The sequence below is a fragment of the Lentimicrobium sp. L6 genome (assembly GCF_013166655.1).
GTDB lineage: Bacteria > Bacteroidota > Bacteroidia > Bacteroidales > UBA12170 > UBA12170.
On the sequence record NZ_JABKCA010000002.1, the window covers coordinates 57,672 to 115,342 of the forward strand.

The window sequence follows — 57,671 nt, forward strand, 5'->3', positions numbered from 1 at the left end:
AGACCGCAAATTGATCTTGTTCCTCACGACTGATATTCCATTGTTCAGCAATGTTTTCAGCGGTAATGCCCATGTGATAATTATTAGTGGCATCTGTTAATCCATCTTTAATCATGCTGTCAACAATTTCACCGTGACCCATTTTTTGGCCAAATCGAGCTTTAGGTAAAAGGTAAGGAGCGTTTGACATGCTTTCCGTTCCTCCGGCCAGTATAATATCAGCATCATCGAGCATAATCATCTGTGCAGCTAAATTTACTGCCTTTAATCCTGAGCCACATAATTTATTAATAGTCATGGAAGGACTGGTATAAGGAATGCCTGCGTTTATGCTGATTTGTCGAGCAATATTCTGGCCCAAACCTGCTGATAGTATATTGCCAATGATGGCCTCGTCAACTTGTTCAGCTTTTATTCCAGCTCTCTTAATAGCTTCTTTGGCAGCTATGGTTCCTAATTCTGTGGCGGATAGTTTTGATAAACTTCCTCCGAAATTTCCTATGGCTGTGCGAACAGCTGATACGATAACAACTTCTTTCATCTTTGCTTTATTTTGAATAGCAAATTAAAGGATACTGGACAGGAAAGAGGAATGTGATTCGTAAAATGTGGGTATTGACAAATTTGTTGTAAATGGTAATGAAATTATTTAAGTTGCATTGAATCAGAAATATAAGTGTGTTTAATATGGGCTTGACAATCTTTAATTCGTCGGGATATTAGTATTGAAAAACATTTATTTTGTTTTGAAAAATCTATGATTAAGTTAAAATCTATTTCTAGATAACTGAATGAGGATGTTCGTTTTGTGAGGTCTGGAGGTTGGAGCGAGGAGGACAGTTATCTTGCTAAGGAGAGCATTATATAAAGTTTTTCAAACTTCATTATTCAATATTATGGATGCTTTGATTTTTGTGAAAATAAGAAAAGTGAACATGGAATCAAATTTGAATCCTATTTAATCCTCCCTAACAATAATAAAGATATCCTCATGAGGCTTTTTCATCATAAAGCGTTCTCTGGCGAACTTTTCGATGTTTTCTTTATTATTAAATAAGGTATGATAGGTGAGGCTATCTTGGTGAAGCTCGTTTTTGTAAAACTCTTTTTCTTCTTTTAAATCGGAAAGCTCGCTCATTAGTTTATACTGGGCTCTGAAATTATACTGATCAAATATCAACAGATAACCCAAAAAGATAAGAGTAGCAATGATGAATCTGTTTTTTAGTATTTTAATCACTTTCATGGATTCCGATTTTGCACAAATATAAAAAGCCTAGCTAAGAATAATCTGGCTAGGCATAAATTTCTTTCAACTATTTATTGTTAGAATCCTCTAATCCACTTCGTGTAGGCTTTGGTTGATTTTAGTGGCTAAAATATCAATAGCCACATGATTTTTTCCTCCTTGGGGTACAATCACATCGGCATATTTCTTGGTAGGTTCAATAAATGTTTGATGCATGGGCTTAACCCAAGTTTGATAATGCTCTAAAGTTTCGATATAGGATCTTCCTCGTTCTTCCATATCTCTTCTGATATTCCTCATCAGTCTATCATCAGCATCGGCATCCACGAAAACCTTCACATCCATTTTGTCTCGAAGTTTTCGGTTGGTCATCACCAAAATACCTTCAATAATCATCACACGAGATGGTTTTACCTCAATGGTTTCTTTGCCCCGAGAACATGTTACATAATTATAGGTTGGCATTTGTATGGTCTCATTGGCTAGTAATTGATCTACTTGTTTGTTTAATAATGCAAATTCAATGGAACCAGGATGATCAAAGTTGATTTTAGTTCTTTCTTCTGGTGTAAGGTGACTATTGTCCCTATAGTATGCGTCCTGAGGAATGACGGTTACCGAACCTTCAGGAAGCGAATTGACCATCTTTTTTACAACAGTTGTTTTGCCGGACCCAGAACCGCCAGCTATCCCAATTATTAACATGAATGTGGTTTTAAATTAACTCAACAAATTAAGCCATTTTAATTGAGAACCACAATATATTGATGGCTTTAGTTTTACTTGAGATTTGTTTGCCAGTGTTAAATAATCTTAAGACAATAAATGTTTCTTGTATTTCCTGTAAGAATTTTTAATTATTTTGCACTAATCGTAAAAATCAATAGGCTAATGTGAATTTTTAATTAAATTTGCCTTTTGAAAAAAATTTACAAAGTACCTGTGACTTTTTAAAAAAATTAGAAACTTATAATAATAAACACATGAAAAAGTTTTTTTTACTACTTGTTTTTCTTGTAGCTTCATTAGGAATACAATTACAAGCACAAGTTTTAATTCCTGTAAAGTGGAATATTTCATCTGAGCAAACATCAAAAGATGAGGTTGTGATTACCTTCGATGCTAGTATTGATGAGCATTGGCATTTGTATAGTCAGCATATTGATATGGCTCCTCCAGCTACAACATTTGGCTTTGAGGAAAATGCAGATTACGAATTGGTGGGAGAAATAGAAGAAACTGAAAGTATTGAGGAGTTTGACAAGAACTTCGATATGATATTGAAGTATTTTGCTCATGAAGCTACTTTTACAGCCAAATTTAAGTTGCTGACAGAAGAAAAGGTAGTGATTAAAGGCTATGTGAACTATATGGTTTGTGATGATACTCGTTGTCTCCCTCCCACGGATGAGGAGTTCGAGTTTGTATTTAACGCGCCAGAAGTTGAAGAGGCTGTGATTGAAGCTGCTTCTACAAATAATCTTACAGGTGAAGGAGAAAATAGCTTAATGGGCTTTTTTATTGTGAGTTTCTTATTTGGTTTAGCGGCTATTTTAACACCATGTGTATTTCCTATGATTCCTATGACCGTGTCTTTCTTTATGAAAGGTGGAGAAAATAAAGCCAAAGGTAGAATGGAAGCTTCAGTTTATGGTATTTCTATTGTTGCTATCTATGTATTTATTGGTTCTGTATTAGCTGTTGTTGCTGGCCCTGGAATTGCAAATTTCTTGTCTACTCACTGGCTTCCTAATATTCTATTCTTTGTTATCTTCGTTATTTTTGCGGCTTCCTTCTTCGGAATGTTCGAAATAGTTATGCCACACTGGTTGGTAAATAAATCTACCGCCAACGAAGATAAAGGTGGTTTCTTAGGCCCTGTATTTATGGCCCTAACTCTAGTGTTGGTTTCTTTTAGCTGTACTGGTCCTATTGTTGGTACTATTTTGGTTGAAGCTGCTGGTGGCGCTTTTCTCAAGCCCATTATAGGTATGTTGGGATTTTCTTTGGCATTTGCATTACCATTTACTTTATTTGCTTTCTTCCCTCAGTGGTTAAACAAGTTGCCAAAATCTGGTGGATGGTTAAATTCAGTAAAAGTAGTTTTAGGTTTCTTAGAATTGGCTTTAGGTTTAAAATTCCTAAGTATGGCCGACCAAACTTACCATTGGGGATTATTAGACAGAGAAGTGTATTTAGCACTTTGGATAGTGATTTTCTTCTTAATGGGACTCTACTTATTAGGTAAATTAAGATTTGCCCACGATAGTGAATTGAAAGTACTTGGAGTGCCTCGTTTATTTTTGGCCATTGCAACCTTCTCTTTCGTGGTTTATATGATTCCAGGTATGTGGGGGGCACCTTTAAAAGCACTTTCAGGATATATGCCTCCAATGACTTCTCAGGATTTTGATGTCAATAAAATTGCTAGAGAAAATGCCGGAAGTGGCGGGGGAGTGGCTAAGAAAGAATTATGTGAAACACCAAAGTTTTCTGAGTTCTTACATCTTCCTCATGGTTTAGATGGTTATTTTGATTACGATCAAGCCTTAGCTTGTGCTAAAGAGCAAAACAAACCTGTGTTTATCGATTTTACTGGTCATGCCTGTGTGAATTGTCGCGAAATGGAAGCCAATGTTTGGTCTGACCCTACAGTGTTAGATATGTTAAGAAACGATTATATAGTTACTGCATTATATGTGGATGATAAGTCTAAACTTCCAGAAAGCGAATGGGTGACTTCTGTATATGATGGTAAAGTAAAAAAGACCATAGGTGCTAAGTTTGCTGATATGCAAATAGCTAAACATAATGTAAATGCACAACCCTATTATGTATTACTTAATCCTAATGGTGAAATGTTGACCCAGCCAAAAGCTTATGATTTAAATGTGGCAAATTACGTTGAGTTTTTAAAGACAGGTTTGAAAAACCATAAAGAAGGTAAATCCTTGAAATAAAATATTCATCTTTGATGAGAGAAAAGGAGTTCCTATTTGGAGCTCCTTTTTTTTATGGACTCTATTATGAATTATTGTTAATCACTTCTGTGTAATTGAAAAATGACTGGTTTATCCCCTAACTAAAAGCGAAAATGCAAATATATTTCTACAAAAAACTATAAAGAATAAAGAGTTATATGCGTCAATTAATTACTATTAATCAATACTGTCCAAAATACGTTTCATATTATAAAAAGATTCTTTACTTCATTGCATTTCGTTCAGAAAGACAATGTATTAGAATATGACTCCATGGAAGAATGGGCTTTATTTTTTCAATGGCAAAATCAAACCCATTCTTCCAGTTTCCTTACCAAAACACTTGTCACTCCGATGCGTAGCGAGGAGTCTATTGTAATTATTAGGACGCTATTGACTTTTAATAAAGGATTTCTAAGTCCTTTGTTTTACTTTTGCAGAATGAGAACATCTATAGAAATAAGTTATTATCCTTTAAAGGAAGAGTTTATTCCGCCTATTCAATCATTTATTGACAGACTAAATACCTACAGTGAAATCAATGTGGAAACCAATGGTATGAGTACCCAAATATTTGGTGAGTATGATGATGTAATGGCTATTGTGACCAAAGAAATGAAAGCAGCCATGGAATTACCCTATTCCATTTTTGTGATGAAAGTCATCAACGCTGATTTGCAAATACATCCAGGTGCAAATGTCTAGTTTGTTCGAATTCTTATTGGAGCCTTATCAAACGGCTAGTATATTTCATATTCTTCTCGAAGTTCTAGCAGCTATATTTGGAATTGCTAGTGTTTTCTATGCGCGTAAGGAAAGTATTTTGGTATTCCCTACAGGAATCATCAGTACGGTTATTTATGTTTACTTGCTTTCCCAATGGACGCTTTATGGCGATTTAATCATTAATATTTATTATACCATCATGAGTATTTATGGTTGGTATATGTGGAGTAGAGTGGATGGCGATGAAAATCATATTCCCATATCCCGAACCAATACTATGGATAAGTTTAAAGCTTTCGGAATCTTCGCTTTCACAAGTGTTTTTGTGATTGTGGTTTATCGCTATTATAATGTGATGCCAAATCACTTGGGCTTTTTTGAAAGTATAGATTTTGCTATTGATAAATTAGGCTCTGGAAATGTTGAGGAATTTAGATTGGCCACTCCCTATTTAGATACATTTACCACTGGTATTTTCTTTGCAGGAATGTGGCTCATGGCCAATAAGAAAATTGAAAACTGGACGCTTTGGATTGTTGGGGATGTGGTTTCTATTCCTTTGTATTTGGTAAAAGGATATGGGTTTACGGCCATTCAATATACGGTATTCTTAGTTTTGGCTATTATGGCTTATTTCACATGGAAAAAGAGTATTCAACAAGCTGTAGCAAAAAGATAATATGGTAAAGAAAATCCTTATTACTGGGCCTGAAAGTACAGGGAAATCAACGCTGGTTCAGGCATTAGCTGAATACTTTAAAGCCCAATATGTTTCTGAATATGCTCGTGAATATCTCGAAAAGCTAGACCGACCATATAACGAAAATGATTTGCTTGAAATTGCTAAGGGGCAGATACAATTAGAGGATGCCAATTTAGAAAGAGATTCTCTTTTATTTATTGATACCGATCTTACGGTCATGCATATTTGGAGTGAAGAGAAATTTGGCAGGACGAGTGATTGGGTATTGCAAGAAGTGAGATCCAGAACTTACGATTTATACTTGGTTCCAGATATCGATCTAGAATGGACCTACGATCCACAAAGAGAAAACCCGAATGATAGAGAGCGATTAATGAAACTATATCAGAAATCATTTGATGAAAGAGGAATTAAATATCATATGATTAATGGACAGGGCGAACAGCGTTTTCAGAATGCCATTGAGATTGTGGAACGCTTTTTGAATGGAATGAATCAATGATAGAATGAATAAAGGAGTTAATGATAGAATGTTAGAATTGGTCAAACTATTCAATCATTACACCATTAAAACATTCACTCATTAAAAACAAAATATAATAATCCAAAGTTTAGAGAAATTGTAAAAATCAAATAGCAAAAAAAGTAAAGATTTCAGTATTCTATATTATATTAGATAATGAAACAACAAAAGGTAATGTAATGAAGCTCAATTTGAATTTCATTATTCATTCCTAAAACATTAAGAATTAAAAGTTTATATAAATAGTAAGATTCAAGGCGCAAGTAAATTTAAAACCGCAGTTTACTGAAGTAAATGAGGATTTTGAATTTATAAAGCAACGCTGTAGCTTGCATTTATATAAGCTTAAATATAGAGAATTTATGGCAAAGATATTAGTAATAGACGACGAGAGAAGCATCAGAAACACCATCAAGGAAATTCTAGAGTATGAAAAGCACCAAGTGCTTTTGGCTGTAGATGGGAGCGAAGGTTTGAGTTTGATGGAACAGACCGCTTTCGATGTGGTACTCTGCGATATTAAAATGCCCGAAATGGATGGCATGGAAGTATTGGAAAAAGCCATGAAGATTACTGATAGTCCAATTATTATGATTTCTGGTCATGGAAATATCGATATTGCGGTGGAGGCTATTAAAATGGGAGCATTCGATTATATTGCTAAGCCTTTGGATTTAAACCGCCTTTTGGTGACCATTAGAAATGCCATGGACAAGAAAACCTTAGTCGCTGAAACCAAAACGCTAAGAAGAAAAGTAGCTAAAAAATATACCATGATTGGGGAGTCTAAACCCATGCTGCATTTAAAAGAAATGATAGATAAAGTGGCACCAACCAATGCTCGTGTTCTAATTACCGGAGAAAATGGAACGGGAAAAGAATTGGTAGCACGAGCCTTATTTGAAGGTAGTGATAGAACCAAAAAGCCATTTATTGAAGTCAATTGTGCAGCCATACCATCTGAGTTGATCGAGAGTCAGTTATTTGGACACGAAAAAGGGAGTTTTACGTCTGCAATTAAGCAGCGTAAAGGTGATTTTGAATTGGCCCATGGCGGAACATTATTCCTCGATGAGATTGGTGATATGAGTTTGTCAGCACAAGCTAAAGTTTTGCGGGCACTGCAAGAAAATAAGATTACTAGAGTAGGAGGGGAGAAAGAGATTTCTGTGGATGTTAGAATTATTGCGGCCACCAATAAAAACCTGAAAGAGGAAATAGCAAAAGGAAATTTCCGTGAGGATTTATACCATAGATTGAGTGTAATCTTATTAGAAGTTGCTTCTTTAAAAGATAGGAAAGAAGATATTCCTCATCTGGTAGCGCACTTTTTACAGCAGAGTAGTGAGTCCCAAGGAAAGAAAGCTCCAGAAATTTCTGAGGAGGCTATTAAGGCGCTCAAAGAGCTCGATTGGTCTGGTAATATCAGAGAGTTGCGTAATGTGGTAGAAAGGCTCGTGATATTGTCTGACGAGAAGATTGAGGCTGCTGATGTGAAGCAGTATGTTTTTTAAGACTAATATACTTCTTATTAAACTTCTTAAACTGGTTTTCTCAAATATACTTAGACAAAAGTGTATTGGTACGAACTAGTTTTTTTATGTTAGATAGGTTCTCTAAAATACCCTCCTCAAAAAAGCTGAGACAAAAAAAATCCCCACCAAAATTGGTAGGGATTTGTAATCTATAATCAGTTTAACAACTAAATAACCTGAATTATACAACTCCTTGAGCTAACATAGCATCGGCAACTTTAACGAAACCAGCAATGTTTGCACCATTTACATAATTGATGAATTCACCTTCAGTTCCCCACTTAACGCAGTTCTCGTGAATGTCAATCATAATAGAGTCTAATTTTGCATCAACTTCTTCTCTTGTCCAAGCTAAACGCTGAGAGTTTTGTGTCATTTCTAAACCAGAAACAGCAACACCACCTGCATTAGCAGCTTTACCAGGACCGTAAAGAATCTTAGAGTCAATATAAACGGTGATAGCATCTGGTGTAGAAGGCATATTTGCTCCTTCAGAGATACAGTAACAACCATTATCAACTAAAGTTTGAGCTTCTTCACCATTAATTTCATTTTGAGTAGCACAAGGAAGAGCTACATCACACTTGATAATCCAAGGACGTTGTCCTTCGTGATATTCACAACCGAATTTTTCAGCATACTCTTTGATACGGCCACGCTTCACATTCTTCAATTCCATAACGAAAGCTAATTTCTCAGCATCGATACCAGCTGGATCATAAATGAAACCTGCAGAATCAGAAAGTGTAACTACTTTTCCACCTAATTCAGTAACTTTTTCAGTAGCATATTGAGCAACGTTACCAGAACCAGAAATACAAACTACTTTACCAGTGAAAGTTTCTTTTCTTGTGGCGAGCATTTCTCTTGCAAAATAAACAGCACCGTAACCAGTAGCTTCAGGACGGATTAAAGAACCACCCCAACCTAGGCCTTTACCAGTTAAAACACCAGTAAATTCGTTACGAATTCTCTTATATTGGCCATACATATATCCAATCTCACGACCACCAACTCCGATATCACCAGCAGGTACATCAGTGTTAGGACCAATATGACGTTGTAATTCTGTCATGAAGCTTTGAGCGAAACGCATCACTTCATTATCAGATTTTCCTTTAGGATCAAAATCAGATCCACCTTTACCACCACCCATTGGAAGAGTAGTTAAACTATTTTTAAGTACTTGCTCAAAAGCTAAGAATTTTAAGATACCAAGATTTACAGTTGGATGGAAACGAAGACCACCTTTGTAAGGTCCGATAGCGGAATTCATCTCAATTCTATATCCTTTGTTGATTTCAACACCACCTTTGTCATTTAACCAAGGCACACGGAAAAGAATTACTCTTTCTGGCTCAACCATTCTTTCAAGAATCTTAGCATCTTTATACTGAGGATTCTCTTCTACGAAAGGAATTAAAGATTCTACTACTTCATGAACTGCCTGGTGGAATTCAACTTCACCTGGGTTAGAAGCAATAACTTTTGCCATAAAATCTTGAACTTTTTGTTCCATTACATTAGCCATATCAATTGTTTTTTATAAGGTTTTAATTTCAATTTCATGCCAAGTTTACGAAGAAAAAACCGTCCGAAACCCCTACCCAGAACTAATTTACGTACAATGCTTATCTTTTTCAGGGAAACCCTTATGGGAACTTACGAAAAGAGATTATTGAATAAACATGCAGATTTGAAGGCTATAGAATATGCCTTGTCCCGATGGAAAAAAAGCTGTATTGTAGAGTTGATGCTTGGTCTCTAATTTTTGACTTATGAAAATATCACAGTTCATTCCAAATAAAATAGGCTATAATTCAGTGCTTTTGATTGCTTATTTAGAATTAGCAGATAAGCACTATAATTGTTTAGATAATAACACCGAATTTCTTATTGATTTTTCACAAATATAAAGGCTCTCTTAGCTAGAATAGGTCTACATATATATTCCATATAAATTCATTTTTTTGTAACGAGAATTACGGATTCAAATTGTTCAATCACTGCTGGGGAATTATAATTTTGAAAGTTTAGAAATAAAACTAATGTTTAATGAAATTAGCATTATAATTTCAATATATAATCGGTATAATACTCCTCCTATGCTACTAAAACTAAAAAGGCAAAGCATTGTGCTGGGAAGGTGTGTTCCTTTTCCATATTGGAATCTTCAAGATAAATCCAGTATCATATACTATTTTATCCATTAGGCTAGCTTTTGATGAATGTATCACTTTCCCAAAAGCTAAATTCATTCCAATATGCTCAGTGAAGAAAAAATCGGCTCCAACAAGAAAGGAGGTAGCTGTTTGGTCTATTGGATTATCATGTCTGTTTTCTGAACTTCCATTATAAGATCTATTCACTACACCATAGCTCAAATCAAAGTATAGCCAGTTAAAACCAACCACTTTAATACCTACGTTATACCAAGGACCTAAATCTTGAAACATTGGATCTGGATATACTCCGATTCCAGCATGTGGTGCAATCCCGAACACACTACCCACTCTGTATTGAACCCTAAGGCCTAAATAACCGTAACTATTTCCAAATCCTCCTGCAATGCTCAAATAATGATAATCCCCATTGAAATATAACCTTTGTTGCATGGTTTGTCGAGATTTTGTGAATTTTATTGTTTTTACATTCTCACTTTCAAAACTCAATGTATCAATTACTACAAGGGGTTTTAGTTTGCTTATTGAATCAGGCCAAATTTCTAAAATATCTCCCGATAGCTTTTCATTATTTCCAAAGTATATGGTTGCTTTATATTTTTTAGGGTTTTGATTAATCTTTATAAAAGAAGTTTCTGAAAGAGAATAGGTTTCTCGGTATTTCCTATCCCTAAGTATTCGGGTATTATTGGGGTAGTTCAATTGAAAGACAATTCCACTAATGGTGTCTCCATTTTTTAAAATAAGGAAGTCATAACCCGTAGATTTAGAATAACCCTCATATATTGTCTCTTTCTTTTTGAATCTTTTAGATTTGATTCCCTTATTAGGAGAATACCTAATTCTTCTGATGTAATCATAAGGAATCCTTAAGTGATTAAAGCTATGATTCTTCAGTATTAGATAATCATGAGGATGGTCTTCAATGATTTCTCCCCTTAAGATATCAATATTCCTAAAATATATATAGTCTTGTTTTTTGAGCTTTTGTAGTTCTTCATGATTAACAATAGAGTCTTTTGACAAGTCTTTAGAAGTGATTTTAGAATCTTTAGTCTTAACTAAAGTCATTTTGTTATCAATATAATACTTTTCAATTTCATACCATTGAATGGTGGTAGTGATTTCATTTTCGCTTTTATAGCTTATCGAAGCTCCTGGTTTTTGGTCAGTTATCTTCGCTTTAATAATATTACCATTCTTTAAATATATAAGATCAGGATAGCTCTTTTGTGAGAACCCAGTGAGTGTGAGAATCATAAAGATGCTGAGAGCTAAAAGTTTTTTCATTTCTTTTTTGATTGATTTCTATGCTTTCTAATTGGGAATTTAATAATGGCTCCTGTATCAAAAATATATTTAGACGCTATTACTTGCTCTTTCGAAGGGATGACCAGACCAAAGCCCACATTTACTCCAAAATATTTATTGAAAAAGTAGTCTGTACCTAATTGTAGTGCATATCCTGTGGTATTAACCGCTACTTCATCACTATTTAAGTAAGGTGGCACTTTCTTGTAATAGGTACCTGTAACTCCATAACTTCCATCTATAAAGAAGTGATTTAGGAAAAAGAATTTTAGCCCCATATTATAAAAAGGGTCTGCACCAAAAAGGATGTTTGCTGTAATTCCTCCTCCTACATGAATTCCCACACCGAAATCTCCTCCAATCCTATATTGTAATCGAATACCAAGGCCACCATGAGTTAATCCTAAACCAGGGCTAATGCTAAAATAATGGCGGTCTCCCTTATATGAGGCGTTTAGTTTCCTTTCTATATTTTCTTTTTTGTGAAAAACACGTTTTACTTTTTCATGGGAAATATAAACCGTATCTCCTAAATGATCTGGTATAAAAGTGATGAAATCATTGGGTTTTATTTGAAGTATAACACCTATAGTACGTTCACCAGAAACCATATAAAGCACATCAAATGGATCGTCATACATTTGGTTTTGAATGATTTTATCTATGTCTTTAAATAAAAAAAGTTCAAGATATTGATCCTCTACCATTAGTCTAACATGACGAGGGTATGCGATTTCCACCAAAGTACCAGAAACAATCTCTCCACTATTCAAATAGACCAAATCTTTATTGTTATCTTGAGCGTAAATTGCAGTTGAAAATAGAATTCCAAACATTAAACAAATAGTATTTAAATCAATCTTCATTGTTAAATTTCTTTTGGAGTTTCAGATTTTTTCTTTGGAGATGATAGTTTAATTAAGAGGCCTAGATCTAGAGTAGCTCCTTGATATTTATTGTATTTAGAGGCTCCAACAGCAACGTTGAGCCCAATGTGTTCTGAAAAAATAAAATCTCCTCCAATTAATACGGAAGGACCAAGAACTGTGTGCCCCCAGTCAGAAAACCCAACTACCCCATAGGTAAGATCTATGAATAGATATTTGAAATAATAGAATTTCGCTCCAATATTCCATCCAAAGCTATTATTCCCTCCATTGATACCTGGGAGATAGCCTGCCCCAAAATGACCACCAAAGCCTAGTGTTTTTCCTCCTCTAATTTGAAGATGTGCCCCTAAGCCGCCATAGGCATTTCCTATTCCCAGGCCAAAAGCGGCATATTCATTATATCCTTTGTCCAAATAGGATTTCTTTTTAATGGTTTTAGGATCAGTGTCTTTAGTAATTGTCAATTTGTTATCTATATAATACTTCTGAATATCTTTCCAGCTGATAACTGTTATAGAGCCGTTTTCACTTTTATAGGTGATAGACTTCCCTAGTTTCTGCTTGAGGACTTTTGCATGGATAATGGTTCCGTCATTTAGAAAGATGGTGTCGGTATTGCTTTCTTGAGAATAGGAAGATATTGTTAATAGAAAAAAGAGAATGCTGATAAGGTGTCGCATGATTATATGTTTTGAGATTAGAATTTAATGATAAGGCCTATCCCGCTGTTGGTCATCCCCATATTCAGGCTGATGTCTTTTTGCTTGTGTTTTAGCATGGCATCTTCACTTTTTTTGGCTTTGATACTACCCGAAATCCAGAGAGGAGTGCCTAGATTAAAGAGGACGCCACCACCAATAAATAAAGCAGGAATGAAGTATCTGGTAGACTCATTGTTTTTATTGTTTCTATACATAACCCCATAAGTTATTGCACCAATAGCTCCCCCTAAAAGACTAAACTTTGCACCACCCTTTTTTTGTTTTAATGCTTTCTGATATTCAGCTTGAAAAAACGCTTCTCCTTTTATTCTCTCTTTTTCATTTGTGGAAGAAAATATAAGTGGGTAGGCATTGGCTTTTATCTCTTCACGAGTTCGGAAATCGATAAATCGACCATTTTTTATAGCAGCAATGGCTAGAACAGTATCTTGAAAGTCATCTTTTTCATAGATGATGGTATTCCAGTTTTTTATTTTGAGAATTTGACATTCAGTAATAGAATCTCCTCCTGATACAGGATAAATAATGTCTTTGTATTTATCTTGACTAAAGGAAAATAAACTGGATAGTAGAAAGATAATGATAAAATAGATAGACTTCATAATTGGCGTTTAGAATACAAATCAAAAATAGAAATAATTCTAAGCTTCTTATAAGGTTAATTGAATTTAGAAAGATTTTAGATAAGCCAAGATTTTGAGGAGGTCTTTGTAAATATATGCTGCTTAAAATCTTAAGCTGATGCCAATCCCATTTTTTGAGGAAGATAGTTGGAGGCTTATGGACTTTTCTTCCATTTTTTCAAGAACAGCTCTATTCTTTTTCATTTTTGAGGAGCCCGAAATCCATAAAGGGATTCCTATTCCTGTCATCACCGTTGCGGTAATAAAAATACCTGTTCCCACTCCACCTAAACTCTCTTTTTCCTTGTCGTTTTTATTCTCCATAGCTACTAAACTACCTGCAATAAATCCACTTAAACCAAATGCTGTTAAAAAGAGGCCTCCGTTTCTCCTTTTTTTTGCGCTGAAATATTCCTCTTCATAATATGAATAACTATCCTCAGCTTTTATGGAAGAATCATTTTTAGTGGGATTTGGTGAGAGCTTTGAATAGGAAAGTTGGCTGATTTGAAGTTGAGCAAGGGCTTTTTCTGGAGTATCTGATGCAAAAATTGATGTGCTCAGCATGGTGGAAATAAAAAGAATGTAAATTATAGGCTTCATGGGTATAGATTTGAGTTCAAAGATATCAAAATCTAATGACACAAAAAATGCCATTTCTATAACAAGAAACGGCATTTGTATTTATAAACAGGGAGTGTTAGTCTCCGAAAAGAACATAAGCTACACCCACCTTAAAACCAGCATAGGCATTGTGAGAAGCAGAATAAACACCATCGTTATTTGGTATTTGCCAATCTGCTGCATTAATGTCTTTAAGACCATAACCAAAGTTTAAAGTCGCATCAACATATAAATTCTCAATAATGACAATTCTAGCACCAAGCTCTAAGTTTAAAATGATGTCGTTTTTCTCATAACGATCGGTTACATCTTTGGCTGTAATTTCGAATTCATCCTCTTCATGGTATTGAGTATATGGACTTCCGTTTTTCGTCCAAGTTTGCTCTGCGTCTTTCATCATAGCAAATAAAATCCCAAACCCACCCATGAAATTAACTCTAGTTTCAGTACCAGTGAATTTTAACATGACTGGAATCACATTATACTTGAATAGTAGATTTCTTTCAAAAGATGATGAAGTAGTTTCTTCAAAGTCTTTATACTCATCGGTATAGTTCTGACCTAGATTCATCATCCAATATCCAGAATATATGCCAATGTTGTCATTGAAATTATATCCAAGGTCTAAACCAAAAGAGGTGTTTGAAGTTGCAGCAAAGTCATATTCGTGACCATTACCCCAAGTATTTTGATTCACCATGAAAGAAGAAAGGTACATAAAGTTACCACCTACATTAAGTCCTTTTTGTGCATAACTGGCAGGAATAACCAGTGCTAATAATAGCATGATTGTTAAAAAGCGTTTCATTTTGATTGTAATATTTGTTTTTAGTTTTTTCAAATTCAAATATAGAATAATACTTGATTTACCGAACATGAATTGTGAAAGTCTTTTGTTATGGAATACTTAAGCTTTCCATTTCTTAAGAACTGAAGAGCTTATATACTCACTTTTATATTTACTTTTAAGTTCTTCAAAGGTGATTTTGAAGTCACATCCAGTTTTCCAATTGCTGCATCCAAAGGCAGCTTTCCCTTTGAGGATCTTTCCAGAATTACATTTTGGACAAACTAGTTTGCTTATGTCTTCGGGCTTATTTATAGGTTTAGCCTTTTTAGTTTTAGGAGGAGGGTTGGCTTTTTTAGTCTTTTTAGTTTCCTCTTCCTCCTGATAAGTGATTTTCTTGGCGGATTCTTTTTTCACCTCATCTACTATTTGACTCACCATTTCTTTCATCTCACTCAAGAAGAGCTTTACATCATATTTCCCTCTTTCAATCTGGCTGAGCTTCAATTCCCATTGGCCAGTTAATTCAGCGGATTTAAGCAGTTCGTTTTGTATAGAGCCAATGAGCTCAATTCCTGTCTCGGTAGGGTGTAAGGCCTTTCGTTTTCGGGTCATGTATCGTCTGCGAAACAAGGTTTCTATGATGTTGGCTCGTGTAGAAGGACGACCAATTCCATTGGATTTCATGACCTCCCTGAGCTTCTCATCGTCTACTTGTTTACCTGCGGTTTCCATGGCTCTTAACAAGGTGGCCTCTGTAAAATATTTGGGTGGTTGCGTTTGCTTTTTTTCCATGGCTGGTTCATGAGGACCTTGCTCTCCTTTTTCAAAAGTTGGCATTAGCTGTCCTTTGTCATCCTCATTTTCTTCTTTACCAAAAACGATTCTCCATCCAGGAGTGAGTATTTCTTTTCCTGTAGCTTTAAAAGGATAGCCAGCAGTTTCTCCAACAACTTTGGTATTTGAAATAATACAATCAGGATAGAAATTGGCGATAAATCGGCGGGTAATGGCATCGTATACATCACGCTCCACTCCAGTCATATTATTAGCTCTTATTCCTGTTGGAATAATAGCATGGTGATCGGTAACTTTTGAATTGTCAAATACTCTTTTGGTCTTTGGTATCTTTTTCTCTAAAACACTTTGTGTTAAAGAAGAATAATCGTTGAGTCCTTTCAGAATACCAGCAATTTTAGGATACTGATCATCTGGAAGATAGGTGGTGTCCACACGAGGATAACTCACCAATTTTTTCTCATATAATTGCTGCACTGTTTTTAGTGTTTCGTCCGCAGTGAGGTTAAATCTCTTATTTCCTTCTACCTGTAAGCTAGTTAAATCAAAAAGTCTGGGAGCAAATTCTTTGCCTTTCTTTTTTTCGAAACTGACAATGGTGAATAAATCCTCTTTGATTTTTTCCATCATCTCCTCGGCTTTTTCTGGAGCAAAAAACCTTCCCTTTTCATAAGAGAACATGACCTCACGGTATTTTGTTTTTACTTCCCAGAAATCTTTGGGAATGAAATTGACAATTTCGAGATGACGCTGAACGATCATCGCGAGGGTAGGTGTTTGAACTCTTCCAATACTCAATACATTTTTGCCAGTACCATACTTTAAGGTATAAAGCCTACTGGCATTGATGCCTAGTAACCAATCTCCAATAGCTCGTGCGCTCCCAGCTTCGTATAAATGTTGATACTTGTCTTCTTCTTGTAGATGTTGAAATCCTTCTCTAATGGCCTCCTCCGTTAATGAAGAAATCCATAATCGCTTCACAGGATTTTTATTTCCAGCTTTATGATATACCCAGCGTTGGATCAATTCTCCTTCTTGGGCGGCATCACCACAGTTAATGATTTCAGTGCATTTCTCGTTTTGAATAAGAGATTCTAAAATATGAAATTGCTTCTGACTTCCAGGATTATCAATGAGTTTAATGCTGAACTTTTGAGGAATGATAGGTAAATTATGAAGCTTCCACCATTTTAGCCGTGGGTCGTAGTCATCGGGAGTTTTTAAGGTGCATAAATGCCCAAAAGTCCAACTTACCCAATAACCATTACCTTCAAAATATCCATCGTGGCGGGTTTTAGCACCCACTATTTTGGCTATTTCTTTGGCCACACTCGGTTTTTCGGCTACACAAAGTTTCATTCGCAAATTTTGGGTCAAAGTTATTCAATAATTCAAATGTTTTGTCTTGGAGTTTTAAACAAATGACTTGTATTTTTCTTTTAAGCTGAAAATCAAAGCTCAAGAAATATGTTTTTTCATGCCTTTTTTTCACAAAATAAATCGCAATGGAGCTTGTGTTTTCTGAGTGTATGATTGTCGGGAGACAATGGATAATTTTCCTATTTTTGGCATTCAAGATATAGCTGTACTCATGAGCAATAAATTAAATCGTTTTGTTTTTTTTCTTCAAGCATTGTTTGGGATATGTATCTTGATTGAGAGAAGGATATGCTTCTCTATGTTCAAGCATAAGTATTTTTCGCTTTTTGCATTGGAGTTTGGTTTTGTAGTAGTTTCTTCAAAGAGTAGGACTTATGTTTAAAGAAATCAAGCAATCGGAATTCGCCAAGCAAGTAGCAACGCTATTAACAGGAAGCCTATTGGCACAAGTGCTGCCTTTTATTGCTGAATATTTCATCACTCGATTATATACAGCAGCGGAGCTCGGTATTATTACTTTATTTACTTCGGTGGCGGTTATGTTTTCGATTATAGCAACTGGTAGATATGAGTTTGCAATAATGCTTCCTAAGGAAAAGGAGAAAAGTATAAATGTTCTATTTTTAGCTCTCTTCATTACAGTAATTATTGCTATTGTTTCTTTTTTTGTCACTTGGTTGCTCAATGATTGGGTTTGTAAAGTTCAAAAGAGTGATGAGTTAGGTCGCTTCCTTTGGTATGTTCCTATATCAGTATTGGCTGTGGGGGTTTTTAATAGCTTCAATCAGTGGGCCAATAGGAATGCTTATCATAATTATATGGCAGCTTCAAAGGTTTCGGAGAGTGGGACTACATCAGGTTTGAATGTATTATTCGGTTATATGAAGTTAGGGAATGCTGGGTTAATTATTGCATATTTGAGTGGGCAATTGATTTCCACAATAGCAGTGCTCATCCCTTTTTTTAAAAAGGATAAAGCTTTAGTAAAAGAAGTGAAGAAGTCGGAAATGAAATCTTTGGCTAAAAAATATAAGAAGTTTCCTACTACCAATTCGCTTCATGCTTTTATGGATATGTTTTTTCTAAGTGTTTTGGTATTCTTAATTAGCCACTATTTTGGTGATGATATAACGGGATATTATGGTAGAACTTATAAAATATTATTGGCCCCGTCTATACTCATTGGAGGAGTAGTTGGTCAGATTTTCTTCAGGAAAATATCTATTATGAAATCAAATGATGAAAGCATGATGGTTTTCTTTCAAAAAATAATTCTGCTATTATTTTTAATTGGATTACCTATTTTTGTAATTATTATGCTTTTTGGACCTGAGATATTTGAATTATATCTGGGTAAGAATTTTATTACCGCAGGAACTTATGCCGCCATATTAGCTCCTTGGATTTGGATGAAGTTTATCACTGGTCCATTAGCTATGGTTCCAGTGGTTTTTGATAAGTTAAATGCTTCTTTCCTTTTTGGAAGTTTATCCAATTTGTTATTAGTATGTGCTATTGTTATTGGGGGAAGCTACGATTGGAGTGTTACTGGAACCTTCAAGCTATTAACGGTATTACAAATAATTGTTTTGAGCTTTTTTATTCTTTGGGTTTATTCATTGATTAAGAAATGTGACACAAAACTAGATAATATATAGCCATGAGAAATGTTTTTAGTGCTATTAAGAGAGTTTATCTGCGTTTTTTTGCTTCGCAGGCTCGGCCTATTATGGTGTATTATAAGCGTAATTTCCAAAAGGAAAAAAAGGAAAATATAAGAATTAGCAGTTCTACCTTTTTAGATTATAAAGAGAGGCTGAAGATTGATAAGGAGGTATTTATTGGTCATTTTAATTTTGTAGAAGCCAGTAATGGAATTGAAATTGAAGAAGGTGTTCAAATTACGAATTATTGTAGTATAACGACTCATTCTTCCCATAATTCTATTAGACTCTATGGAGAAAAATATAAAGATTTTGCAAATTTGGTGGGCTATATAAAGGGTAGTGTGTTTATTGGAAAATATACTTTTGTTGGACCACATTCTGTGATTATGCCAAAAACAAGGATTGGAAAAGGAAGCTTGGTGAGCGCATATAGTTATGTGCAAGGAGAGTTTCCAGACTTTTCAATAATAGCTGGAAATCCAGCTACCGTGATTGGGAGTACCAAAAAAATGGATCAAAGAATACTGGAGCAGCACGCCGAACTGAAACCTTTTTATGAAGCTTGGGCAAATGATTAATCAAATGGGAAAACAGCAAAGATATCTTCTTTTTGGAGATGGTAATAGTCCTCATACATTGAAATGGGTTAAAGAACTCATTTTGCATTATGATGTTTTTGTGGTGTCTTCTTCTCAGGTTTCTGAGTCTTTGAAGAAAGTTATACCTGCGGAAAAAAGAGAAGCTCTTGGGGTTGAAGTGCAAGCAGAAGGAAATACACTTGGTTATTTTAAAAAGATATTCAAATTAAATAGTATTATAAAGAGAATTCAACCTGAAATAGTAAATGCCCATTATATCAGTAGTCATGGTTTTTTAATTGCCTTGGTAAAGCAGTTTGGCTATTCAAAGTTTAAATTTGTAGCATCAGCCTGGGGAACCGATGTTTTAGTTTTTCCTTTTCGGAATAAGGTGTTTTTTAGGATAATGAAGTTTGTGCTTTCTAAAGCAGATTATATAACTTCGGATTCTAATCATATGAGTAAGGTGATTCAGCAGATTAAAAATAAACCTGTAATTACCTTTACATTTGGTTTGGACGAGATGCCAGATTTCAATGAATATGAAAAGGAAGCCAGTCTGTATTTTTCAAATAGAGCGCTTTCCGAGAACTATAATATTGGAGAAGTGATTCGAGCTTTTCAATCCATTGCAGAGGAGGATTTGGAAGCGAGGTTGGTAGTATCTAATGAAGGAGTTGATAAGGAAAATTTAGTATGGCAGGTTGTAGAACTGGGTTTGACGGAGCGAGTTGAATTTGTAGGGTTTTTAAGTGCGGAAGAGCAAGCGAAGGTTTATTCTAAAAGTAGTTTTTATTTCTCTTTGCCCTCATCCGATTCCACTAGTGTGAGTTTGTTAGAGGCTTTAGCTTATGGTTGTATTCCTATTTTGTCTGATATTCCTGCCAATAGGGAATGGGTGAAGAATGCGGAAAATGGGATTTTAATAGAAAAAGATATTGATTTAAAGCTGATTAATAAATTGCGTAATAATAGGATGTCTATTATCAGGTTTAATAGAAAGCAAATTGAAGAAAGAGGAATCTTTCCTAAGTTAATGAACGATTTTGTGGAAATCATAAAATAGAAACATGATAAAAAAAATAAGTCTCATTATTTCTTTAAAATCTTCTTTGGAAGAATCACACGATTTTATCCAATATTTAATGGATTTGGAGAGACCAACAATAGAGGAGGAGCTCCTATTATTCTTTCCTTCTGGAAGCAATGATAAATCAGAGATTGTTTCCAAGTTGAAAAACAGGTTTCAGGCAATAAAAGAGCTAAAGAGTTTGGAGAATAAGATTGTTTCTGATTATAATCAAGCTATAAAAGAATCCTCAGGGGATTTAATTTTTATACTAGAAGAGCAAGCTCTCTATCCAGCAAAATATTTAGTTGATATGTTAACTTACACTGATGAATTAGCTGCTGATAAATTGGGTGGGGTTCTCGTTCCTAAGGCAACAAATACCAATTTGATATCGGAATCGATTGCCGCTTCATTAATGAGTTTTTTTGTGGTTGGAAATACGCAGTATCGTTTAATTGCTGAAAAAAACAGAGAATATTCTGCCTTGCCTACAGGTGTTTATAGAAAATCTGTTTTTGATAATTGGGGTTTATTTGATGAGAAACTTCAAAACCTAGCTGAAGATGAGTTAAATGGGAGAATAGCAGCAAAAGGTGCGAAGATGTATTTGATTCCTTCATTAGAAATAGAATATAATTGTCCTACTACTTTGACTCAGATTATTCATTTCTTTCAAAATCAAGCTTATTTTAAGCCTTATGTGAATGCAAAGCTTGGCGTTTCCGCAAGTCTTAGACAGCTTTCTCCATCCATTGGATTGTTATTCTTTTTAATTACAGGAACAGCTTCTTCTATCAACCCATTGATGCTTTTATTATTCCTATTTGCTGGAATGGTATATCTATTTGCTGATATTTGGGAGTCTTTTGGAATTGGTATTGCTAAAGATAAAGCACGATTGACTACCGTTTTAATCTTCCTATTTCCTATAATCCATATAAGCTATGGCTTGGGGTTTTTAAAAGCATGGATTGATATTAATATTTTGAAAAGGACTTTGAAATAACAAATGAATTAATGAAAGATTTACAAAGAATAACTATTTATAAAAACCTCATCATCTTCTTGATATTAGGTTTCTTATTACTTAGTATCTCTCCTTTTTGGCACCTATTGCCATCAGTGGCTATTCTTAGCTTTCTTACCATTTTGTCCTATAATGGTGCTAAGCAAAGTTTGGTGAATTTGAATAAGAATAAATGGCATGTTTTGTTGTTTAGCTCCTTGTTTTTTAGTTATCTGCTGGGGATGGCTTATACCACAAATAAAAATGACGGTTGGCTCGATGTAATGTTGAAATCTTCATTTTTGCTTTTCCCTTTGACCTATGGAATATTTCCAAACGATTTATTTAAAGGAAAAGACCTTCGAAAGATTCTAAATTCCTATGTTTTTATCTTGTTTGGTAGTACACTATTTTGTTTTGTAAATGCAATATTAAGCTACCAAAGTCATTCTGATCCCAGTGTGTTTTATTATACCAAATTCGTGTTTTTTCAGCATCCTTCTTATTATGGTTTATATGTTAATATGGGGGTTCTAATCATACTAAATCAATGGATTAGAGATAAAGACTCCATGGGGCAGAAGAGTAGAATATTGCAATTGGCTTTGCTTCCTTGGTTTCTTATTATTTTGTTTCTCGTTCAATCGAAAGCTGCTATTTTAACAGCTGGGTTTTTAGCAATATTAGCGGTGTTTGATGTTGTGGTATTTCGGAAGAACATTAAAAAAGGCATAAGTATATTTCTCAGTTTTGTCCTCATATATTTAGTAGCTATTGTTATTATCCCTAAAAGCTCTGATCGTTTTGATTCTGCTACTCAAACTATAGAACAAAGGGGGGAGGTTGATAATACCAAAGAATCAACTGCTGCTAGATTAAGCCTATGGAAAATAGCCTTTAAAACAATCATAAAACAACCCTTATTAGGTGTTGGAACGGGAGATGTAGAAACAGTATATAATGAGGAATTAAAGAAAGAGGGTTTTCTGAAAGATGGTGAAATGACTTATAATTCGCATTCTCAGTATTTGCAAACAGCTATTGCTCTTGGCATTTTTGGTTTGTTGGTATTGCTAGCCAATGTTATATTCCCTTTTGTAATAGGGTTTAAGGAACGGAATCTTCTTTATATGGGTTTAGCTGTAACCGTGGCATTCAATATTTTGGTAGAGAGTATGTTGGAGCGACAAGCTGGGGTAATGTTTTTTACTTTCTTTAATAGTTTTATTTTCTTTGTTCTCATGAGAACAAAAGAAAGGTAAGCAATTATTCAGAAATAATATCTATAAACTTCTTTGCGAGGAAACGATAATCGTGATGCTGTTCTGCAAAGCGTCTACCATTCTTTCCCAATTTTAATAAGTCTGTTTCTGGGAGCTGAATAAGATGGGCTACTGCCTTCACTATAGCAGCTGAATCTTCTGGTTGAATACTAATGCCACATTGGGCATCTTCAACCATATTGTTACCAGCGTCAATAGACTGAATTACAGGTTTGGCAGCCATCATATAATCAATCATCTTATTAGGACTAATTCCAAAACGGAATAAGGGTTGATATTTTAACCCGATAAATAAGAAATCGAATAATGATAATAGCTCTGGAATCTCATTCTTAGTGACGCTGTCAAGAATGAAGCAATTTGAAAGATTTTCTTTTTCAATTCTGCGCTCTAAAACTTCTTTCTCAGGCCCTTTTCCTACAATAACAACAGCTACAGAAGAGTCTATTTTATGGCAAGCATCTAACAAAGTATCCAAAGCATTTGCTAAACCCAAAGTTCCGGTGTAAGCCAGTATTTTGGAAAATTTTGTTTTAATTTCGGTAATACTCTTTCGGGTTTTAGGATTTAACTTCTGTCTCTTATTCCAGTTTTCAACTGAAAAACCATTGGGAACGTAATGCCATTTCTTTAAATCCAATCCTCTCGATTTCATATAATCTTGAGTTTTGGGAAGCATGGAGATGATGATGTCGGAATGTCTATATGCAAAGTCTTCAGCATGTTGCATGGCCATAATGAAAGGATGTTTTCTTGACATTCCTCCTAGTTCTATGGGGGATAAAGGCCATAAGTCGTGAACCTCATAAGCATATTTGGCTTTGGCTAATTTGGCTATTCTTCTGGCGGCATAATTATCAGAAGTGTAAGTGGAGCTGGCAATTACTATATCGGGTTGATATTGTTTTGAAATTTGTTTAGAGCGAGAGTATATTTTTCTTACAAAATCAAAAATATTTAAAACACGTTTAACTCCATTTCCTTCATAAGGTCTTGTCTTTACCCAAACATACCTTATCCCATCTAAAATAACTTCCTCAAAATCTTTTTTTACTTCTGGTTGATGTGCTCTAATATGAGATTGGTTAGATGCTAGAATAGTTACGTCATGCCCCATAGCAATCCATTCTTTAGCCATGAAATATGGTCTAAATTCCATTCCTAAATCTGGAGATCCAGCATAATGATTGATCACAAGAATATTCATTAAATATGATTTTGCGGCAAATATCGGATATTATTTGCTTTGCACCATGATTTAGGAATTTGGAATCTATTTTATAGTGATTCTCTATTTTAAAAACTTTATAGTTAGTGGATATTTATATGGATCCCCATTCATCACTTTTATAGTATTAAGTATGATAATTGCAGTACTAAACAAGCCTATGAGTGGTAATAAAACTACTCCAATCACAGCCATGACTAGAACCAAAGAACCTAATAAATATATGAGCAAACTCAATTGAAAATTCATGACATCTCTAAAGTGACTCTGCATTTCTGGAATTTCAGGTTTTTTCCAGATAAATAGAATAAGAGGAGGGAAAATCATAACAAACAGACCGCTCAAATGTAGAAGTGCCAACCACTGAGTATGGTCTACAGGTGAAGCATTCTGCTTTTCTTTTTCTACGATTTCACTCGTGAACTCTTCCAAAGCTACATCTAATGCTTCTGCCAATAGATTTAATGTATAAGTCCTAGGATCTACTTCACCATTTTCAATCCTCTGAATGGTACGAACACTCAATTTCGTTTTCTCAGCTAAATCTTCTTGAGTATAGCCTTTTAATAATCTTAATTCTTTGATTTTTTGTCCTATCATTTCCATATCGTTTTTTGAGGACAAATGTATCCCCAAATCACCCGACCAAGTTAGCTATTTCACCCGACATTCACCCGACATTTGTAATTATTTCTTTATTTGATAAGGATTGTAGACAAATTTGTCTAGCGGAGTTTGAAATTGAAAAGGATTGCTGTTAATTGGTCTCTGGATGAAAAATTTATGTTGTTGTACTTAGTCAGAAAAATAAAGGTTGAGTCTGTCGTGTGACAAAAGGCTTGCGAACTATTTTAAATCTGAAGCTCCGGTTGATATCATTAAGATGACTGGTTCAAAATGGAAGTATACCGATTTATAGGTTTCTTATTAGTTCAGAATCAATACTGTCCAAAAGAAGTTCTGTATTAAAAAAGATTCTTCACTTCATTTCATTACGCTCAGATGACAGGGTGTTAGAATTTGACAGGAAGGAAGAAGGGCTTTGCTTTTGGCATTGAAAAATGCAAAGCCCTTCTTCCTTATGAGTTGCCAAAACACCTGTCATTCCGATGCGTAGCGAGGAATCTTTAATAATAATTAGGACGCTAATGGTTCAGAATCTATATTGTGCTTGCAAGAAAACTACAATTATACGATGGCTTGGATAAGAAATCTTCGAGAACAAGGCTTGTGAGTCTTAGTTGTCAAGTGTTTACTTTCGTAAATGATTGGCAAATAAGATGAGCATAACGAAGTTATCGGAGATTTCTTGAAAAGACTATACGATTTCTTTTCCAAATGGCGTTAGGGCCAAACCAGCCATCTTAAAATGCTGACGAGCAAATGGAATTCCAATGATAGTAATGGCCAATAATATTCCGAAACATAAATGAGTGAGAGCAATCCAAATACCTCCAATAAAAATCCAAATAATATTAAAAAGAGTATATAAACAGCCTCCAGATGAAGGAGTACTTCTAACCTCGCTTCCAAAAGGCCAAAGTGCCAATATTCCAAGTTTCATGGTTTGTATGCCAAATGGAATGCCAATAATAGTAATCATCATTAATAAAGATGAAACAAAATATTGAATGGCAACAAGCAATCCACCAAAAATTAGCCAAATAAGGTTTCCAAGAAAGTTCATATTTATTGTTTTATCCTTTAGAGTTAAAATATTCAAATTGGTTACAAAGTACCGGAATTTTGAATTCCTGGGCAATAAAAAGAAGAATATTTCCACTATCTTTGAATTCTCTATTTAATATTCAAGTCACAATCAAATCACTATAATGAAACACACTAACTCTATTTTATTATTCGTTTTTTCAGTTTTGCTGGGATTTCAATCCATGGCAGGACCTGGCGATACTATCATGATACAAACCATCGAATATGAAGGCTTTCCACCGGGTTCTGGTTGGTTGGCACCTCGAGAAGGATATTTTGATTTTTCTGCTGTTGATGATAAAGAATTTTCTAAAGTATTTGTCCATTATAATTTGAAATGTGATGATTCGCAAAATCCAGCTTGTGGGGAGTGGGATTATTTGTCTTATCTCAAAGTGATGGAACATACTGGAATAGGCTATCATCCTAGTTATATCGTTGGAGGGCAAGGCGGATTAACTCCTGCTACCTTTGATTATATGAATGAAGTCTCTTGGAAATATCAATCCAGATTTGAAAATGAAATCGTTTTTAATAGTTCTAGTCAATCGGAATATGAACTAGGTACAGGCTCTTCAAATTTATCTCATCCGTTTAACGCTGCAGAATCCGATTCCAGAGCTTTTTACCTGTTTAGAGCCGATGAATTAAGTGCGTCTGGATTAACTGTTGGAGAAATTACAGGCATACAATTTAATGTGAATAGCCTTGGAGATGCCATGCAAAGAGTGAATATTAGAATCAAAGCGACTTCTGATAATGAACTCAGTGAATATGTTGAGGATACTGATTTTACGACGGTTTATGCTAAGAATTCAGAAATTACAGAAACGGGTTGGGTGAATTTTGATTTCACTGATTTTTTCACGTGGGATGGTAGTTCTAATATGATAGTGGATATCAATTTTGCTTCTCCAAATGGGAATACAGCAACTACGGTTAAGGGTTCCACTTTGGCATGGAATTGTACACTACTATCCTCTCACGATGACTATTGTTTTAATTTTAATGGCCCCGATTTAGTAAGTGCTCCGGTTGATAATCTAACTGATTTAGAAGAAGAGGTTACCATTTCTTTTTGGCAGTTTGGTGGCCCAGAACAGCCTCAAAGTGATGGTATTTTTGAAGCCAAAGATGCAAATGGAGCACGAATTTTAAATATACATCTTCCTTGGAGTGATGGTCGTGTTTATTGGGATGCTGGAACTGCTGCACATTATGATAGAATTGATAAAACAGCAGATAATGCTGAGCAATATAGAGGTAAATGGAACCATTGGGCTTTCACTAAAAAAGCCGCTCTAGGCCAAATGAAAATCTTTTTGAATGGCGAGCTCTGGCATTCTAGTACTGGTAAATTCATGACTATTGGCGCAATTGATACCCTTTTAATTGGAAAGAATATTGGAGGGAGTTATTATGATGGAAAAATAGATGAAGTTCAGGTTTGGTCTAAGTCTCTAGAGGAGGAAACCATTGCTGCTTGGATGTATAAAGATATTGATGCTTCACATCCTGATTATGAATTCTTAAAAATTTATTATCAGTTTGATGAGTTAGATGGATTACAAACTTCTGATGTGATGAATAGTGAAGCTGCAACGGTGCAAGGAGTTCCTGATGTAGTAGATTATAATGGTCAACGAGTAAAGGATTTTACCAGCTCACAAGAACGACCTCAAGTGAAGTTTAATCGTAACTCTTCGGATTATACCATCACTACTAATTTAGTAATTGATTCATTCCCTCAAGGACAAACACAATTAACTACTTATATTCAAGAATCAGCAGGTGCAACACCTGTAGTTGACGAAGAATTATTTGTTTATCCAGCCTATTATAATCATTATCAATATGATGAGAATGGTATAGCAACAGATTCTTCAATGGTAGAGCCAGATGTTGAATTAACATTAGAAATGATTGAATATAACACAAGCGAACCAGGTGTTGAGATATTAATTCCTTGGGAAATTGGCAGGTTTATTACTCCTTATGGAAATAACCTATCATTAGGTGCCGATGGGTGGACTTGGGTTTATGACGTAACCGATTTTCAGCATTTATTACAAGGAGATAATGTACATATCAGTGCAGGGAATTTCCAAGAATTATTGGACATGAAATTTTATTTTGTTGAAGGAACACCACCAAGAGATGTTTTAGAAACCAAGAAATTGTATTCTAAGAATGTTTCTTTAAGCAATTTTGATAATGTAATTATCGATACTGCTGTAGAGTTACTTCCGGAAGCCAAAATGTTTACTTTTAAAACCACGGTTACAGGTCATGGTTTTGGCAGCGGTGCCAACTGTGGTGAGTTTTGTTCAAATGTTCACTCCGTTCATGTAAATGGAAATGAAGAATACAGTTGGGATATCATTCAAGAATGTGGTGAAAATGCTTTATATCCACAAGGTGGAACATGGTTCTATGATAGAGCGGGTTGGTGTCCTGGAATGGCCGGCAAACAACAAAACTTTGATATTACTCCATTTGTAAATGTAGGAGTTGATACGGAAGTAAATGTAGATTATAATATTGAAGAAGACCCTTATGGAAACTATGTGACAGAAATTTTCTTTGTGAGCTATGATGAACCAAATTTTGCCAACGATGCCAGCATCGAAGAAATCATAGCACCTAATAAGTTCAAAGAAAATGGTCGTTTCAATCCTATTTGTGGAAATCCAATCATCCGTATTAAAAATACAGGAGCAGAGAATTTAACTACTCTAAACATTACATATGGAATTGAAGGAATGACTGAGTACAACTATACTTGGGAAGGAAGCTTAGAGTTCTTGCAAGAAGAAATTGTAGAACTGCCAACAGTTGACAGAGATGAATTCTTTGGAGCATCAAATAAAAGATTCAATGTAACTATTTCAAGCGAAGTGGATGAATACGAACATAATAATATCAATACCTCAACTTTTGAAGTGGTTGATGAATATGCTCAACAAATTATCATTGAGTTCAAAACCAATACTCGCCCATTCGAAAACAGCTACGAAGTTCATGATACAGATGGAAACATAGTATATTACAGAACACAGTTTGAAGCAAGTACTGTTCATTATGATACGCTGAATTTAGAGCAGGGTTGTTATAAATTCATTGCTTATGATACTGGTGGTGATGGAATGTACAACTGGCCATCAAACCATGGAACTGGTCATATTAAATTGAGAACGATGGATGGCTCTTTGGTTGCAAATCTCGAAGCCTGGTTTGGAGAGTATATTGCACATTCATTTGTAAATACTGCCTATCCTGTAAGAATAGATGATAGAGAAAACCTTACTTTCAATATTTATCCAAACCCATCAGATGGCTTATTCAATATTGAATTAATGACCAATCCAGGCGATTATCAGGTGAGTATATATAATCCAGCTGGTGCTTTGGTTCACGAAACTGAAATCAATAGCCAGTCGCCAGGTACTTATCAGCTTAACTTATCAGAGCTTGACAATGGATTGTATTTAATCAATGTGACTTCAGGGGAATTTAATATGTTTAAGAAAATTGTAATCGAGAAATAAAAGTCGATTTTTGAATATAGAAATCCCTAGTTGTTCATTCAGCTAGGGATTTTTTAATTTAAAAAAAGCCATGAGTTTTAACCCATGGATTATTTGTAATTTTGTTTCATAATAAGGAATATGAGAAAAGAAAAAGATTTTTTAGGTGAAGTAGAAATTGAAGACAAATATCTATATGGAATTCACTCGGTTAGAGCTCGTCAGAACTTCCCGAATCAAAGCGCTTTCCATCAGGAATGGTACCAGGCAGTTGGTGAAGTAAAACGGGCCTGCTATCAAACTTATAAAAACTTTAAAAAATTAGTTTTAAAAGGAATTCCCACTACTGATTTACCTATTCATTTTATGGGAGATTCCTCCATTGAATCTCTGCAAAAAGCAGCTGAAGAAGTTGCTCTGGGCAAACATTTCGATCACTTTATTATTCCTGCTGTTCAAGGTGGTGCTGGCACTAGTATTAATTTAAATGTAAATGAAATTATTGCCAATAGGGCTTTACAAATAATGAATCATCAAACAGGTGATTATTCGACAATTGATCCTATTGAACAAGCTAATATATATCAATCTACCAACGATGTCATTCCAACAGCATTAAAGGTAAGTCTCATGAAATTGTTGAAAAAATTAGAGGAGGCCATCAATAAAAGTAGGAAAGCAATGGAAGGAGTAGAGAACGAGTTTAGAAGTATTCCTCGCTTGGGTTATACTCAGCTTCAAGAGGCTGTCCCTTCCACCTATGGTCGTCTTTTCTCTTCTTATAGCGATGCATTGAGTCGTGATTGGTGGAGGGTTAGCAAATCATGGGAAAGAATTAAAGTTGTAAATTTAGGTGGTGGGGCTATTGGTACTGGGGTATCTGTTCCTCGATATTTTATTATGGAAGTCGTCCAGCAATTAAAAGATTTAACCAAGCTTCCCATCAGCCGAGGTGAAAACCTCGGAGATGCCACCTCTAATCTTGATTCATATGTGGAGGTGAGTGCTATTCTTAAAGCTCATGCTGTGAATTTAGAGAAGATGGCAAACGATATGCGCCTCCTAGCTTCAGATATCACTAAGCCTAATTTTAGTATTCCACAACGACAGGTTGGCAGCTCTATAATGCCCGGAAAAGTGAATCCTGTAATTCCTGAGTTTATCATTTCTAGCATGCATCAAGTTTATTGTAATGATATGTTGATAAGTAATCTATCTGCAAAAAGTGACTTTGAGCTCAATGCCTATTTACCGTCGATTGGTAATGCTTTATTAGAGAACCTGAAATTATTAATTGCTGCTAATCAGAGTTTAGAGCAAAACTTGCTTCACGGTATAAAAATTGATACGCAAAACTCGGAGGAGGATTTTTATAAAAGCGCTTCCTTAACTACGGTTTTAAGTCCCTTAATCGGCTATCATAAAGCCGCTGAAATGGCAAAATTGATGAAGCAAAAGCAGACCAGTATTTTTCAAGCCAATCAAGAATTGAACTTACTTGGCGAAGAAAAGCTGAAAGAGATGATGAAACCGGAAAGTTTAACCGCTTTAGGATTCTCCATAAAAGATTTAATGTAATTTCTTAAAGAATAAAGAGTGTTGGCTTTTTCTGCTCCCCTGTCTAACTGCTTTAGCCAGGTAGCCTTTAGGGTAAGGGGCAATCAAAAAAAGCTAAAAAGATTTATCATACAATAATATAAGATGTCAAAAGGAAAAGATCAAAAACCACATATAGGTATTTTCGGAAGAAGAAATAATGGTAAGAGTTCGCTTATTAATTGCTTAGCAGATCAAGATATTGCCATAGTTAGCGATGTAGCCGGAACGACTACAGATCCAGTTAAGAAATCCATGGAAATTGATGGCATTGGCCCAGTGGTTTTGGTAGATACTGCTGGAATTGATGATACTGGAGATTTAGGGAAGCAAAGAATAAAGAAAAGTATGCAGACCATTCCCAATATGGATTTGGCTGTGCTTGTGATTACCAATAATGCTTGGGATGCTTTTGAGGAGGATTTAGTCAATAAATTTCAGAAGAAGGATGTTAATTTTATAGTGGTTCATAATAAAACGGATCAATATCCCATTTCTGATGCATTTTTAAAAGAAACAGAAGCACGAGTAGGTGGAAACCTAATCCCATTTAGCTGCTTAAAGGCCGATAATTTGGAACGATTGATAGAAGAAATGCGGAAGAATATTCCAGAATCCGCTTATCAATCGAATACCTTAATTGGAGATTTAATTTCGGCTGGTGATACTGTATTATTGGTCACACCTATTGATGATGAAGCTCCAGAAGGGCGTTTGATTCTTCCTCAAGTTCAGTTGATTAGAGATATTTTGGATAATGATGCTGTGGCAGTAGTATTAAAAGAGCGAGAGCTAGACGAGCACATCAGTAAAATGAGTCCGAAGCCAGCACTAGTGGTAACAGATAGTCAGGTGTTCTTGAAAGTGGATGGTTCGGTGCCAAATGATATTCCCATGACCAGCTTTAGTATTGTTTTAGCGAGGCAAAAAGGAAACTTTGAGCATTATTTAAAAGGAACTTATCAGCTCGGTGAATTAAAAGATGGAGATAAGATTCTTCTTTTAGAATCTTGCACCCATCACGTATCCTGTGATGATATTGGTCGAGTGAAAATCCCTCGCTGGCTCGATCAGTTTAGTGGCAAGAAATTAGAGTATACCGTGGTTTCTGGTTTAGATCAGGTGCCAGGAGAAATTACAGATTATGCCATTGTCATACAATGTGGAGGTTGTGTCATCACTAAAAAACAAGTTCATAATAGATTAATGCCAGCCATTGAAGCAGGAGTTCCAGTAACTAATTATGGAATGGCCATAGCTTTTGTGCAAGGCATTTATCATAGGGCTATTCTGCCTTTCACCAAAGAGGATAGGGATAATTCTATTTATTTGTAATATTCCTCATTCCTAATAATTATTGTTAAAATTATTTTTAAACTTGATATTACAATATTACGTACATATATTTGTACAAAATATTGTAATATGTTAACAGCAACTATATCGGATTTCCGGAAAGACATTAAGAAATATCTTGATCGAGTCACTCAGAATTTTGAAACCCTAATTATTAATAGAGGAAAAGATAGCGGAGTTGTAGTTTTGTCTTTGGATGAGTATAATGCTTTAACAACGACTCAACATGAAATGTCTTCTGCAAGTAATGAGAAAAGATTAGACGCTGCCATTCAGAAAATGAAAGTTGGCGATTCTTTTGAAAAAGAAATTCTTGAACCTTGATTTCCAACATTTATAAACTATGAAGTATATATTTGTTGATGAGTCATGGGAAGATTATTTATATTGGCAGAAGTATGACAAAAAGAACCTCAAAAAAATAAATGAACTTATAAAGGCAATCGCTCGTCACCCATTTTCTGGCAAGGGAAAACCAGAACCTTTAAAACATAAGTATAAGGGGTATTGGTCAAGAAGAATTGATGGAGAACACCGATTGATTTATCAAGTAAAGGATGAAGAAATCAGGATTTTAAAATGCAGATTTCATTACGATTAATTCATCTCACTCTAAATTTAAATATATCACTTAGTTTGAAGAGTACTTAAAACTCAAAAACATCATGAAAAACATCATCATAACAGGAGCCAGTAGAGGTATTGGAAAAGCTGCAGCATTAAAACTTGCTCAAGAGGAAAATATAAGGATTTTAGTAATTGCTCGTTCAGCTGAGAAACTAGAGGAGCTGAAAGATGAAGTTCCTGCTGGTGCTGAATTACTCATCTACCCATTCGACTTGAACAATGGTGAGTATGAAAAACTAAAGCAATTTATTGGTGAGAACTTTAATTCGGTAGACCTCCTCATTAATAATGCCGGAAGTTTAGTCGTGAAGCCTTTTATGGAGATGACGGAGGATGACTTCGATCTTCAATTTCAGATCAATGCCAAAAGCGTTTTTCATTTATCAAAAATTTGTATTCCATTAATGCCCAAAGGGAGCCATATTGTTAATATTAGTAGTATGGGAGGATTCCAAGGAAGTATGAAGTTTCCAGGTTTGAGTTTGTACTCTGCTAGTAAAGGAGCGGTGAGTATTTTAACAGAAAGTCTAGCAGCAGAATTAGTAGAACAAGGGATTTCAGTAAATGCTTTGGCTTTTGGTGCGGTAGATACCGATATGTTGCGTTCTGCTTTCCCTGATTATCAGGCACCACTCAACGCTACTGAAATGGGAGAATACCTTGCTGATTTCGCACTCACCAAAGCCAAATTCTATAATGGAAAAGTTTTGCCAGTTAGTGTGAGTACTCCATAGTTTGTGGGACAAATACTTATTTTAAATACCAAAGCTAACACGGATTTGCAATCTGTGTGATTTAAACACATCCCTTAATGTTAATATTTTCGCACGGAAAACATTTCCGCGCTAGCATTATACCTATAGATTAAACTATTTTCTTCTAAATATAGCTTTTTAACAAAGTATGCGTTTGCCCTGTTTTAAATACTTGATCGTTTCTTTTAACGAGTAAAAATACATGTTTGAATGATTTAATAGTTAACTCTGTTTTATTTATTCTATCATTCTAACATTCATTCATTAAATAATCTAAAAACTTGTATTTCATTTGATGACAATAATTGCTATAAATCCTCTGTAAAGTGTAATTTTAATTTCTTTCTCTCCCTTTCCCCAAAAATGACTAATTTAGCTATTCACCCAAAAAGCATTTGTTATGAAATTTTTACGAATCTTATTTATCCTATTAATTACTGCATTTGTGGTCATACAATTTGTTGGGATCGAAAAAACAAATCCCGAATTCGATTCCTCTTCCGATTTTATCGTGATGGAGAATCCTCCAGAAGATGTGGCACAAATGCTTCGCTCGTCTTGTTACGACTGTCATTCCAATGAAACGATTTGGCCTTGGTATTCGAATATTGCACCAGTGAGTTGGATGTTAGAAGAACATGTAGAGGATGGTCGTGACAATATAAATCTGAACTTCTGGGGAGAGATAGACCTAGAAGATAGAGCTTATGTTATTGAAGAGATGATAGAAGAGATGGAAGAAGGAGAAATGCCTATTCCAGGTTATTTAATCACGCATTCTAATGCTAAATTAAGTGATGCTCAAAAAGAAAAATTATTTGCTTGGTTAAGGTCTAAACAATAAAATTGTAAACAAAAATGGTGCTATTTGTTTTCTTTGAATCGGTAGCTTGGGACTGGATTTCCATTATTGCAGTGGTAATTGCTTATGTTTTTGTGATCTATTTGGTAGCAAAAACATTATTACAAAATAGGAATCCAGTTTCTACCTTAAGTTGGATTATGGTCTTGGTCATGATTCCTTTCTTGGGACTCATCCTCTATTTTTTGTTTGGGCAGAAAGCCACTAAAAGATGGGTTTTCAAACGTATGCGAAACAAGGAAATTATTCAGATGAGTGAGATTAGTGAAACCCAGCTCAAAGCTTTAGAAAATATCGATTTGGTAGAAGATAGGTATTTAAATGAGTTTCATAAGCTCATGTCCATGCTCCTCAAAAACAACAGCTCTTTTCTTTCCTCCAATAACCATATTCAGTTATATCATAATGGAAAAGACGTATATCGCTCCATTTATCAAGACTTAAAAGCGGCAAAAAAATTCATACATGTACAATATTACATTTTAGAGGATGGTGAAGTCGCAGAGAAAGTGACCAAGATATTAGTTGAAAAGAGCAAACAAGGACTAGAAGTAGTTTTGCTTCTCGATGGACTTGGAAGCCGTAAGCTTAGCGATAGCTATCTCAATAGAATGAAAGAGAATGGGGTGGAGGTTTTGTTGTTTCGCCCAGTTCGATTTCCTAATTTGGCCAATAAAATCAATAATAGAAACCATAGAAAAATTGTGGTGATTGATGGTGATATTGGCTATACAGGTGGAATAAATTTGGCAGATAAATACTTGGTAGATTATGGTGAGGAAGGTTTTTGGAGAGATACGCATCTTCGAATTCATGGGGATTCGGTAAAGATGTTGGAAGCCATATTCTTAGTGGATAGGTTTTCTTTAACCAAACATGTTTACGATGATTTAGAACCCTATTTCCCTGCGGTGGGAACTCCTCCAGGAAGTCATATACAAATTGCCAGTAGCAGTCCAGAGAGTGGAAGTGCTAATATTCATCACGCTTTCTTTACGGCCATTAATACCGCTAAGAAATCCATACGTTTGGTGAGTCCCTATTTTATTCCTGATGAATCTTTGTTGATGGCTTTAAAGACGGCTGCTTCCGGTGGAGTCAAAGTAGAAATCATCCTCCCCGGAATTGTGGATTCCTATTTTGTGCAATACTCTGCTCGTTCCTATGTGCAGCAATTATTATATCATGATATTCATGTTTATTTCTATGAAAAAGGCTTTGTTCATGCAAAGATTCTTTTGATTGACGACTTGCTAAGCATCATTGGAACCGCCAATTTCGATTACAGAAGCTTCTATCAAAATTTCGAAATCAGCGCCCTTATTTATGATCAGGCTTCTACTCTGGAGCTCATTGAACAATTTGAGAAAGACAAGTCCGATTCTGAAAAACTTAACCTCAGAGCATGGAAAAGAAGACCGATGAAGAACAAAGTCTTTGAATCTTTCGCTCGGTTATATGCTCCTCTCATATAAAAGAATAGGTATTTCAAAATAGGTTAAAAAACCTTTAATCCACTCTAGGCTTTATTGCTTTTACTATTTTTGCCAAAAACACAAAATAAACTCATTTGAAACTAAGAAACACACTCTTATTTATTTTAGGGATCATCATCATCTTTGCCTTGCTCTGGTTTTTTCTGCCTGCTTTAGCGGAGCCTTTCCTTAACTTTTCAATATTACTATTATTAAGTATCTATGTTTGGTCTGCGATTAATGTGAGGGTAAGAAAACAAGTTCCTATTTTGAAAACCATTTTTGTTTTTTTATTTTGGTTGCCAATGGCATTGGTGGGTATTTCTAGTATTGCCCTCCTCAAGTATAGTTTAGACGATTGGCCTCCTTTTTTGAAGGTATACTTCATTGGTGGATTATTTACCTATATAGTTTCCCTTCTTTTGCCCATTGTTTTCCTGTTTATTTCTGATATAGTGAAGTGGATAGAGATGCTTTTTAAAAAGCAGAATGTAAACAGAACAGATAATATAAAAGGGAATGAAGTTACAAGAAGAAAGTTCATAGTTAATACAGGATTATCACTTGGTGGTATTGCTCTTGGAACCATGGGATTTGGTATGATTCATGGGAATTATAATTTCAAGATATGGCGTCATCAACTGAAAGTCTCTAGAGCTTCACAAGCCTTAAAAGGATTAAGAATTGTGCAGATTTCTGATTTCCATTTGGGAACTTGGGTGAGTAAAACGCCTTTAGAGGAGGCTGTTAAATATATTAATGGCTTACAAGCAGATTTGATTTTCTTCACAGGAGATTTGGTGAATTCTCAAACTGCTGAAGCTTTTCCATTTCAAGAGGAATTGAGCAAAATGAAAGCAAAATTAGGTGTTTATGCTTCTTTAGGAAATCATGATTACGGTCATTATCATAAATGGGCTGATCAAGCGGAAGAAGAAAAAAACTGGTCAGATTTATTGGAGTTTTACGAGAATATGGATTGGAAGCTTTTGAGAAATGAAAGTGAAACTTTGGAGATTCAAGGTAGTGTTCTTAATGTGATAGGTGTGGAGAATTGGAGTAAGAATCCTCGATTTCCTCGCATAGGAGATTTGGATGAAGCCATTAAAAGTAACCCTAATGCGGAGCTCAATTTACTCCTTAGTCACGATCCTACCCATTGGAGCGAGATAGTAATTCATTCAGAAACGCCTATAGATATTACTTTCAGTGGACATACCCATGGCTTTCAATTTGGAATAGAATCGAGCCTTTTTAGATGGAGTCCGGCACAATATGTTTATAAGCATTGGGCAGGAATTTATCAGAATAAGGAATCAGAAATCTATCTAAATGTAAACCGAGGAATTGGTGCCATCGGCTTCCCAGGCCGTGTTGGAATCAAGCCGGAAATCACTTTGGTTGAAATAGCTTAATCTTTGGTTTCTTATCATAAGTAATTATACCTAGGTTCTTTAATGATGGAACTGGTGAGATGACCTAGTCTATCATACTAAATCCAATCTTATCTTTGTATCAGTAATTAATAATATAAATAGGAGGATATTATGAAAAATTTAATTTTAGAAAACGAAAAATTCTGGTTCGCAATTTATACTGTATTCGTTACACTCATTTTATTAACATTTAACTACTTTGGAGTTCTGTAAACTCAATATATAATACCAAATATGTGGTGAATCATTAGTTTGGTACCTCTTAAAAGCTCGGAATGAAAATTTCGGGCTTTTTTTAATGACTTTAGTATTGTTTGTGTGTGATATTAATCCGTTTTATCCTGTTTTGTGATTTTTATAACCCCTCTATCTCTGCCTATGAAGTTTATCAGTAATTACACCTAAGTCTAATATGCCATAGTAATGGTGAGACCTCCAGTTTTTTAAAGGATAGTAATTCAGATATTTGCAGTACAAACAAACAAAGGAGGTGATATGAAAACGTTAGCAATTAGTAATCGAGTTTGGGCTATAATAAGCACAGTGGTAATAGCGAAATTATGGATAGTTGGAGCAAGTATGGTAGGAACAATGGCTTTACTTCTCTCCAGAAACTACGGCATTATTTAATACCAAACACTTCATGCCAACCATAATTATTAAACGAGCAATAAACCATATTATAATTAAATCTACCAAGATTTAATCCTCAGAATTATCGAGAGAATGACATACATTATTTATTTCGAAATGCGATGAAGTAAGGCCTGGAATTTTTTCTTGGCCTTTTTTAGTGTATTATAATTCCTATTGCTAATAGGAATTAAACTCTAACTAGGCTTTTTATCTTTTATAATTTTATCTTCTCATGCTTTTTCCGACATTTGTAAAAATTCCGATTTTATGTTCACCGATGAATATTATATGAAAATGGCTTTTCAACAAGCCCAATTGGCTTTTGATAAGGATGAAGTGCCTGTTGGTGCTATCATTGTCTTCAGAGACCGAGTGATTGCAAAAGCCCATAACCTTACCGAAACTCTAAACGATGTCACTGCCCATGCCGAGATGCAAGCCATCACTGCTGCGGCAAATACTTTGGGTGGGAAGTATTTAAATGAGTGTAGCCTCTATGTAACCTTGGAACCATGTGTGATGTGTGCTGGAGGTTCCGCTTGGGCACAAATGGGGAAAGTGGTTTTTGGCGCCTATGACCAAAAGAAAGGTTTTTCTAAGTATCAAGAATCCATTCTTCATCCCAAAACAGAAGTGATAGGAGGTGTGATGGAATTGGAGTGTGGACAATTGATGACAGAATTTTTCAGCAAAAAAAGATAGAATGGATAAAGGGTTCAAAGGTTTTGGGAGTCTCAAGAAAACGGAATTAACCTCTATTTCCATTTTCTTATTGGTATCTTTATACCTTGCTATTCGAGCCTTTATGGTTCCATTGGTTCATGATGAAGTGGCCACCTTTTTTTATTATGTTCAGAAAGGTGTGTTTCTTCCTCCTCATGCTCATTGGGATGCCAATAATCATCTGCTGAATTCACTATTAAGCTATTTTAGCTATTCCTTTTTTGGTTCCTCAGAGTTTTCCTTGCGGCTTTCTAATCTTATATTTTTCCCCGTTTTTTTCTTCTTTGTATACAGAATCTCCAATCTATTAAGGAATCCTGTTTTGAAATGGACCTTTTTCATCACTTTTATATTTGCTCATAATTTTATAGAATATTTTGCTTTATCCAGAGGGTATGGAATGTCCATGGCTTTGCTTTTTGCCTCTATTTATTATGTTTTTCAGGTATTTAAAAAAGGTGAACTTAAGTATTATATTTTTAGTACTTTATTTATCAGTCTTGCCATTTCCGCTAATCTAACCCTTGTAAACACAGGTATCCTCATCTCAAGTATTTTGGGGTTTCATATTATTTTAAATTATAAAGAAAACCAACTCCATCATTCCATAAAAGCGATTATTATCATATTAGTTTCAGGGATTATCCCATTAATATTGGCTGGAAAACTATTACTCCAGTTCAAAGCAAAAGGGCTTTTGTATTATGGTACTTTAGATGGTTTTTGGGAGCTTACGGTTCGTTCATTGGTGAAGCTAATCCTTGGCCAAGAAAGTTGGATGGCTGAAGTGATTATCGCTTTCTTTAGTTTAGCTATTATAATCTTATTTTTATATCGAATTTTCAAAAGTCCGAGTTTGAAAGAGCTCTGGAAAGTAGAGTTTATCTTTTTATATCTCCTCGTTGGGAATTTTGCAGCAGTGATGATCATGTCCTATTTATTGCAAGTGAATTTCCCAGAAGATAGAACGGGTTTGTATTTCTTTCCATTTTTTATGGGAAGTTTGATTTTTCTATGGGATTCAGTATGGGAAAGAATGAATCATTATGTGAGGTTTTTGCTGATGTTGCCTTTTTTGTTTTTCCCAATTCATTTTTTGATGAGTTTAAATATCAGCCATTCTTCTTTTTGGAGAAAGGAGCTTATTCCTCAACGTTTCTATGATGCAATTCTTGAAGGCAAAAATATAATTGGTGAAAACCCAAGTATTGGGGCTTATCAGATAAGAACCCTATGCTTTGCCTATCAGAATTATAGTCATGGTGGGCTGCTAAATCAAATACAGTCCTCTCATTATCCCGAATTAATTTCTGATTTTCAGATTGTAGATTTGAGCAAGCATGAGGAGTGGCTCACGTATTATGATCTATTAGGTACAGAGCCTATATCTAATTTATCACTACTCAAAAGGAAAGCTAAGCTTGAAGCTAGTTTAATTGCAGAGAAAAGTATATCTAATAAAGGACAAATAGAGAATGCCTTTTATAATATTTATCGAGGAAGCTTTGAGAATATCGATGAAAGCAGTTTGAAAATTAATTTAAAAGTAAAATTAACTACTGAGGAATCCCCTTTTATAGGGCGCATTGTGGCAGAGCTTAGAGATTTGGATAATAAATTATTAGAATATGAATCAATAGCATTAGACTGGAATAGAGGAAACTGGAAAAAAGATAAAAATGAAATGACTGGGAGTTTGTATTTACATCAATTGCCCAAGGGTATTTCTAAAATTGTTGTCTATATTTGGAATGTTGATCAGCGTCCATATATTTTGGAAAGTGTAGATTTTAAAATGGTGCAAATTGAATTGCAAGAGTCCCTTTACTTAGAATACAAAGAATAAGCAGTATCATATGAAACAAGAAAGCTCATTATTAAAGCATATCGAAGCAAAATTTGAAGCGCTTTATCAAAATACCCCAAGACTATTTCTAGCTCCTGGGAGAATAAATATTATAGGAGAACATACCGATTATAATGATGGTTTTGTACTACCAGCAGCTATAGATAAACATATTGCTTTTGCAGTGGCCAAGAACGATTTGAATTGCTTTCGTTTCTATTCCATGGATTTTCATGAATTGGAGGAGGTCAATTGTTTGGAATTGGGTCAAGACATAAAACTATGGGCTCAATATTTAATAGGTGTTTTGGCGCAATTTGAAAAAATAGGAAAGCTTGATTCTGGCTTCGATATGGTTTTTGGGGGTAATATTCCGGTAGGTGCAGGCCTTTCTTCTTCAGCAGCTTTGGAATGTGGCTTGGCTAAGGCTGTGAATGTTTTATCCAATTTGCAATTAAGCGATATCGATTTAGTGAAGTTGGCACAAAAAGCAGAGCATGAATATGCAGGAGTGATGTGTGGAATCATGGATCAATATGCCAGTGTTTTTGGCAAGAAAAACCAGGTTTTTAAACTCGATTGTCGCGATAATACTCACCAATACTTTCCACTTGAACTTCATGACTATGAGCTGCTTTTAATCAATACCAATGTGAAGCATAGTTTGGCCTCCTCCGAGTATAATCTCCGACGAGAAGAATGCGAAAGAGGAGTCCAGTATTTTAAAACTTTCGACTCCAATATTACTGCCCTTCGCAAGGTGAGTTTAGAAATGATAGAAGCGCATGAAGACAAACCAGACCCTGTAAGTTATAAGCGTTCTAAGTATATGGTGGAGGAGATCGCTAGAGTTGGACAAGCCACCCAAGCCTTGGCTAATCATGATCTCAAAACCCTTGGTCAATTACTCTATCAAACTCACGATGGACTTTCTAAATTATACGAAGTAAGTTGCCCAGAGCTCGATTTTCTCGTTGACCTAACACGGCCATTAAACCAAATTCTCGGTAGCCGAATGATGGGCGGTGGATTTGGGGGCTGTACCCTCAACCTCATTAAAAAATCTTTTGTTTCGGAGTTTAAGGAAATAGTAGACATGGCTTATGAAAAACAGTTTTCAAAAAAACCAGATTTTTACGAAGTTCATCTTAGTGATGGAGCTAGAGAAGTGTTTTAATCTATCTATTTTGGTTTAGGATATATAGAGATAAATATTTCTAAATTTGATAGGCCTAAATACTGAAATATACTATCTTTACAGGATTCATTATCAGACAGTAATATAAAACTCATATCATGAAACATGTTCTTTATTCTATCATTATTTCGATTTTTATTACCTCACCTTTTTTTTTATCAGCACAAAAGAATTGCAAAGTTCTAGTATCCGAAATTGATAGCATATACACCGGAAAATGTAAAAAAGGATTGGCAAATGGTAAAGGTACAGCTATAGGAATAGATAGTTATACTGGAAAATTCTCAAAAGGTTATCCTCATGGCCGTGGCACCTATAATTGGGCCAATGGGGATATTTATACTGGAAACTGGAAGGAAGGTAAACGAAGCGGAGCCGGTAAACTTACTCTGAAGTTAGGGGCAACAGATAGTATTATTGACGGCCTATGGGATGATGATAAATATATGGGGGCAAAACCCATTCCACCAAAAGTGATTCATAAGGTAAGTATCGATCGTTATTCATTTAAGAAGACTGGTGGAACAAAAAATAGGGTCTTGATCAATTTTATGCAGAATGGGATGAGAAATACAACTATTACGAACTTTTCCATGAGCACATCAAATGGCATCGAATCGAACCTGGGTCATTCTATAGGATATGATTTTATAGAATTTCCAGTGAGGATACTCGTTAATTATATGACTATGAATAAATTAAAGTCAGAAGAATATCAAGTTATCTTAGAGTTTGAAATTACTGATCCCGGTGATTGGTTATTAGAAATCCATAATTAAATTTCAGCTTTTACGAAATTAAGTATGCTCTAAATGGGTTTGTTTTCTTTGTGAATAACATGTATATTTGTTGTAATAGGAGAGCTTTTTCACTTTTAGGGAGCATAAAATACATTTGTATTTAGTTGAATTTGGGGAGGCTAAAAACACTAAGTTGATGAAGGGCACAAATTTGAAGAACCGATTTTCAAATCATATATATACACCATTACTATTTGTATTGGCTTTTTCTATTGTATTCAGCCTGATTCTTTATGTTGCCTTTGAAAATGAAGAGCAAAAACAAAAGCAAAATACTATTGAGATTGCTGAGATGATAGCTCAATCTGTAGATATCATGCTCAAAGGAAATCTAGATTATATCAATCTTTTGGCTGAGAGAAGTGCTAGCCATGAACTTTCGAAAGACGAATTCCATCAAAGTATTGTAGAGTATATTAAGGTGCATCCTGAGTTTATAATTATCGTTAAAGCAGATAGTAATTTTGTTATCGAGGACATAGCACCATTAGAAGGAAAAGACCATATTATTGGAATGCCGGTTAATATTTCTGAACCAATGAGAGCCTCTCGATTAGCCAAGGAAGAAAGGCGAGCAGTTTATACTTTACCTTTTGAGTCTATTTTATCTCCTCGTACTATTCAGGTTTGGACTCCTGTTTTTAGTAATGATCGGTTTCTCGGTTTATTAGCGGGGGTTTATTCTTGTGATAAAATATTAGAAAATAGTATTCCAGAAAATCTATCAAAAAAAATACGTGTAAGTATTTTAGATGAGAATGATCATATCCTAGCATTTGTTCAAGATGCAGATTTCGAAGGATTAGGCGACTCTCATGATATTAGATTGAAATCTATTCCAAATGGAATGAGTTTAAGAATTGAAATGATTAATCCTTCAGAATATAGTTGGTTGATGATACTCTTGTTTGCTTTAATCATTATTATGGCCATAGGCCTTACTCATAGTTTATACAAGGTTTCTAGGGAGAATAAATTACGAAATCAAGCTCAGAAAATTCTTGAAAAGAATGAGATATACCTAAAGAATCAAAACCAAGAATACGCTACTTTATATGAAAAAAATAAATCTCAAAATGAGAATTTAAGAAATGCTAAGCAGAAAGCGGAGGAAGATAGAGCCTATATCAATATGTTATTTAGTTCCGTCCCTGTAGGCCTAGCTCTTACCTCTCTAGATGGTTCGTTAAAAGAAATTAACGCTGCTTATGCTCAAATTATTGGATATTCAATTGAGGAGACTTTAAAGCTGTCCTACTGGGATATCACTCCTAAGAAATATGAAGCAAATGAACAAGAACAATTAGAGCGTTTAGATAAGAAAGGAGTTTATGGGCCATACGAGAAAGAGTATATTCATAAATCAGGCGCTCTCATTCCTGTCCGCTTGAGTGGAAGGATTATTGAGAAAGAAGGGCGAAAATATATATGGTCCACCGTTGAAGATATTTCAGATAAAGTAGAGGATGAAAGGCGATTGAAAAAACAATATGAGGAATATGCATCATTAAATAAAGAATATAGAGCTCAAAATAAAAGTCTCCTTCAAGCTTTTAATAATCTAGAGGAAAGTGAAATACGTTTTAAAGCTCTACATAATGCATCTTTTGGAGGTATTACTATTCATGATAAGGGAGTCATATTGGAATGTAATAATGGACTTTCTACTATCTCAGGTTTCCCCATAGAAGAATTAATAGGGATGGATGGACTTCTCTTGATTGCAGAGGAGGATAGGGGAAAGGTCATGTCGAATATTCTGGCTGAGATTGAAACATCATATGAAGTTAATGGTTTAAGAAAAAATGGAGATATTTATCCCCTGCGCCTAGAGGCTAGGATGATTCCTTATAAGGGTAGAACTGTTCGTGTTGTTGAGTTTAGAGATATCACGGAGCAGAAAAATATAGAAAATCAATTGCGAATTGCAAAAGAAGATGCCGAGAAGAGCGACCATCTGAAATCAGCATTTTTGGCCAATATGAGTCATGAAATTAGAACGCCTATGAATGGTATCCTTGGGTTCGCAGGTTTGCTGAAAGAGCCAGATCTCACAGGGGAAGAACAACAAGAGTATATTCGGGTTATAGAGAGAAGTGGAGCCAGGATGTTGAATATCATCAATGATATTGTTGATATTTCAAAATTAGAATCTGGTCTAATGGAGTTAAATTTGGCTCCTTCAAGTATTAAAAAACAAATGGAGTACATATATACATTCTTTACTCCAGAGGCCAGTAAAAAAAATATAGAACTGTCCTATTCCCTGAGCCTTGCAACAGAAGAAACCATAATAATAACAGATAGGGAAAAAGTGTTTGCCATTTTAACAAACCTTGTTAAGAATGCTGTAAAATATACCGATTCAGGGAAGATTGAATTTGGTTGTCAGAAAAAAGGTGCATTTATTGAGTTCTATGTTAAAGATACAGGTATTGGAATTCCTCAGGATCGGATTAAAGCTGTTTTTGAAAGATTTATCCAAGCCGATCTATCTGATACTAATAATCAGCAAGGTGCTGGCTTAGGTTTAGCCATTACAAAAGCCTATGTAGAATTATTAGGTGGTGAAATTTGGTTAGAGAGTGAGAAAAACAAAGGATCTACTTTTTATTTCAATATTCCATATGTTCCTTCATGATGCAATGATTAATGCCAATAGGAAATGTGCATTTTTATTGATTTTAACGCTAAGATCATTTTATCAGTTTGTATAATAAGCTTCATAGAAAAATATTATTATTTATCATTTCCAAAAAAAGCTATATTTGCACTATGCATTCAAAAACATAGTGATGTGAGCAAAATGATAAATACACGTTTTAGATATTGGATTGATAAAGGGGAAAAGCCATATTTGGGTTTAGGCCGTGTCCTATTATTAGAAAATATTTTAGAGCATGGTTCTATCACCAAAGGTGCAGCAGCCATAGAAATGTCCTATCGTAAGGCTTGGCAATTGGTAGAAGATATGAATAAACTATCGGAACATCCTTTAGTGGAAAAGCGGTTAGGAGGAAAAAAAGGTGGAGGAGCAGTTGTTACAGAAACCGGAAAAGAAGCCATCAGAAAGTATTACGAGCTGCAAAAGAAGATTGAAGCTTTTATCGCTACACAAACTCAAGAATTTAATATCTAATGAAGAAATTCAGACTCCTATTATTCATTAGTATTTTGTTTTTTACTTCCTGTCAAAAATCGGAGGAGTCGAAATTAAATATTGCGGTTGCTGCCAATATGCAGTTTGCCATGAAAGAGATCATCAAGGAGTTTAAAGAGCAGACGGGTATAGAATGTCAAATGATGACCAGTTCTTCCGGAAAACTCAACGCACAGATAAAAGAGGGAGCTCCCTATCATATATTTGTCTCGGCCAATATGAAATATCCTCAAGATTTATTTGATGCAGGATTCACCACCTCTAACCCCGAGATTTATGCATATGGCAAATTAGTATTATGGTCGATGAAAGAAGGTGTTTTACCCTCAATTGAGTTGTTACAAAAGGTGCAAATAAATCATATTGCAATAGCAAATCCCAAAACGGCACCATATGGAACGGCTGCCAAAGAGGTTTTAATGAATTTGAATTTATACAAAGATTTAGAATCTAAGCTAGTTTATGGAGAAAGTGTTGCCCAATGCAATCAGTTTATTCTGTCTAAATCTGCAGAAATGGGTTTCACTGCAAAATCTGTGGTGTTGTCAATGCATGGTAAGGATCAAGGTCAATGGATAGATGTGGAGGACTCACTATATTCACCTATTACACAAGGAGCGGTTATCATTAAGCAAAATGAAATGCATGCAGAGGCTAAGGAATTTTATGAATTTCTTTTCTCAGATAGAGCAGCTTTGATATTGGAAGGGTTTGGTTATCAGGTGAGTGTAGCTCAGGATTGGTTAGGAATAATTCAAGAATCAAAATTGTCAAGTGAGAAAGACAAGCTCGCTGTATTATTAGAGGAGGCTACAGAATTAACAAAAATAGTGTTGAAAGCAAAGGATTAACTTATGATAAATGAGATTCAAACTATTAAATCATTCACGTATTAAATCATTCCCTCATTGAAAATGAATAATTTAAGAGGAAAAATATCAAAAATAAAAACCCATGGAAATATCTCTCAGGTCAAAGTTGATTTAGGAGAGGTTTGCTTTTGTACGGTGATTATTGAAACTCCAGAAACAGCTTCTTACTTAAAGATAGGAAATCCCATTCAAGTGGTTTTTAAAGAAACTGAAGTTATTATTGGCAAAGGGAATCAGGAGGATAATAGCATTCAAAACAAAGTGGATGGAGTAGTTTTGGATTTTGAGAAAGGTGTGATTTTATCTAAGGTCGTTATTAAAACCGCTATAGGAAATATCTCTTCATTTTTAACCACTGACTCCGCTGAGAAACTCCAATTAGTAAAAGGTACTTCCATTTGTGCCATGATACAAACCACCGAAATCATGTTATCAGAATGATAGATTGGCAACCTTTAATATTGACATTTGAACTGGCCTTGGTCACCACATTATTACTATTGGTGATATCCATACCGCTGTCCTATTGGTTGGCTTATACCAAGTCGCGTATCAAGCCGGTTATTGAAACACTTGTTAGTATGCCATTGGTATTACCCCCTACGGTTTTGGGTTTTTATTTGTTAGTGGCTTTTAGCCCTTCAAATTCTTTTGGTTCTTGGCTAGATGAATATTTAGGTTTGCGATTGATTTTCTCATTCCAAGGCTTGGTAATTGCTTCCATTATCTATAGTTTGCCGTTTATGATTCATCCTATTCAGGCAGGATTTTCAAGTTTACCCTCCTCAATTTCAGAGGCTAGTTATGTGCTTGGGAAATCGAAAATGACAACCCTTTTTAAAGTATTATTACCTAATATTAAAACCTCATTACTAACAGGAATTGTTTTGGCATTTGCCCATACTATTGGAGAATTTGGTGTAGTGTTAATGATTGGAGGAAATATCCCAGGGAAGACTAAAGTAGCGTCTATTGCCATTTACGATGAGGTAGAAGCCTTAAATTATGTCGCGGCCAATTCCTATTCCTTGATATTATTTGCTATCACTTTTTGTATTCTCCTGATGGTTTATTTGGTGAATGGCGGTTACCTAAAGAGATTTATCCAATAATAGTTGCAAAGAAAGAGAAATGATAAAAATAAACCTGCAAAAACAGCTCAATGCAGCTAATGGCTTTCTCCAAATAAATGTGGATATGGAAATAGAGAAAGGTCAACTAGTAACCATATATGGGGAATCTGGAGCTGGAAAAACATCTATTCTTAGGATGTTGGCGGGGTTGATGGAAGCTGATAGTGGTTTGATCAAAGTTAATGATGCTATTTGGTTAAATGAAGATAAGGGACTTTGTTTGAAGCCACAACAAAGAAGAATTGGTTTTGTTTTTCAAGACTATGCCCTGTTTCCTAATATGACAGTTAAAGATAACTTAAGCTTTGCATTGGAAAAAGGTCAGGATAAGAATATTGTTGAGGAGCTTATTGATTTTATGGAGTTGGGTGATTTACAACTTCGTCATCCTGATAAGCTTTCTGGAGGTCAGAAGCAAAGAGTAGCCTTAGCCAGAGCTTTGGTCAGAAAACCCGAAATACTCCTTCTCGATGAACCCCTCTCAGCTCTCGACGCTAAAATGCGAACTAAATTGCAAGATTATATCCTTAAAGTTCATCGAAAGTATCATTTAACAACCCTCCTCATTAGTCATGAAGTGGGAGAGGTGATAAAAATGGCAGATAAGATTTTTATCCTTGAGCAAGGTAAAATTGCAAAACAGGGAAAACCTATCGATGTATTCTCTAGTAAACAAATCAGCGGGAAGTTCCAATTTTCTGGTGAGATTGTTCAAATAGCCAAAGAAGAAATCATTTATATTGTCACGGTTCTTATAGGTGCCAATTTCGTAAAAATCGTTGCCGAAGAAAATGAGATTTCTACCATGAAAGTTGGCGATAAGGTAATTGTAGCCTCAAAAGCTTTCAACCCCATACTACGAAAAATCACTTAGATTCTCTTTTGTTTCCGTATCATATCAACCTTGAGTGTTATTTTTTTTCAAAAAACTGCTCCTAAATGCAACACTTGTGTTTTTCTTCTGTTATTAATCCTGTAATTAACAAACATTTTAAATTTGTTTTTGTCTCAAATGATAACTTTGCGCGTCATAGGGATATGGAAATAAAAAGCTTATAAAAAAATAACGCATGAGAAAGTATTTGATCCTCCTTGGTATTCTATTAATGGCATTTCAGCTTTCTGCTCAAAAATTTACCATCAGTGGTAAAGTGAAAGATGCTGCCAATGGTGAAGAACTAATAGGAGCCACTATATTTATTAAAGGCCTAAAAACAGGAACGGTGACCAATGAATATGGTTATTTTTCTTTGAGTCTTGATAAAGACGATTACGAGATAGAAATCAATTATCTGGGTTTTGAAGCCATTCTTCAGAAAGTAGTTTTAGATAAAGACCATTACTTTACTTTTGAATTAGCAGAATCCTCTTCCGATTTGCAAGAAGTGGAAGTAACAGGTGAAAGAATAGATCGCAATGTCAAAAGCAACGAAATGAGCAATGTGAAGCTCCAATCCAAAACCATTAAAAAAATCCCTGCCTTTATGGGAGAAGTGGATTTGGTGAAAGTGATACAATTGCTTCCTGGTGTTCAAAGCACATCCGAAGGATCCTCAGGATTTAGTGTGAGAGGAGGTTCTCCTGATCAAAACCTTATTCTATTGGATGAAGCTACCGTTTATAATGCCTCTCACTTAATGGGCTTTTTCTCGGTGTTTAATAATGATGCTATTAAAGATGTGAAAATCTATAAAGGCGATATTCCAGCTGCACATGGTGGGAGACTATCATCCCTTTTAGATGTGAGAATGCGAGATGGTAATAGTAAGAAAATATCTGTCACTGGTGGAATTGGTAGTATTTCGAGTCGATTGACTATAGAAGGGCCTATAGTGAAAGACAAGACTACTTTCCTAGTTTCTGGACGAAGAACCTATGCGGACCTTTTTCTTAGACTCAGCTCTAATGAAGACCTTAAAAACAATATCCTTAACTTTTATGATTTAAATGCTAAGGTGAATCATACCTTCAATAAGAAGAATCGATTATATCTTTCTTTCTATATGGGTCAGGATAAATTCGCCAACGATTTTGCAAAATTATATTTCGGAAATAGAACTTCCACCATACGTTGGAATCATTTATTTAGTGATAAACTCTTCTTTAATTTCACTTTCACCAATAGTGTGTATAATTATAATTTGGGAACTCCAGAAGGCAACCCCAATGCTTTCGATTGGAAAAGTAGAATGACAGATTATGGGGTAAGAGGAGATTTTACCTATTTCTTGAATCCTCAAAATACTGTAAAATTTGGCTTAGAAGGCACCTATCATATTTTTGAACCTGGTAGTGCTAAAGGATTGGGTGAGGAGGCTTTGTTTACTGAATTTGTTCAACCCAAGAATTATGCGCTGGATTATGCATTCTATATCTCTAATGAACAGAAGATTGGCGAGAGAATACAGTTGAAATATGGATTGAGACTCTCTGTTTTTCAGAATATTGGTCCTGGAACTATTTATAATTTTGATGATAATTATGATAAAATCGATTCTACAGTTTATCCTAAAGGAGAAATATTTAATACCTATATGGGTTTAGAACCACGCTTCGGAATTTCTTATTTGCTCAACGATTATTCCAGTATAAAAGTCAATTATTCCCGTACTCGTCAATCTATGCAATTGGCACAAAATTCCACAGCCGGAACTCCTTTGGATATTTGGTTTCCTGCTTCACCTAATGTGAAACCTCAAATTGCTGATCAAGTGGCATTGGGGTATTTTAGAAATTTCAATGAAAATGCAGTTGAAACCAGCGTGGAGGTTTATTATAAAAACATGAAAAATGCCATCGATTTTAAAGACTTTGCTGAAGTCTTATTAAACGAGCAACTGGAAGGTGAACTGAGATTTGGGAAAGCCTGGAGTTATGGAATTGAATTTCTCATCAGAAAAAATGTAGGTAAGTTAACGGGTTGGATAAGTTATACCTATAGCAAGACTGAGCGTAGATTTGAAGATATTAATAGAGGAAATGTATATCCCGCTCCTTATGATAAACCCCATGATGTTTCTATTGTAATGAGTTATGGGCTTAACGAGAGATTGGATTTATCAGCCAATTGGGTTTATGCCACCGGACAACCAGCAACATTTCCAACCGGAAGAGCCCATTATGGAAATACAATAGTCCCTATTTATTCTGATAGAAATGCCTATAGAATGCGAGATTATCACCGTCTAGATGTTTCTGCCACATGGAGGAAGAAGCAAAAGGAAGGTTCCAAGTTTGATTGGGATATTAACCTTTCTGTTTATAATGCCTATGCTCGACATAATACTTGGTCAATCAACTTTATTCAAGATGAAAATGATCCCAATGTGACCTATGCAGAACAGACTTATCTCTTTAGTATTATTCCAGCATTGACCTTTAATTTCAAATTTTAAGACCATGAAAACAATATATATATACCTATTATTCGTTGCGCTAGCTCTTGGTATGATTAGCTGTACAGAACGTATCGATATTGAGTTAGATGAAACTTTTGCTCGATTGATAGTGGAAGCAAATTTGACTAATGATACTATGGCTCATTCCGTTTATTTATCAGAAACTTCTTCTTATTATTATAATCAGCCAGCGCCAAAAGTAAGTGGTGCACAAGTCAGGTTTATTGATGATTTGGGAAATGCAGTAGAGTTGAGTGAAACAGAAGCTGGAACCTATCAAACACCTGATGATTATTATGGAGTGATTGGAAGAACCTATGAACTCAGAATTGATTTGGAAGATGAAATCGGAGGATCGAAAATATATGAAGCCAGCTCCAAGTTAGTAGATGTAGGGGCCATGGATTCTATCCGTATGGAGTTTAATAGTCGATTTGGTAATGATGGTTTTTGGATAGTCAAACTTTATGCTTTGGATCCTGGAGGAATCGAAAACTTCTATATTTTCAATGTCTACAAGAATAACGAGTTAATGACCGATACGCTAAATAAAGTTTCTTTTACCGACGATAAGCTCTTCGATGGAAACTATACCTATGGAATCGGTATTTCCTATTTCAACAATTCTTATGACAACCAAAGCTTTGAAATGGGCGATACAGTGGTGCTGCAAATGGGTGGAATTACAAAGCCTCACTATACTTTTTTAGCTAATATGTCGGAAGCCACTTCCTTTCAAAATCCTCTATTTGGAGGACCTCCAGCCAATGTTGTGGGCAATATCAGCGGTAGTGGGTTTGGGTATTTTGCTGCTTATAGTAGTACTTATGGTTCCTTGATTATTTCAGAAAAGACCGTTGATTTTACAGAGTAATGATGTTTACATATCCGTTTTACTCTGGCTTTAAACAGAGTCTGATTCCTAGGGCTTTAAAATGAAATATTCATGTCTTCAAAAGAACTTACTGAACCATATTTAGGAGATTAGATTTTTTGCTCCCTTCAAGTAAGAGGCAAACAAAAAATCACATAAGATGATTGAGGTTTTAATCGAAGATAACGAGGTGTTGTTATAATAACTATTTAGATTTCTTAGTCATCAACTTCTTCAATATAGCAGGCTGATCCTTCAATACCTTTTTCATCCAAGCAAAGTTTTCCGACTTATACCAAAAGAAGAAACGATGTTGTTCTTGTTTCTCGTTTTTCGATTTGGCAGTAAAAGTTTTCTCCAGAGTATAAGGATGGTAGCCAGAATAGTAGATTACTGTTGCTACGGTCATAGGGGTTGGAGTAAAGTCCTGAACCTGCTCCAACCGGAATCCCATATCTTTGGTTTCAGCTGCTAAATTCGCCATGTCCTTATGCTTAGATCCTGGGTGAGAGGAAATAAAGTAGGGGATAAGCTGCAAGTTGAGTTTTAACTTCTCATTTATCTTATTGAAGTTACTGGTGAACTTCTTGAAATTCTCAAAAGGAGGCTTTCTCATAATATGCAAAGTATCATCGCTAGTATGCTCTGGTGCTACTTTTAAACGGCCACTGACGTGTCTGGTTAAAACTTGTTCTAGATACTCATTTAACTCTCCTTCATCGCCTTGCTTATTGCGATCTTTTACCAATAAATCGTAACGAATTCCACTGCCAATAAATGCTTTCTTAATATTAGGATTGGCATCTACAGAACGATAAATATCCAATAGGGGTTGATGTGATGTATCTAAGTTTTTACAAACATTTGGATGGATACAGCTCGGGCGAACGCATTTTCCACAAATGCTTTGGTCAATACCTTTCATACGATACATATTGGCACTTGGTCCACCCAAATCACTCAAATAACCTTTAAAATCTGGCATCTGAGTTACCTGTTCAACCTCCTCTAAAATGGATTTTTTAGAACGGCTGGCAATAAACTTTCCTTGATGTGCAGAAATGGTACAAAAACTACATCCTCCAAAACATCCTCTATGCATATTAATAGAGAATTTAATCATTTCAAAAGCAGGAATATCACCACGCTTTTTATATTTAGGATGAGGAAGTCGAGTATAAGGAAGGTCGAAAGAACGATCTATTTCCTTTTCGCTCATGGTAGGAAAAGGAGGATTCACTAAAACCATTTGATTACCTACTTTTTGTAGCAATCTTTTGGCCTTCATTTTATTGGATTCCTGCTCAATATGTTTAAAATTGGCAGCAAATTTCAACTTGTCTTTCAAACACTCTTCATGCGAGGTGAGCTCAAAATCTTCCCACTTTTTATTCACCGGAATCTTCTCGTTCTCAGCAATCAAAACTGAAGTCTGAGGAATGGTTTTAATGGATGAAAATGGAACCCCTCTATCTAAAAGTCTGATTAGCTCCATGAGGGGCATTTCGCCCATTCCATAAACCAATAAGTCGGCACCTGTTTCAACCAATATAGATGGTTGAAGCTTATCACTCCAATAATCGTAATGGGTAACACGGCGAAGAGAAGAACCTACTCCTCCAAGAACTACAGGAACATCAGGATACAATTTTTTCAAAGCTTTGGTATAGGTTACCGAGGCATAATCCGGACGAAAGCTATGGGCACCACCTGGTGTAAAAGCATCATTACTTCTGAGTCTTTTGTTTGCGGTGTAATGATTTACCATAGAATCCATATTGCCATCAGTTACGCCAAAGAAAAGTCTAGGTGCTCCAAACTTTTGAAAGTCGCGTAAATCGTCTTGCCAATTGGGTTGAGGAACGATTCCTATACGAAATCCCTCGGCTTCAATAAGTCGTCCAATAACAGCTGCTCCAAAACTGGGATGATCCACATAGGCATCTCCGGTGATGAGGATAACATCTAATTCTTCCCAGCCGCGCTGCAACATTTCTTTTTTGGTGATGGGTAACCAATCTGTAATCTTAGGTTCTTGATACATAGTTTGCAAAGATAATGGGAAAAATACAATGGGAATCTAAATTGTTAAAATTGGATATGATTTAACGAATTGGGGATGGTTTATTGGAAAAGGGGAGCACTATTCTCCTGAATTGTTGCTTTATAATCTTTAATCGTAGTTCAGGTATTCTTTCGTTTGAAGCTTTAATTAACGCAGCTCAGAGAGCTACGCTACTGGTCTTTTAAAAAATCATAAACATCACCATCCGCTCTCTTCTTAATATAAGGTATTTGAGTAAAATTGGAGGAGATTCCATGGAATATATCATAATAGAAATCATAAACACTTGGGTATTTAGCTGGAGATTTGCCAATAAAATAAGTATGAGCAGCGCCAGGAGGAAGTGTGAATTTCACGATATCTGAAAAATTAATATAAGTGGCATTTTTTGCCAATGGATAGAATGCTGTTTCTCCAAGTTGATAAGATTCTTTGGTGAAGATACGAATGCCATTCAGGTTTACATCATTGATATTTGAGTTGATGATGATTCTTTCTTGAAGATTGAAATTTTCTACCCATTGAGTATGGTTTTTTTCTTCCACCGCAGCAGCATTGATGATACTATACTTAAAAATGGGCTCCTGATTTGCAAATGCAGAATCCTCTAGTGCCAAATTCTTAGGGTATTGATTGCCAATGCTATGATAAATTGCAGATAAAGAGTGCGTTTCGAAACCTTTGTTCTCTTTTCTAAAAGTTCGCATCAGGCTCAAAATATATTTATAATGAACCATAGATTTTGAAACATTGGGTCTCATAGTTTTTAAGTTTTCCCCTGGACTGATATTAGGATTTCTGCTGGGCCAACTGAATACTATTACATTCACTTTTTGATAATGTTGAACATCATAACCTCTATGTACTGCATTATTAAAGGTCTTTCCAGCGCCATGAATAAAAAGCAACCAATCATCTTCTATAGCCGATATCTCGTTGATAAATTGGCTAGAATCCATTAAGGTATAATGAATAGAATCGGCAGTGATAAACTCTCCCTTGAAGAAATAGGGGATGCTGTCCTTACTTAATTCATAGTTGGAATAAACCTCATTATTAATCATTGTAGTATCATGATTAGAAATGATATAGATGGTAGAGCCTTTACTGATTTCATTAGAATAAAGAAACCCTGTTGGCTGAGCCATAGCGTTTGTTGTAATTAGAATGAAACTAAAAAGGACTATACTTATATATATTGAAATTTGTACTTTTATATAGGAATTCATGCGTATGTGTTTAGTGAAGCAAAAGTAGGGAATGACATTATAAACACTTAGTCATAGGTAGTTAATAATATGCTAATTAGGATTTCTTAAGAAAACAAGGTGATTGAAAATCACAAGGGCTTAAATTAAATTAGATCTAGCGTGAAGACTAATAAAACTTCTTTGTTATGTTTGCAATATGAAAAAACAAATCCATTATTCTTTAGCTGTTCTAATTATTCTTATTAGTTTTAATCTTAAGGCCCAAGATCATTATACCATTTATGATGATTATCCAGGAATGATAAAAACCTATAAGCCTGCTTATCAGGATGAGTATCCAGAATGGGCTAAGATGTTATATCAGGAGCCTGTTAATTATAATGAGGTATTAAAAGCATATTCAGACTATTTGCAAAATAATGAAGTAGCGAAATCACCCATTTTACGCTATTTTAAAATTTGGAAAAGAAATATAGAGGCTTTTGTTTTGGAGGATGGATATATTCAAATTCCTGATTTGAAGAAATATCAAGAGAATCTTTTGGAAACTCAGGTGGCATCAATTACTCATGCATATAAAACCAACTCAAACTGGAGCTTTTTAGGTCCGAAGGAGACCTTTTGGTTAAACGAGAATGGATCTTCAACAGCACCCTCCTCTTGTCCTTGGCAAGTGAATGTGTATTGCTTTGATGTTTCGGCATCTAATCCCGAAATATTATATTGTGGAACTGAGACCGGTTTTGTAAATAAGTCCATAGACAATGGATTAACATGGGAACAGATTGGCTTGAATTATGTTTTTGGCAGTGGGATATCTGCCTTAAGTATAGATCCCGAAAATGAAGAGATAGTTTATGTATGTGCTGAAAGCCAAGTACACAAAACAGTGGATGGTGGATTGACTTGGATTCCTTTATTAGGTCAAGACGAGTATTTTCACACTAATAATATGGAGATTGACCCGAATAATCCTGAAAAACTGATACTTGGAACTTCTAATGGTATTGTTATCTCCAATGATGGAGGTGAAAGCTTTGAGAATGTGTTTTATGGTCCTAATGTTTATGATGTACAAATTAAGACTGATGATTCAAACGTCATTTATGCCATATCATGGAATAATTGGAATTTTGCTATTCTAAAATCAACTGATGCAGGTGGGAGCTTTGATTACGATTCTCAATTTCCAAGTGGAATAAATGATGCTAGTGGAGGACTGTTAGCTTCATCACCAGCGAATCCAGACTTATTATTAGCTATATTGCTAAGCACTGATAATACACCTTATTTATATCAATCTGACATGAGTATTGGAGATTGGAGCTTATTAGCAGAAGGAAATACCAGCCAATTACCAATGAATAATGGGCAAGGTTTTTTCGATTTAGTATTAGAGATATCTCCAATTGATGAATCCTTGATTTTTGTGGGAACAACAACTTTATATAAATCTTCAAATTCTGGAGGTCAGTTTCATGCCATAGGTGGATATACAGGCTCTTTTCAAATACATCCAGATATTCAGGATATGAAGTTGCTGTCAGATGGTAACACATGGCTAGCTACTGATGGAGGAATGACTTTTACAACCGATAACTTCACCAGTACCAATAATTATTTTTCAAGAACAAATGGAATCATAGGGTCAGATATGTGGGGCTTTCATCAAGGATGGAATGAGGATCTTATTGTTGGAGGAAGGTACCATAATGGAAATACAGCCATGGCCGATTTTTATAATGATAAGTCATTGAGAATGGGAGGTGCTGAATCTCCTACTGGATGGATAATGCCTGGTAAAAGCCGACATGCAGCCTTTAATGATTTGGGTAATGGCTGGATTCTTCCGGAAACTGCTGAAGGAAAACCTGAAGGGCGTTTTATTTTCAGTAAGTATCCTAATATGGATGAATATGGTGGCAGAAGAGGCAATATCGTATTCCATCCCAATTACTATGGAACGGTATTTTTAGGAGAAGGAAATGCTTTTTGGAAAAGCATTGATGGCGGTATAACTTTCGATATGCTTCATGATTTTGGGGGCAGAGTAAAGTTTTTAGACATTAGTTATTCAAATGCTCATGTGATATATGCTGATGTTGTAGGGCAAGGTTTATATAGAAGTTCAGATGATGGATATTCTTGGGAATCAAAACCCAGTTTAACAAGTGGCGATTATGGTAATTCTTATTGGAGAGGGAAAACGCATTTTGCCATTTCTCCAATGAATGAAAACACGATATATGCATGTTTGAGTAATGGGACATGGACAGAAGATATTGGGCAAGTTTTTCGATCAACAGATGGTGGAGATACTTGGATGGATTGGACAGGAGATTTGGATACTTATACCAAGTGTTTGGTGATTCAGCCGGATGAGAACCTACAGGATATTGTTTATTTGTTTACCAATGCTGAAAACGGGCAAGCTGCTAGAGTTTTCAAACGAGGAGAAGATGAAGATACATGGACAGAATTCGACACTGGATATCCTTCAGGAATGAATGTGAATTATGCCATGCCATTTTATAGAGAT

General features: G+C 35.2%; 49 protein-coding genes (2 of these 49 cut by a window edge). 33 read left to right on the forward strand and 16 right to left on the reverse strand.

The window, feature by feature from the left end:
* From HNS38_RS00875 to udk, 3 genes are all read right to left on the reverse strand, one after another.
* Positions 1-541, reverse strand: partial view of an acetyl-CoA C-acetyltransferase gene (locus HNS38_RS00875; protein WP_172277623.1) — the 5' end (the start) only. 644 nt of this gene lie to the left of the window's left edge; 541 of the gene's 1,185 nt are visible here — the first part of the coding sequence; its start codon is at positions 539-541; its stop codon lies off the left edge, out of view.
* 417 nt (positions 542-958) lie between these two features.
* Positions 959-1,246, reverse strand: a complete 288-nt coding sequence (locus HNS38_RS00880) for a septum formation initiator family protein (protein WP_172277625.1) — start codon at positions 1,244-1,246, stop codon at positions 959-961.
* A 90-nt stretch (positions 1,247-1,336) separates the two neighbouring features.
* Positions 1,337-1,954, reverse strand: a complete 618-nt coding sequence (udk, locus tag HNS38_RS00885; protein WP_172277627.1) for a uridine kinase — start codon at positions 1,952-1,954, stop codon at positions 1,337-1,339.
* Positions 1,955-2,232: 278 nt separating this feature from the next.
* On the opposite strand from udk, the gene HNS38_RS00890 reads away from it, so the two are divergent.
* The 5 genes from HNS38_RS00890 (at position 2,233) to HNS38_RS00910 (ending at position 7,696) form a co-directional block, all read left to right on the forward strand.
* Entirely contained in the window at positions 2,233-4,209 is a 1,977-nt protein-coding gene (locus HNS38_RS00890) for a thioredoxin family protein (protein WP_172277629.1), read from the forward strand.
* A gap of 252 nt (positions 4,210-4,461) precedes the next feature.
* Positions 4,462-4,935, forward strand: a complete 474-nt coding sequence (locus tag HNS38_RS20190) for a hypothetical protein (protein WP_216663605.1) — start codon at positions 4,462-4,464, stop codon at positions 4,933-4,935.
* The gene (pnuC, locus tag HNS38_RS00900; RefSeq protein WP_172277821.1) at positions 4,928-5,635 is read left to right on the forward strand and encodes a nicotinamide riboside transporter PnuC; all 708 of its coding nucleotides are present in this window, start codon (positions 4,928-4,930) and stop codon (positions 5,633-5,635) included. The genes HNS38_RS20190 and pnuC overlap by 8 nt, the downstream gene beginning before the upstream one ends.
* Position 5,636: 1 nt before the next feature.
* Positions 5,637-6,161, forward strand: coding sequence for an AAA family ATPase (locus HNS38_RS00905; RefSeq protein WP_172277631.1), 525 nt, complete (start codon positions 5,637-5,639; stop codon positions 6,159-6,161).
* Between the two features lie 383 nt (positions 6,162-6,544).
* Complete coding sequence (locus HNS38_RS00910) at positions 6,545-7,696, forward strand: sigma-54 dependent transcriptional regulator (protein WP_172277633.1); 1,152 nt, start codon at positions 6,545-6,547, stop codon at positions 7,694-7,696.
* Positions 7,697-7,898: 202 nt separating this feature from the next.
* Here the strand turns inward: HNS38_RS00910 and gdhA are convergent, their stop codons facing one another.
* The 8 genes from gdhA to HNS38_RS00950 form a co-directional block, all read right to left on the reverse strand.
* Positions 7,899-9,254, reverse strand: coding sequence for an NADP-specific glutamate dehydrogenase (gdhA, locus tag HNS38_RS00915; RefSeq protein WP_371823809.1), 1,356 nt, complete (start codon positions 9,252-9,254; stop codon positions 7,899-7,901).
* Between the two features lie 580 nt (positions 9,255-9,834).
* The gene (locus HNS38_RS00920; protein ID WP_172277637.1) at positions 9,835-11,190 is read right to left on the reverse strand and encodes a hypothetical protein; all 1,356 of its coding nucleotides are present in this window, start codon (positions 11,188-11,190) and stop codon (positions 9,835-9,837) included.
* A complete protein-coding gene (locus tag HNS38_RS00925; RefSeq protein WP_172345839.1) occupies positions 11,187-12,077 on the reverse strand; it encodes a hypothetical protein in 891 nt (296 codons plus the stop codon). Before HNS38_RS00925 ends, HNS38_RS00920 begins: the two co-directional genes overlap by 4 nt.
* A 2-nt stretch (positions 12,078-12,079) precedes the next feature.
* Positions 12,080-12,781: a hypothetical protein gene (locus HNS38_RS00930; RefSeq protein ID WP_172277641.1), complete on the reverse strand. Its 702-nt coding sequence runs from the start codon at positions 12,779-12,781 to the stop codon at positions 12,080-12,082.
* Between the two features lie 17 nt (positions 12,782-12,798).
* Positions 12,799-13,425 (reverse strand): hypothetical protein, encoded by a 627-nt coding sequence (locus tag HNS38_RS00935; protein WP_172277643.1) that lies wholly within the window; start codon positions 13,423-13,425, stop codon positions 12,799-12,801.
* A gap of 123 nt (positions 13,426-13,548) precedes the next feature.
* Positions 13,549-14,049, reverse strand: a complete 501-nt coding sequence (locus HNS38_RS00940; RefSeq protein ID WP_172277645.1) for a hypothetical protein — start codon at positions 14,047-14,049, stop codon at positions 13,549-13,551.
* A 97-nt stretch (positions 14,050-14,146) separates the two neighbouring features.
* On the reverse strand, positions 14,147-14,878 hold the full coding sequence (locus HNS38_RS00945) for an outer membrane beta-barrel protein (RefSeq protein WP_172277647.1): 732 nt from the start codon (positions 14,876-14,878) through the stop codon (positions 14,147-14,149).
* Positions 14,879-14,977: 99 nt separating this feature from the next.
* The gene (locus tag HNS38_RS00950; protein WP_172277649.1) at positions 14,978-17,017 is read right to left on the reverse strand and encodes a DNA topoisomerase 3; all 2,040 of its coding nucleotides are present in this window, start codon (positions 17,015-17,017) and stop codon (positions 14,978-14,980) included.
* A 395-nt stretch (positions 17,018-17,412) separates the two neighbouring features.
* Between HNS38_RS00950 and HNS38_RS00955 the strand changes: the two genes are divergently transcribed.
* From HNS38_RS00955 to HNS38_RS00975, 5 genes are read left to right on the forward strand one after another with little or no spacing between them, the layout of a single operon-like run.
* Complete coding sequence (locus tag HNS38_RS00955; RefSeq protein WP_172345840.1) at positions 17,413-18,696, forward strand: lipopolysaccharide biosynthesis protein; 1,284 nt, start codon at positions 17,413-17,415, stop codon at positions 18,694-18,696.
* 2 nt (positions 18,697-18,698) lie between these two features.
* On the forward strand, positions 18,699-19,283 hold the full coding sequence (locus HNS38_RS00960) for an acyltransferase (protein WP_172345841.1): 585 nt from the start codon (positions 18,699-18,701) through the stop codon (positions 19,281-19,283).
* Positions 19,276-20,349 carry a glycosyltransferase gene (locus HNS38_RS00965; protein WP_216663607.1) on the forward strand — a complete coding sequence of 358 codons (1,074 nt, stop codon included), beginning with the start codon at positions 19,276-19,278 and terminating at the stop codon, positions 20,347-20,349. Before HNS38_RS00960 ends, HNS38_RS00965 begins: the two co-directional genes overlap by 8 nt.
* A gap of 4 nt (positions 20,350-20,353) precedes the next feature.
* On the forward strand, positions 20,354-21,361 hold the full coding sequence (locus HNS38_RS00970; RefSeq protein ID WP_172277657.1) for a glycosyltransferase: 1,008 nt from the start codon (positions 20,354-20,356) through the stop codon (positions 21,359-21,361).
* An 11-nt stretch (positions 21,362-21,372) separates the two neighbouring features.
* The gene (locus HNS38_RS00975) at positions 21,373-22,623 is read left to right on the forward strand and encodes an O-antigen ligase (RefSeq protein WP_172277659.1); all 1,251 of its coding nucleotides are present in this window, start codon (positions 21,373-21,375) and stop codon (positions 22,621-22,623) included.
* 4 nt (positions 22,624-22,627) lie between these two features.
* Here the strand turns inward: HNS38_RS00975 and HNS38_RS00980 are convergent, their stop codons facing one another.
* From HNS38_RS00980 to HNS38_RS00990, 3 genes are all read right to left on the reverse strand, one after another.
* Positions 22,628-23,851, reverse strand: a complete 1,224-nt coding sequence (locus tag HNS38_RS00980; protein WP_172345843.1) for a glycosyltransferase family 4 protein — start codon at positions 23,849-23,851, stop codon at positions 22,628-22,630.
* 84 nt (positions 23,852-23,935) lie between these two features.
* The gene (locus HNS38_RS00985; RefSeq protein WP_172277663.1) at positions 23,936-24,472 is read right to left on the reverse strand and encodes a helix-turn-helix domain-containing protein; all 537 of its coding nucleotides are present in this window, start codon (positions 24,470-24,472) and stop codon (positions 23,936-23,938) included.
* A 718-nt stretch (positions 24,473-25,190) separates the two neighbouring features.
* Complete coding sequence (locus HNS38_RS00990; protein ID WP_172277665.1) at positions 25,191-25,559, reverse strand: YccF domain-containing protein; 369 nt, start codon at positions 25,557-25,559, stop codon at positions 25,191-25,193.
* A gap of 145 nt (positions 25,560-25,704) precedes the next feature.
* Between HNS38_RS00990 and HNS38_RS00995 the strand changes: the two genes are divergently transcribed.
* The 22 genes from HNS38_RS00995 (at position 25,705) to HNS38_RS01095 (ending at position 51,856) form a co-directional block, all read left to right on the forward strand.
* The gene (locus tag HNS38_RS00995; protein ID WP_172345844.1) at positions 25,705-29,130 is read left to right on the forward strand and encodes a T9SS type A sorting domain-containing protein; all 3,426 of its coding nucleotides are present in this window, start codon (positions 25,705-25,707) and stop codon (positions 29,128-29,130) included.
* A gap of 120 nt (positions 29,131-29,250) precedes the next feature.
* Positions 29,251-30,687: a lyase family protein gene (locus HNS38_RS01000; protein ID WP_172277669.1), complete on the forward strand. Its 1,437-nt coding sequence runs from the start codon at positions 29,251-29,253 to the stop codon at positions 30,685-30,687.
* A 123-nt stretch (positions 30,688-30,810) separates the two neighbouring features.
* Positions 30,811-32,040 (forward strand): [FeFe] hydrogenase H-cluster maturation GTPase HydF, encoded by a 1,230-nt coding sequence (gene hydF / locus HNS38_RS01005; RefSeq protein ID WP_172277671.1) that lies wholly within the window; start codon positions 30,811-30,813, stop codon positions 32,038-32,040.
* Positions 32,041-32,130: 90 nt separating this feature from the next.
* Complete coding sequence (locus HNS38_RS01010) at positions 32,131-32,385, forward strand: type II toxin-antitoxin system Phd/YefM family antitoxin (protein ID WP_172277673.1); 255 nt, start codon at positions 32,131-32,133, stop codon at positions 32,383-32,385.
* 19 nt (positions 32,386-32,404) lie between these two features.
* The gene (locus HNS38_RS01015; protein ID WP_172277675.1) at positions 32,405-32,662 is read left to right on the forward strand and encodes a Txe/YoeB family addiction module toxin; all 258 of its coding nucleotides are present in this window, start codon (positions 32,405-32,407) and stop codon (positions 32,660-32,662) included.
* Positions 32,663-32,726: 64 nt separating this feature from the next.
* A complete protein-coding gene (locus HNS38_RS01020; protein ID WP_172277677.1) occupies positions 32,727-33,422 on the forward strand; it encodes an SDR family oxidoreductase in 696 nt (231 codons plus the stop codon).
* A gap of 421 nt (positions 33,423-33,843) precedes the next feature.
* Positions 33,844-34,287: a heme-binding domain-containing protein gene (locus tag HNS38_RS01025; RefSeq protein ID WP_172277679.1), complete on the forward strand. Its 444-nt coding sequence runs from the start codon at positions 33,844-33,846 to the stop codon at positions 34,285-34,287.
* A 14-nt stretch (positions 34,288-34,301) separates the two neighbouring features.
* The gene (gene cls, locus HNS38_RS01030) at positions 34,302-35,780 is read left to right on the forward strand and encodes a cardiolipin synthase (RefSeq protein WP_172277681.1); all 1,479 of its coding nucleotides are present in this window, start codon (positions 34,302-34,304) and stop codon (positions 35,778-35,780) included.
* Between the two features lie 95 nt (positions 35,781-35,875).
* Positions 35,876-37,195, forward strand: coding sequence for a metallophosphoesterase (locus tag HNS38_RS01035; protein WP_172277683.1), 1,320 nt, complete (start codon positions 35,876-35,878; stop codon positions 37,193-37,195).
* Between the two features lie 516 nt (positions 37,196-37,711).
* Complete coding sequence (locus HNS38_RS20645; protein ID WP_256367521.1) at positions 37,712-37,846, forward strand: hypothetical protein; 135 nt, start codon at positions 37,712-37,714, stop codon at positions 37,844-37,846.
* A 273-nt stretch (positions 37,847-38,119) separates the two neighbouring features.
* A complete protein-coding gene (locus HNS38_RS01040) occupies positions 38,120-38,554 on the forward strand; it encodes a nucleoside deaminase (RefSeq protein WP_172277685.1) in 435 nt (144 codons plus the stop codon).
* Position 38,555: 1 nt separating this feature from the next.
* Positions 38,556-40,421 (forward strand): hypothetical protein, encoded by a 1,866-nt coding sequence (locus HNS38_RS01045; RefSeq protein ID WP_172277687.1) that lies wholly within the window; start codon positions 38,556-38,558, stop codon positions 40,419-40,421.
* Positions 40,422-40,431: 10 nt separating this feature from the next.
* Positions 40,432-41,598, forward strand: coding sequence for a galactokinase (galK, locus tag HNS38_RS01050; RefSeq protein WP_172277689.1), 1,167 nt, complete (start codon positions 40,432-40,434; stop codon positions 41,596-41,598).
* 119 nt (positions 41,599-41,717) lie between these two features.
* A complete protein-coding gene (locus HNS38_RS01055) occupies positions 41,718-42,398 on the forward strand; it encodes a hypothetical protein (RefSeq protein WP_172277691.1) in 681 nt (226 codons plus the stop codon).
* Positions 42,399-42,555: 157 nt separating this feature from the next.
* Positions 42,556-45,060, forward strand: coding sequence for a PAS domain S-box protein (locus HNS38_RS01060; RefSeq protein ID WP_172345845.1), 2,505 nt, complete (start codon positions 42,556-42,558; stop codon positions 45,058-45,060).
* Positions 45,061-45,216: 156 nt separating this feature from the next.
* The gene (locus HNS38_RS01065) at positions 45,217-45,558 is read left to right on the forward strand and encodes a LysR family transcriptional regulator (protein WP_216663608.1); all 342 of its coding nucleotides are present in this window, start codon (positions 45,217-45,219) and stop codon (positions 45,556-45,558) included.
* A complete protein-coding gene (gene modA, locus HNS38_RS01070; protein WP_172277695.1) occupies positions 45,558-46,430 on the forward strand; it encodes a molybdate ABC transporter substrate-binding protein in 873 nt (290 codons plus the stop codon). The genes HNS38_RS01065 and modA overlap by 1 nt, the downstream gene beginning before the upstream one ends.
* Before the next feature lie 57 nt (positions 46,431-46,487).
* On the forward strand, positions 46,488-46,892 hold the full coding sequence (locus tag HNS38_RS01075) for a molybdopterin-binding protein (protein WP_172277697.1): 405 nt from the start codon (positions 46,488-46,490) through the stop codon (positions 46,890-46,892).
* Positions 46,889-47,563 carry a molybdate ABC transporter permease subunit gene (modB, locus tag HNS38_RS01080; protein ID WP_172277699.1) on the forward strand — a complete coding sequence of 225 codons (675 nt, stop codon included), beginning with the start codon at positions 46,889-46,891 and terminating at the stop codon, positions 47,561-47,563. The genes HNS38_RS01075 and modB overlap by 4 nt, the downstream gene beginning before the upstream one ends.
* A 19-nt stretch (positions 47,564-47,582) precedes the next feature.
* Positions 47,583-48,458 carry a sulfate/molybdate ABC transporter ATP-binding protein gene (locus tag HNS38_RS01085; protein ID WP_172277701.1) on the forward strand — a complete coding sequence of 292 codons (876 nt, stop codon included), beginning with the start codon at positions 47,583-47,585 and terminating at the stop codon, positions 48,456-48,458.
* A gap of 196 nt (positions 48,459-48,654) precedes the next feature.
* A complete protein-coding gene (locus HNS38_RS01090; RefSeq protein ID WP_172345846.1) occupies positions 48,655-50,979 on the forward strand; it encodes a TonB-dependent receptor in 2,325 nt (774 codons plus the stop codon).
* A 4-nt stretch (positions 50,980-50,983) separates the two neighbouring features.
* Positions 50,984-51,856, forward strand: coding sequence for a DUF4249 domain-containing protein (locus HNS38_RS01095; protein ID WP_172277705.1), 873 nt, complete (start codon positions 50,984-50,986; stop codon positions 51,854-51,856).
* Between the two features lie 205 nt (positions 51,857-52,061).
* On the opposite strand, the gene HNS38_RS01100 is transcribed toward HNS38_RS01095, so the two are convergent.
* The gene (locus HNS38_RS01100; RefSeq protein ID WP_172277707.1) at positions 52,062-53,900 is read right to left on the reverse strand and encodes a YgiQ family radical SAM protein; all 1,839 of its coding nucleotides are present in this window, start codon (positions 53,898-53,900) and stop codon (positions 52,062-52,064) included.
* A 191-nt stretch (positions 53,901-54,091) separates the two neighbouring features.
* Positions 54,092-55,150 (reverse strand): alpha/beta hydrolase, encoded by a 1,059-nt coding sequence (locus tag HNS38_RS01105; protein ID WP_172277709.1) that lies wholly within the window; start codon positions 55,148-55,150, stop codon positions 54,092-54,094.
* 178 nt (positions 55,151-55,328) lie between these two features.
* On the opposite strand from HNS38_RS01105, the gene HNS38_RS01110 reads away from it, so the two are divergent.
* Positions 55,329-57,671, forward strand: partial view of a discoidin domain-containing protein gene (locus HNS38_RS01110; protein WP_172277711.1) — the 5' portion only. 1,065 nt of this gene lie beyond the right edge of the window; 2,343 of the gene's 3,408 nt are visible here — the first part of the coding sequence; the start codon lies at positions 55,329-55,331; its stop codon lies beyond the right edge, outside the window.

Bases quoted from the DNA above. Each gene is read 5' to 3' on its own strand.
- HNS38_RS00880 (WP_172277625.1), bottom strand. From the start codon at position 1,246: ATGAAAGTGATTAAAATACTAAAAAACAGATTCATCATTGCTACTCTT.
- udk (WP_172277627.1), bottom strand. From the start codon at position 1,954: ATGTTAATAATTGGGATAGCTGGCGGTTCTGGGTCCGGCAAAACAACT.
- HNS38_RS00890 (WP_172277629.1), top strand. From the start codon at position 2,233: ATGAAAAAGTTTTTTTTACTACTTGTTTTTCTTGTAGCTTCATTAGGA.
- pnuC (WP_172277821.1), top strand. From the start codon at position 4,928: ATGTCTAGTTTGTTCGAATTCTTATTGGAGCCTTATCAAACGGCTAGT.
- HNS38_RS00905 (WP_172277631.1), top strand. From the start codon at position 5,637: ATGGTAAAGAAAATCCTTATTACTGGGCCTGAAAGTACAGGGAAATCA.
- HNS38_RS00910 (WP_172277633.1), top strand. From the start codon at position 6,545: ATGGCAAAGATATTAGTAATAGACGACGAGAGAAGCATCAGAAACACC.
- HNS38_RS00920 (WP_172277637.1), bottom strand. From the start codon at position 11,190: ATGAAAAAACTTTTAGCTCTCAGCATCTTTATGATTCTCACACTCACT.
- HNS38_RS00925 (WP_172345839.1), bottom strand. From the start codon at position 12,077: ATGAAGATTGATTTAAATACTATTTGTTTAATGTTTGGAATTCTATTT.
- HNS38_RS00930 (WP_172277641.1), bottom strand. From the start codon at position 12,781: ATGCGACACCTTATCAGCATTCTCTTTTTTCTATTAACAATATCTTCC.
- HNS38_RS00935 (WP_172277643.1), bottom strand. From the start codon at position 13,425: ATGAAGTCTATCTATTTTATCATTATCTTTCTACTATCCAGTTTATTT.
- HNS38_RS00940 (WP_172277645.1), bottom strand. From the start codon at position 14,049: ATGAAGCCTATAATTTACATTCTTTTTATTTCCACCATGCTGAGCACA.
- HNS38_RS00945 (WP_172277647.1), bottom strand. From the start codon at position 14,878: ATGAAACGCTTTTTAACAATCATGCTATTATTAGCACTGGTTATTCCT.
- HNS38_RS00950 (WP_172277649.1), bottom strand. From the start codon at position 17,017: ATGAAACTTTGTGTAGCCGAAAAACCGAGTGTGGCCAAAGAAATAGCC.
- HNS38_RS00955 (WP_172345840.1), top strand. From the start codon at position 17,413: ATGTTTAAAGAAATCAAGCAATCGGAATTCGCCAAGCAAGTAGCAACG.
- HNS38_RS00960 (WP_172345841.1), top strand. From the start codon at position 18,699: ATGAGAAATGTTTTTAGTGCTATTAAGAGAGTTTATCTGCGTTTTTTT.
- HNS38_RS00965 (WP_216663607.1), top strand. From the start codon at position 19,276: ATGATTAATCAAATGGGAAAACAGCAAAGATATCTTCTTTTTGGAGAT.
- HNS38_RS00970 (WP_172277657.1), top strand. From the start codon at position 20,354: ATGATAAAAAAAATAAGTCTCATTATTTCTTTAAAATCTTCTTTGGAA.
- HNS38_RS00975 (WP_172277659.1), top strand. From the start codon at position 21,373: ATGAAAGATTTACAAAGAATAACTATTTATAAAAACCTCATCATCTTC.
- HNS38_RS00980 (WP_172345843.1), bottom strand. From the start codon at position 23,851: ATGAATATTCTTGTGATCAATCATTATGCTGGATCTCCAGATTTAGGA.
- HNS38_RS00985 (WP_172277663.1), bottom strand. From the start codon at position 24,472: ATGATAGGACAAAAAATCAAAGAATTAAGATTATTAAAAGGCTATACT.
- HNS38_RS00990 (WP_172277665.1), bottom strand. From the start codon at position 25,559: ATGAACTTTCTTGGAAACCTTATTTGGCTAATTTTTGGTGGATTGCTT.
- HNS38_RS00995 (WP_172345844.1), top strand. From the start codon at position 25,705: ATGAAACACACTAACTCTATTTTATTATTCGTTTTTTCAGTTTTGCTG.
- HNS38_RS01000 (WP_172277669.1), top strand. From the start codon at position 29,251: ATGAGAAAAGAAAAAGATTTTTTAGGTGAAGTAGAAATTGAAGACAAA.
- hydF (WP_172277671.1), top strand. From the start codon at position 30,811: ATGTCAAAAGGAAAAGATCAAAAACCACATATAGGTATTTTCGGAAGA.
- HNS38_RS01010 (WP_172277673.1), top strand. From the start codon at position 32,131: ATGTTAACAGCAACTATATCGGATTTCCGGAAAGACATTAAGAAATAT.
- HNS38_RS01015 (WP_172277675.1), top strand. From the start codon at position 32,405: ATGAAGTATATATTTGTTGATGAGTCATGGGAAGATTATTTATATTGG.
- HNS38_RS01020 (WP_172277677.1), top strand. From the start codon at position 32,727: ATGAAAAACATCATCATAACAGGAGCCAGTAGAGGTATTGGAAAAGCT.
- HNS38_RS01025 (WP_172277679.1), top strand. From the start codon at position 33,844: ATGAAATTTTTACGAATCTTATTTATCCTATTAATTACTGCATTTGTG.
- cls (WP_172277681.1), top strand. From the start codon at position 34,302: ATGGTGCTATTTGTTTTCTTTGAATCGGTAGCTTGGGACTGGATTTCC.
- HNS38_RS20645 (WP_256367521.1), top strand. From the start codon at position 37,712: ATGAAAACGTTAGCAATTAGTAATCGAGTTTGGGCTATAATAAGCACA.
- HNS38_RS01040 (WP_172277685.1), top strand. From the start codon at position 38,120: ATGTTCACCGATGAATATTATATGAAAATGGCTTTTCAACAAGCCCAA.
- HNS38_RS01045 (WP_172277687.1), top strand. From the start codon at position 38,556: ATGGATAAAGGGTTCAAAGGTTTTGGGAGTCTCAAGAAAACGGAATTA.
- galK (WP_172277689.1), top strand. From the start codon at position 40,432: ATGAAACAAGAAAGCTCATTATTAAAGCATATCGAAGCAAAATTTGAA.
- HNS38_RS01055 (WP_172277691.1), top strand. From the start codon at position 41,718: ATGAAACATGTTCTTTATTCTATCATTATTTCGATTTTTATTACCTCA.
- HNS38_RS01060 (WP_172345845.1), top strand. From the start codon at position 42,556: ATGAAGGGCACAAATTTGAAGAACCGATTTTCAAATCATATATATACA.
- modA (WP_172277695.1), top strand. From the start codon at position 45,558: ATGAAGAAATTCAGACTCCTATTATTCATTAGTATTTTGTTTTTTACT.
- modB (WP_172277699.1), top strand. From the start codon at position 46,889: ATGATAGATTGGCAACCTTTAATATTGACATTTGAACTGGCCTTGGTC.
- HNS38_RS01085 (WP_172277701.1), top strand. From the start codon at position 47,583: ATGATAAAAATAAACCTGCAAAAACAGCTCAATGCAGCTAATGGCTTT.
- HNS38_RS01090 (WP_172345846.1), top strand. From the start codon at position 48,655: ATGAGAAAGTATTTGATCCTCCTTGGTATTCTATTAATGGCATTTCAG.
- HNS38_RS01095 (WP_172277705.1), top strand. From the start codon at position 50,984: ATGAAAACAATATATATATACCTATTATTCGTTGCGCTAGCTCTTGGT.
- HNS38_RS01100 (WP_172277707.1), bottom strand. From the start codon at position 53,900: ATGTATCAAGAACCTAAGATTACAGATTGGTTACCCATCACCAAAAAA.
- HNS38_RS01105 (WP_172277709.1), bottom strand. From the start codon at position 55,150: ATGAATTCCTATATAAAAGTACAAATTTCAATATATATAAGTATAGTC.